Raw genomic sequence first — 57,671 nt, 5'->3', positions numbered from 1 at the left:
GGAGGAGTCACCGGTTCGAACACGGCCGCGTCGGCCTCGGTGTTTCCGGCCGCGTCGGGCTCGGTGTTTCCGGCCGCGTCGGGCTCGGTGTTTCCGGCCGCGTCGGGCTCGGTGTTTTCAGCGGGGTTGGCTTCGGTGCTCACTTCGTGCCTTCCGGTTGTGCAGCAGTATCTTTCAAGACAAGCGGTAGGCCGGCGACAACCAGTACGACGCGATCGCAGATTGCTGCGAGGCGCGCATTGAGTGTGCCGATCTCGTCGCGGAACAACCGTCCGGAGCGGGTTTCCGGAATGACGGCCAGGCCGACTTCCGGGCTGACCAGGACCAGGGATCCGCAGTAGTTCTGGACGCTGTTGATCAGTGCATCCACGGCTGGGGTGATGGTGCCTCGCGGCGATTCCCAGGCGTTGTGTCGATCGAACTCGCCGGTGAGCCAGGTACCGAGATCGTCAACGAGCGTCGCTGCGGAATTTTCGCGTTCGAGTTGAATCGCGAGGTCTCCGGACGCATCGGTCTCGACCGTCGACCAATGTGACGGCCGACGGACTCGGTGCTGATCGATACGGCTTTCCCAGTCGACGTCCGTGCTGTCGCGCCGAGCTGTGGCGACGTAGCGAACCGGCGCGCCGGGAGAAAACAAAGCCTCGGCGTGCGCGGATTTACCTGACCGCGCGCCGCCGAGGACGAGTGTTCTGTGAGGGTTCGACACGCTCAGATTGCGTCGCCGGGTCCCACACGGGGCTTCGGGGCGCGAAGCTTACGAATCTGAGTTGCGCGGACAAACGCGTACCAACCGAGCTTGAATCCGCCGTCGGTGCTGTCGGGGAAGCGCTCTGCGACGCGATTGTTGATCATGCGTCCGAGCCAGACACCTTCACCGACCATGAACAGCATCATGACGAACATCGCGAGTGTGACGACGGCACTGAGCCCGGGGAGGGCGAATGTGACCATGATCAGTATCAACGCCATCGGCATGAAGAGGCCGAGCAGGTTACGGCGGGCATCGATGAAATCGCGGACGTAGGCGCGAACGGGTCCCTTGTCGCGGGGGAGAAGGTACTTGTCCTCGCCGGCGAGCATGCGGGCGCGGCGGTCCGCTGAGGACGCACGACGCTCGGCAGCTTCGATTTTGCGATCTGCCTTGGATCCGCGCGTCGCTTTTCGGCGTGCGCGGGCTTCCTTGGCCGTCAGAGGTGCGGGCGCGACAGGTCCACGCTTCTTGGCTTCGGCGTCGCGACGCTTGGGTGTGGGGCGACCCTTGCCCACCTGCTCGATGGGTGTCTCTTCGGAGGCGGAGGATGCCCCAGTGACCTCGACGTCATGTTTGTCGGAGTTGTCTGAGTCACCGCGGCGTAGCAATTTCACACCTCCAGGCTATTGGATAACTGCCTGCTCTGGGAAACCGACCTCGGTATTTCCGCAGATCGTGAAACATCGATGACATTCTGGGCTCCTACAATCCGGATATGCGGGTAATCGTTGCTCCTGACTCTTTCGGTGACACCCTGACTGCAGTTCAGGCCACGCAGGTCATTGTCGATGGTTGGCGACGGGCGCGACCGGATGACGAGGTAATCGGGGCGCCGCAGTCGGATGGTGGACCCGGGTTTGTCGATGTGCTCTCTTCAACCGGTGGGGAGGTCCGAAACGCACGAGTCTCCGGCCCGCTCACACGTAGCGTCGACGCACGGTGGCTCCTGGACCCTGAGGATGCGCACATCGGAGATGCTGATGCCGCGTACATCGGAGATGCTGAGGCCGCGTACATCGAATCGGCGCAGGCGTGCGGACTGGCTCTGCTCGACGGACCGCCGACGCGGGAGAGTTCGCTTCTCGCGCACAGTCGCGGAGTCGGTGAACTCATTGCCGCAGCACTCGAAGCGGGCGCAACCACCATCGTCGTCGGCCTCGGTGGGAGTTGTTGCACCGACGGTGGTCGTGGCCTCGTCGACGCATTGGGTGGATTGGTGAGTGCGCGCGACGCACTTCGCGACGTCGAGCTGGTGGCCGCCACCGACGTGGAGCACGTGCTGCTCGGGCCCCGCGGTGCTGCGGCCGTGTTCGGGCCACAGAAAGGCGCTGACAGCAGTGCCGTCGGGATACTCGAACAGCGGAACACGAAATGGTTGTCTGAGCTGGAGAAAGCCGGCGGAACGAAAGTCTCGACCATGCCGGGCGCGGGTGCAGCGGGCGGAATCGGTGCCGCTCTGTTCGCCCTGGGCGCGGTGCGACGATCCGGTGCCGACGTCGTCGCGGAACGTACGGGTCAAGCGGAACTCCTGAAGTCCGCCGACCTCGTTGTCACCGGTGAAGGCAAATTCGACCACCAGTCGCTGCACGGAAAGCTGGTGACCTCCGTGGCCGCTGCAGGTGCGTTGTACGGCGTCCCGACGCTGGTGCTAGCCGGCCAGGCCGAACTGACGGAAGCCGACTACACGTCGTTCGGGATAGTTCGCGCCGAATCGGTGGCGGCGTTCGCCGGATCGATCGAGAAGGCCATGACAGATGCCAGGGCGAACCTGCGTGGACTAGCGGAACGGACCGCGCGCGACTGGAACATCTGGCGCACCACGTGAGCACAGTCGACGTGTCGTTGCCGACTGAGCTGGAACAGCTAGGATGAAGGCGAATCGCACACGGTAAGAACTGGCGGGAATAAGTCGGCAGCGGCGTACCGTTGAAGCGTTCACGGGTTGGTACGAATATTAGGGAGAGCCCATGACTGTGCAGAACGAGACCGCCACCCACGGCGTCAAGATGACCGAGACCGCATCCGCCAAGGCGAAGGCACTCTTCGATCAGGAAGGTCGCGACGACCTCGCGCTGCGTATCGCAGTGCAGCCGGGCGGCTGTGCCGGACTGAAGTACCAGCTGTTCTTCGACGACCGCACCCTTGACGGTGACCTCACCGTCAACTTCGACGGCGTCAACCTGGTTGTCGACCGGATGAGCGCACCGTACGTCGAAGGTGCATCCATCGACTTCCTCGACACCATCGAGCAGCAGGGCTTCTCGATCGACAATCCCAACGCAACGGGCTCGTGCGCCTGCGGCGACTCGTTCAACTGAGTTAAGTCGATCACAACTTAAGACGCACACAACTGACGCGGAACCGGTAATCGGTTCCGCGTCAGTCGTCTGCGGCGAACCGTACGTACGGAATCCGTATGTGCCGATACGCGTACCGAGCGCGGTACCGTGAATTCTTTCCCACTCACATTTCGCTGAAAGGCCTCGATCCGTGACTATTGCGGTAACCGGTTCCATCGCCACCGACCATCTGATGCGTTTCCCCGGGCGCTTCGCCGATCAGCTCCTCGCCGATCAGCTCGCGAACATCTCGCTCAGCTTCCTGGTCGACGACCTCGTGATCCGTCGCGGTGGCGTCGGCGGAAACATCGCTTACGCAATGGGCGTCCTCGGAGGATCCCCGCTGCTCGTCGGTGCAGTGGGAGCGGACTTCGCGGAATACCGCACGTGGCTCGAGGACAACGGCGTCGACTGCAGTGCAGTCCTGATTTCCGACAAGGCCCACACTGCTCGATTTGTCTGCACGACCGACGAGGACATGGCGCAGATCGCGTCGTTCTACCCCGGGGCGATGAGCGAAGCGCGTGACATCGAACTTGCCGCGGTGGCGAAGGCAGCCGGCTCGGTCGAATTGGTTCTGATCGGTGCCAACGACCCCGAAGCCATGGTCCGTCACACCGACGAGTGCCGCGAACTCGGTATTCCGTTTGCGGCTGATCCGTCGCAGCAGCTCGCACGCTTGTCCGGTGAAGAAGCCAAGGCGCTCATTCACGGTGCCAAGTACCTGTTCACGAACGAGTACGAGTGGGGCCTGCTCCAGCAGAAGACTGGCCTGAGTGAGAAAGAGATCCGCGCGCAGGTCGGAATCCGCGTTACCACTCTCGGCGCCAAGGGCGTCGAAATCGTTGACGCCGAAGGTAATCGGGTGCACGTCGACGTGGTTCCCGAAAACGGCAAGGTTGATCCGACGGGTGTCGGCGACGCTTTCCGCGCCGGCTTCCTCCTCGCGCACCGGGCCGGGTTGAGCCTCGAGCGTTCGGCACAGTTGGGTTCGTTTGTCGCAGTCCTGGTTATCGAGACGGTGGGAACCCAGGAGTGGACGTTCAACCGGGACGAGGCACTCAAGCGTCTGACCGAGGCCTACGGCAGCACGGCCGCGGACGAGATCGCGAAAATCCTGCCCTGATCGATCCTCATCGTAATGAACAAGCCCGGCTCACACAGGTGAGCCGGGCTTGTTCATTACGTGAGGTCTTTTAGATATTGACCGGATACACCGGTTCCTGGATCTGCGGAACGATGCGCTTCTCCACGAAGATTCCGTGCCAGACCATGAAGGTCAGCACAGTCCACAACCGGCGACTGTGATCGGAGACGCCGGCGCGGTGGTCATTGAGCATCTTTGCGACCGCGGCCTTGTCGAAGATGTGGTCGGTGCCCGATTCTTCGATCTGCAGGTGCGCCCAGTCGAAGAGTTCCGTTCCGCGCAACCAGTGGCGAAGCGGAACCGGGAATCCGAGCTTGGCTCGATGCAGAACATGATGCGGGACAATGCCTTCGAGCGCCTGACGTAGCGCGTACTTCGTGGTGTCCTTGGTGATCTTCTGATCCAGCGGTACCCGCGACGCGACGTCGAAGACCTCGGAATCGAGGAACGGGACACGCAACTCGAGAGAGTTTGCCATGGTCATCTTGTCGGCCTTGACGAGGATGTCGCCGCGCAGCCACGTGAACAGGTCCAGGTGCTGCATACGCGCCACCGGATCCCAATCGCGAGACTGAGCGTAGATCGGCGCTGTCACGTCCTGGTGTGTCCACTCGGGGCGGAAGTCACGCAAAACGGCCCGGAGTTGAGCGTCGTTGAAGCTACGGGCGTTGCCGTAGTACCGCTCTTCCAGCGTCAATGATCCGCGGTTGAGCAGGCTCTTGCCGCGAGTGCCGTCGGGGATGCGCTCGGAGAGCTTTCCGGCCGCTCGACGTAGTCCCTGCGGAAGGTACTCGAAAGGCTTGAGGGACAACGGTTCACGATAGATCGTGTAGCCGCCGAACAGTTCGTCCGCGCCTTCGCCGGACAACACGACCTTGACGTGCTTGCGGGCTTCCTTCGCGATGAACCACAGCGGGATCAAGGCCGGATCCGCGACCGGATCGTCGAGGTACCAGACGATTTCGGGGATGGCGGCGGCAAACTCGGCGGGGGAGACCACCTTGACCACATGCCGGGCGCCGATGGCCTCGGCCGACTCGGCTGCGACGTCGACCTCGGAGTAGCCGTCACGCTCGAAACCCGTCGTGAAGGTGATCAGGTTCGGATTGTGGCGGATTGCCAGCGCGGCGATAGCCGTGGAGTCGATACCGCCGGAGAGGAATGATCCGACGGTGACGTCGGCGCGCATGTGCTTTGCGACGGAGTCTTCGAGGGCGTCGGCAATTTCCTTGTACCGCGCCTTCTCCGTCCCCGGAGCGAACGGCTTAGCCGGAAACTTGGGTGTGAAGTACCGCGTGATCTGTGGCTTCTCGCCGGGACGGACCCGCGCGAAACAGCCGGATTCGAGACGGCGGATCTCCTTGTGGAGCGTCTCCGGTTCCGGAACGTACTGCAGGACCGTGTAGTGCTCGATCGCACGCGGATCCAATTCCGTGCCGATTCCGATCAAGTCCGTCAGCTCGAGGAGGCTCTTCTTCTCGCTGCCGAAAGCAGTGCCGCCGGGTCCGGTCGCGATGAACAACGGCTTGATGCCGAACTGATCTCGAGCGATGAACAGCTCACGCGTCTCGGTGTCCCAGATAGCGAATGCGAACATGCCGCGCAGTCGTTGGACTGCGGCCTCGCCCCAATAGTGGAACGCCGCGACGATGGACTCGGAGTCGCCCTCGGTGAAGAACTTGGCGTCGTGTTCCTTGGCGAGCTCGGCCCGGATCTCCAGGTAGTTGTAGATCTCGCCGTTGAACGTCAGCGCATAGCGCTCAGGATTTTCCGGCGGCCCCCACCGCAACGGCTGATGCGAGTGTTCGATGTCGATGATCGACAGGCGATTGAAACCGAAGACGAGGTGGTCGTCATGCCATGTCCCATGTTCGTCGGGTCCACGGTGACGCAGGCAGTGCATCGCCTGGTCGACCTGAGCGACGGCGTCGTCGCTGGTTCCGCCAGATGTCAGTAGCCCGAGCAGTCCACACACAGTGTCCGGTTCCTCGATTCAGAATTTTTTATTGCAGAAGGCTCCCGGACAACACGCGTCCGGGAGAGGTCAACGAACTCTTCCCGAAAGTATGCCGCAGATCCGAGGCTGTGCCGATCGTGACCGATCGAATTGCAGTGATGTAGGTCGCTTGCGACGGCTGACCAGTTCCTGAGCTGCGCCTGAGAGATTTGTGTGACGTCCGACGCGACACGGCCGAGGACCCGGGGATGGATACCGCCCACCTTTGGTCTACGCTGCGTAGTAATTGGGCCTTCCCTTCGAGGTGCCCTAGTTGAATTTTGTGGCGATCAGGAAGGCGTGAACGTGGCGCAAGGTCGGATCCTTCGGCGAGCGGGGCTGGCAGTAACTTTGGGCATTGCTGCCTTGCTGCTGTCGGGTTGCTCCATCGACAATGAAGTGCTCCGTTTCGGGTGGCCCTCGGGCATTACTCCTGAGGCGAAGAGCATGCGAGAGCTGTGGACGTGGTCGGTAGTAGCCGCCCTCGTCATGGGTGTTCTGGTGTGGGGATTGGTCTTCTGGGCCGTCATCTTCCACCGCAAGAAGAAGGACTCGCCTGAGTTCCCGCGTCAGACGGCATACAACGTGCCCCTCGAACTCGGTTACACGGCAGTTCCCTTCGTGATCATCGCGGTTCTCTTCTACTTCACCGTCATCGTCCAGAACAAGGTTCTGGAGAGGACGGAAAACCCTGACGTCGTCGTCGACGTCACGGCATTCCAGTGGAACTGGAAGTTCGGCTACCGCTCAATCGAGCTGGGCGACGGAACTGCCAAGTACAACGGCATCGATGCCGAGGCCGAGGAAGCATCCAAGGCTGAGGGCTCGACCGTGAACGCTCACGGCGAAGAGGTTCCCGGACCCATCCATGGCAACAGCGTGCAGGATCTGAGTTACCTGCACTACGACAAGATCGAGACCGTCGGATCCAGTTCCGAAATTCCGATCCTGGTTCTGCCGACCGGCAAGCGCATTCAGTTCGAACTTGCATCCTCCGACGTGATTCACGCGTTCTGGGTTCCCGAGTTCCTGTTCAAGCGTGACGTTATGCCGAACCCGAAGCAGAACCACTCCGACAACATCTTCCAGATCAGTGAGATCGAGAAGGAAGGCGCATTTGTCGGGCGTTGTGCCGAAATGTGTGGCACCTTCCACGCAATGATGAACTTCGAGGTCCGTGCGGTTTCGCCGGCAGACTTCGCGAAGTACATCGAACTGCGCAAGGGCGACGCTGAGGGTAAGGGCGGTCTGAGCACCGCTGAGGCATTGTCGGCAATCGGTCAGTCGCCGGTGGCAACGTCGACCACGCCGTTCAACACCGACCGCGAGTACCGTCAGGCAACCGTCGCTACTGCAGGCAACTGAGCCGGCCAGCCTCTTCACTGAACAAGGACAAGTGCTGATATGAAGATCGAAGCCAAGCTCTTCGAGATCCTGACGGTTTTCTTCATTCTCGTCGCGATCATCTATGGAGTGTTCACCGCGCTCTCTCGTACAGGAATCGAATGGGCCGGACTCACGGCCATCGTCCTGTCCGCAGGACTGACACTCATCGTGGGAACCTATTTCCGCTTTGTCGCTCGTCGACTGGACACGCGTCCGGAAGACTATGACGACGCTGAAATCTCGGATGGTTCGGGAGAGCTGGGCTTCTTCAGCCCCGGTAGCTTCTGGCCTATCCTGTTGGCTGCTGCTGCCGCCATCGCAGCCGTCTCGCTGGCGTTCTTCCAGCCTTGGATGATCGCGGTCGGAGTCATCTGCATCATCGCAGCGTGTGCAGGCCTCGTGTTCGAGTACCACGTTGGACCAGAAAAGCACTAGCGTCACCCGCACTCTTCAGAGGCGCCGAACCCCTTACGGGTTCGGCGCCTCTTTTGCTTGTCGCCGAATGGGGGAGCGCGGGTTCGGCATATGTCACACTTCTGGAATGATCCTTGAACACGCACTCTTGCAGGTTGATCCGAAACTTTCTGCGGAGTTCGAGGCAGCCTTCGACACGGCCAAGGGAATCATTGCGGCGGTACCAGGATTCATTCGACTGCGTCTCTCTCATTGCCTGGAATCGCCGGAGCAGTACCTGTTGCTCGTGGAGTGGGAGAGCCTCGAGGCGCACACAGAGGGCTTCAGGCAGTCCGAGGGCTACGAACGTTGGCGAGAGCTCCTCCACAGGTTCTACAGCCCATTCCCGACCGTAGAGCACTATGCGACGGTGTTCGAGGTCTGAGGTTGGTACGGGCAACGACTCGGTTCCTGGAACTGTGACTCGGTTCCCGAAACGGTCCAGGCGACTGTGGATCTGCGCTGCCGTTCTTGTCGGAGCGCTGGCCCTCGGGTTCGGCGGCCCGCCACTCTACCGTTGGATGAACGCGCGATCAGCCGAGAAGGCTGCGGAGTCGCTGGCATCCAACCTCGGCTTACATCTGAGCGAGGCCGACACGATCTTGTACACCAAGTACTACAGTTCCTTCCCCGACTCGAGCGCGTACCTGGTCATCGAATCAACCTCGCGTGCCCGAGCCGAGGAACTTCGCGCTGAGGCTGGTTTGACGTCCTGCGGGCCCGCCGTAGTCCATGATTTTGGTCGGATACCGTCGGAATATCGTCCGGTACCGTCGTCGATCTTGACGTCGTGTGAGTCTCCGATGACCGGTCAGGGTTTTCTGCGAGGTGTGTGGAACCCAGCAGTGGACCAGGGGAGACGGGTCTACATGTGGGCAATCCAGATGTGATGGATGAAGACAACGCAATGAGGCCCCGCACCGAAATCGGTGCGGGGCCTCATTGCTTGTTGCTCAAGTTCTAGTGGAGTTCTCCACTGGAACCGTCTGTCTTGCCGTGCGTGCGGTTCTGGTAGTCGAGCAGAATCTGAAGCTGCTCGTGCTCGGCCGCATGGTCCGCGGCTTCGAGAGCTTGGCTCTCTTCCACCGGGTCAGCCTTGGTCAAGCTACCGGAGCCGGGCTTGCCGGCCAGGCCGAGCTTGTTCATCTTCTTCGGAACAGCTGCACCCTGGTACTCGAGGGGGATCGGGTGTCCGTGATCGTCGACGGGTCCGAGCGGCTGGTGGATTTCGATGTACTGGCCGTTCGGCATCCGCTTGATGATGCCGGTCTCGATGCCGTGCTCGAGGACTGCACGGTCACTGCGCTGCAGGCCGATGCAGAACCGGTACGTCACGAAGTATGCGATGGGCGGAAGGATGACCATGCCGATACGGCCCATCCACGTCATTGCGTTCAACGAGATATGCAGGTGGTACGCGATGATGTCGTTGATGCAGGACACCGTCAGGACAACGTAGAACGTGATTGCCATTGCGCCGATAGCGGTACGCACCGGTACGTCGCGGGGACGTTGCAGGATGTTGTGGTGCGCATCGTCGCCGGTAAGGCGCTTTTCGATCCACGGGTACGCGAACAGCAGACCGAAGACGAGACCCATGATGAGGGCAACGGCAAACACTGCGGGGATCGTGTAGCGGTCGAACAGGTAGATCTCCCACGCAGGCCACAGTCGAGCAAGGCCGTCCGTCCACATCATGTAGATATCGGGCTGGGAACCAGCCGAGACCTGAGATGGGTTGTACGGGCCGATATTCCACACCGGGTTGATCTGGAACAGACCACCCAGCAGCGCGAGAATACCGAAGGTGATGGCGAAGAACGCGCCACCCTTCATTGCGAAGACCGGGAGAATGCGAACGCCGACGACGTTCTCTTCCGTGCGTCCGGGGCCGGGGAACTGCGTGTGCTTCTGGTACCAGACCAACGCGAGGTGGCCGGCGATCAAAGCCAAGATGATGCCCGGGAACAGCAGCACGTGTGCAACGTAAAGGCGCGGGATGATGAGATCGCCGGGGAAATCGCCGTCGAAGATCATCCAGTGCATCCAGGTACCCACGACCGGAATACTCATCGTGATGCCACCGAACGCGGCGCGGAGGCCGGTACCGGAAAGAAGGTCATCGGGGATGGTGTAGCCGAAGAAGCCTTCGAACATCGCCAGGACGAGCAGCAAGCAGCCGATGACCCAGTTCGCTTCACGCGGACGACGGAATGCGCCGGTGAAGAAGATGCGAGCGAGGTGCACGACGATCGAGGCAGCGAACATCAATGCTGCCCAGTGGTGAATCTGGCGAACGAAGAGACCGCCGCGAACCTCGAACGAGATGTTCAGGGTGGTCTCGTAAGCGCGTGACATGGTCACACCGCGAAGCGGCTGGTATGCACCCTGGTAAACGACGTGTGCCATCGACGGATCGAAGAACAGCGTCAGGAACACGCCGGAGATCAGCAGGATCACGAAGCTGTAGAGCGCGATCTCGCCGAGCATGAAGGACCAGTGCGTCGGGAAGACCTTGTTGATCTGCCGGCGCATGCCTGCTGCAAGGTGGTAGCGGGAATCCACTGCCTCTGCTTGACCAGCTGCGGCTGCCGCAATCTTGGATGGTTTTGTGGTGGTTGTGGTCACGGTCGACGCTCCCAAAATGCCGGGCCGAGTGCTTCGATGAAGTCACCATCGGCGACCAGGAAGCCCTCTTCGTTCACTGTAATAGGCAACTGCGGAAGTGCGCGAGCAGCGGGACCGAAGATCGGCTTGCCGTACTGCAGTGCATCGAACTGCGACTGGTGGCAGGGGCACAGAATACGGTTGCTCTGCTGTTCGTAGAGCGAGGTGGGGCAACCCAGGTGGGTGCAGATCTTCGAGTACGCGAAGTAATCGCCGTAGTTGAAGCTCTCCTGACCCTTGCGCTTGGTGACACGCTGGGCGTCTTCCGTGCGCAGGCGGATCAGCATGACCGCGTTGCGGATGCCGCGCAGTGCTGCGAGCAGCGCATGGTCGTCACCACGATCGGATTCACGGAACGGGAAGACCGTTTCCATGGATCCGGCGTCGAGATCTTCCGGACGCACGAGAACGATGTCCTCGGGGCGACCGGTGTCACGACGGAGGTAGATGGTCTCGCCCTTGTAGTTGGGGGTCCATCCGGACACCCACAACGGCGAGTCGTCGCCCTTGGCCCACGGGTTCTTGATGAGTCCACCGAGAGGCATGATCATCATGACGCCGAGCGCACCGCCACCGAACATCAAGCTGCGCTTGATGGCCTTGCGACGGGGAATGGTCGACGATTCCAAGGACTCGCCGAGCTGAGCGACAAGAGTACGGCGATCGACCTCGGAGGATCCACCGTCGTGGCGGTCCTGAATGGACACCTCTTCGGGGATGAACTTCTTGGTGAACTGCACCGCGCCGATACCGACACCGAGGATCGCGAGACCCATGGTGAGGCCGATCAACGGGGTGTACAGGCTGTACTTGCCGTAGTCCGCGTCACCGGCACCGGCGTACTGCCAGGGCCAGAACAGGTAAATTCCGATGAAAGCGATAGCCGAAACACCGGCGAGGCCGAACCAGAACGCAACGTTCCGCTCGGCGCGCTTCTCAGCCTTGGTGCCTTCGACCGACCAACGGTTACGGCGGAAGGCGATGTCTACGCCATCGAGATTGGTACCCAGGGTGACCAACTCGTCGCGAGACATCGCGTCGAGCTCCTCATCCGTGTACTTCTTTGGCGTATCGCCGCCCTGCTGGCCAGCGTCGCTCATGACCTTGCTCCGATCCACAATGCTGCACCAACGACAGCGATGATTCCGGCAGCCCACATGAAGAGACCTTCAGAGGCCGGACCGACGCCGCCGAGACCGTAACCGCCGGGGTTCTTGGCCTCACCGGAGGACTTCACGTACGCGATGATGTCTTTCTTTTCTTCGACCGTCAGCTGACGATCGGAGAACTTCGGCATGTTCTGGGGACCGGTGACCATAGCGGCATAAATCTGCTGCTCGTTCGCCGGGTCCAGGACCGGTGCGTACTTGCCCGAAGACAATGCGCCACCGCGACCGGTGAAGTTATGGCAGGACGCGCAGTTGAGCCGGAAGAGCTCGCTGCCTCGGCCGATGTCGCCACCACGCAGCGAGGACTGAGCGATTTCGCCGTTCTCGTCACGAATGAGCGTCGGGCCGCCACCGTTTGCCTGGATGAATGCACCCAGAGCGTCGGTCTGTGCAGCGTCGAACTTGGGGTCCTTACGCGAAGCCTGGGCTTCGTTGCGCGCTGCAGGCATGCGTCCGGTCGAAACCTGGAAGTACACGGCTGCCTCGCCGACGCCGATCAGGCTGGGACCGCGGTCCTCGACACCCTGAAGGTTGGCGCCGTGGCAAGTGATGCACGACGTGTCGTACAACTGCTTGCCCTCTCGAATGAGAGCGGCAGTGTCGTCGCTGGCGGTAGCAACCTGCGGAGCGGGTGTCAGGGCGGAGGCAAGGAAGCCGGCGCTGATCAATCCCATCATCAGTACGAGCGCTCCGGTGACGCGCCGGCGGATTTTCCGCTGGCGACGCGTCTTCGCGGCATTCGCTGTGGTATCGGATGTGGGAGGGGGGGATGAACTCATCTGTATCCCTTTGGTATGTCGGGACGGACTGGACGTCAGGGGCTGCCTGTGGCGTTCAGCTGATTAACGGATGAAATAAATCGTGGCGAACAGCGCGATCCACACGATGTCCACGAAATGCCAGTAATACGAAACAACGATCGCTGCTGTTGCCTGAGCCGGCGTAAATTTGCTGACCCGGGTACGTGCGATCAAGAAAACGAAGGCGATAAGACCGCCGATGACGTGCATACCGTGGAAGCCGGTGGTCATGTAGAACACCGAGCCGTAAACGCTGCTCGAGATCGTGGTGCCGGAATGCACGAGGTGGTAGTACTCGTAACCCTGACCGGCGACGAAGAACGCCCCCATGATCAAGGTGATGGTGTACCAACGGCGAAGTCCGAAGACATCGCCACGCTCAGCCGCGAAGACACCCATTTGGCACGTGAACGAAGATGCAATAAGCACCAACGTCACTGGTACAGCCAAATACAGGTTCAATTCGGTCGGCTCCGGCGGCCAGTGTCCTACCGGCGCCTGTGCACGTGCCACGAAGTACATGGCGAAGAGCCCTGCGAAAAACATGAGCTCACTGGACAACCACACGATGGTGCCAACGCTGACCATATTTGGCCGGTTCAGCGAGTGCACGCGTTGGGTGATTGCCGATCCTGAAGTCCCTACTGCGCTCGTCACAGACAGAAGTATGACGCTTCGTCGTAAGACACGGCCACTCGGGTCCACCATCGGCGCGTCGCTAGGCCCGAGATCACGGATTCGGACTGCGTACGCGCTGGTGGAGCGTCTGTGAATATGCTGGCGCAATGGCAGCTACGCACCAGAGTAGACCTTGGTTCCTGAGAATTTTCAGCAGAAAAGATTCGGCACCACTCGATCCGTCACGGCCCGATCTCGAGATCGTCGCCGCGGGTTTCGACGACGTCGAAGCATGCTCGACTGTTTTGGCGCGGGCGAGCGCTGAGGAGCCGCGATGGGAGTCGGAGCGGGAAGCTGTACTTCGGCACCATCTGGATCTGCCGGAGGCCGCAGTGGCGGAGGCGGAAGCGTTCGTCATCCGGGACGGCTACCGGCGCGGCCTTCCGAGGGAGTTCGACGTTCAGGCGCAAGGAGTCGGACTGATGCGGGTTCTCTTCGAGCGAACCCAGATGCTCGATGCACTTCACTGTTCCCAAGAACGGTCGAGGATGGCTGCATTGGCTCAGCGACTGGGCGGCTCCGTCGCGGGTTGGGACGCGCTTCAGCCCGCCGCCGTCAGGTAACCGAGTTTCGGGGCAGGCTGCGTGTTTCTGTGACCGGGCCAACTTCAAGGACCCGGCACAGCACTGACTAGGCTGCGATGGTCAGATCCAGCACGACTCACAAGGGGACCGAAGTACATGGCCGGCACCGACGCATCCAACGCTGTGAACGCCGATTCGAGTGCCGTGGTGCGGTCCTGGCCGATGATTCTCGGGTTACTCACCGACGGGCACGATCTTTCGTTGGACGACTCTCGTTGGGCGATGCGCGAGATCATGTCCGACAACGCGAGTTCCGCGCAGATCGCTGCGTTCGGTGTGGGTCTGAAGATGAAGGGCGAGACGCCTGCCGAGTTGCAGGGCCTCGCCGACGCCATGCTCGAACATTCCAAAGCCGTGCCCGTGGATTCCGACGTCGTCGACATCGTGGGGACGGGAGGCGACCGCTCCAACACGGTCAACATCTCGACAATGGCCTCAATTGTGGTGGCAGCATCGGGAATTCGCGTCGTCAAGCACGGTAACCGTGCGGCGTCGTCCAAGAGTGGTGGTGCCGACGTGCTCGAGGCATTGGGCGTGCGAATCAACTTGGGCCCGGAGCAAGTGGCGCGTTGCGTCGACGAGGTAGGCATCGGATTCTGCTTCGCACCCGTATTCCATCCGGCCCTGCGATTTGCCGCGGCTCCGCGTAAGGAAATCGGAATCCCGACGGCATTCAATGTGCTGGGTCCGCTGACCAACCCGGCACGTCCGCGTGCGGGATTGATCGGGTGTGCGTTTCCGAAGCTGATTTCAGTGGTTGCGGGAGTGCTTGCGCAGCGCGGTAATTCGGCATTGGTGGTGCGCGGTGACGACGGATTGGACGAGTTGACCACGTCGACTACGTCGACGGTCTACGTTGTTGCCGACGGCAAGGTCAGAATCGCAACGTTGGACCCGCGCGACCTCGGCATCGCGCGCGTTCCCTTGGATCAGTTGCGGGGAGGTGACGCAGACGTGAATGCGGCCGCGGCGAGAACCCTGCTGTCGGGTGAGGCCGGACCGGTCCGAGACGCAGTGCTACTCAACGCCGGTGCCGCCATCGCAGCCTTCAACGGCGTCGGTGACGACCTGGAAGGCGCGATTGCGGCCGGTATGGCATCGGCCGCCACCGCAATCGACAGTGGCGCGGCCGCGGAGTTGTTGCGCCGGTGGGCGTCGCTCACGGTGGCGTTGACCGAAGGCGCCTGACGATCAGCCGGGCTTGACGGTCATTCGCCGAGGGAGAAACCAGCCTCGACGTCAGCGCTGGAGAAGGACTGGAACGCAATGTGGGTGGCGGTCTTCGTCACTCCGTGAACCTTGTTGATGCCACCGGTGACGACGTCTGCGATCTGAGCGTGGTCCCGCACTTTGACCACCGCAATCAGGTCGATATCACCTGCACAGGAGTACACCTCGCTGACGCCGGGGATATCGGCGACGGCCTGTGCTGTCTCCGGGATCCGTGCGGATTCGGCGTGAATCATGACGATGGCGTTGATCATGTCTCTCCTCTGATTGAACTCCGGTACAGCGTGAACTCCGGTAAAGCTGGATCGAGCTTATGTCCTCACGATCAGTTGCCGGACCGGCGGATCACAGTGGGTCTCGCCGTGGCTCGGATTGGGCTCCGGCCTTGGCGAGTTGGCACCAGTCCGCCCAGCGCCCGGCGCCCATCGCAGGCTCCGCGTATCCCGATGTGGCCGAGACGATTCGGATGCCGTCGGAGCCGAGCCAACGGACGATCAAACCGAGTTCTTCCGGGGGTGCGCCGCGGAGGGGAGCGTCGTCGGGTAGCACCGTTTCTGCTGAAGCGACGAGGGCGTCGACTACCGGCATGGGATGGGTACCTCGTCGAGCGAGCCCTGCGGAGGCGAGTCGGCCCGCTCGTATCACTGCCAATTCCCAGCCTCCCTCGGGAGCGGGGTGGGCCAGAACCAACTGATCTATTGCGGCGACGGCGGCGAGTCGCTGGGTCCGTTGCAGTGCGACGGCAACTGCGGCAGTTCGATCTCGAAGTCGGGCCGCAGTCTCGAAGTGGGCGTCGGCAGACAATCTTTCGATTCGGTCCTTCATCCGTTGCAAGGGACGGTCGTGGTGGCCCAGCAGAAATGTGCGAACCTCGTCTGTGGTGGACGCGTACTGCTCTTCCGTGATGTCGGTAGCGACAGCGCTTCCGGCTGGGGGACTTGCCGGACAGGAACCTACCTCGCGTGCGGGGCAGGCAGGTCCGTGGACGGCACCTCGGGGTAACCGTTTGGTGCAGGTGCGCAAACCGGTGAACTCAGCGACGGTCTCCGCCACATCGAGCGCGGTGGCACGCGAGCTGAACGGTCCCACACAATGGGGAGTTGGGGTGCGGGCGACGGACAGCCTCGGAAAGGCCTCGTCCGTGAGGGTGATCCACCAACCGCGTTTGGGGAACTTCGAGCGCCGGTTATACGGGGGAGCATGTGCAGCGAGGAGGCGTAGCTCGCGTACGCCGGCCTCGAGAGCGTGGGAACACTCGACGTGATCGACGCGGGTGGCCAAGGCCACCATCTCCTTCATACGGCCGCGGGTTTCGGAGCCGGTGAAGTAGGTGCGGACCCGGCGGCGCAGATCTACCGCAGTCCCGATGTATAGAGCTTCGTCGGACGGGCCGCGAAAGAGATACACACCCGGACTTCGGGGGAGGTCGGTCGCAAAGGATCGCTTTGCCCGCTGATGCGACGAGATATTGGGCAGATAGTCGATCAGTTCGCTGTAACTGTGGACGCCCTGGTTGCCGACGCGGTCGATCAATCCGTGGAGGACGTCGACGGTTGCCCGGGCGTCGTCGAGGGCACGGTGCGTCGGCTGGGTGCTGACTTGGAAGAGATGCGCGAGCGCGGAGAGCTTCACCGAGGGTGCTTCGTCCCGGGTGAGGACCCGCCGGGCGAGTTTGACCGTGCAGAGGACCCGGAAGGCCGGCCACGGGCGGTTGGTGCGTGACGCTGCGGCTTTGAGGAATCCGATGTCGAACGGGGCGTTGTGAGCCACGAGGACGGCACCCTCGGCGAATTCGAGAAATGCGGGCAGAACTCGATCGATCCGGGGAGCATTGATCAGCATTGCGTCCGTGATTCCGGTCAGTTCGACGATGTAGGGCGGGATCGATCGTCCGGGATCTATCAGCGTTGCCATCTCGCCGAGCACTTGTCCACCGCGAATCTTGACGGCGCCGATTTCGGTGATCGAATCTTGATCCGCACTGCCGCCCGTTGTTTCGAGGTCGACGACGACGAACGTGGTCTCACTGAGCGGTGTGTCCAGTTCGTCGAACGACAACTGACGCCCGTTGTGTGGGCTGAGTTCAGAGGCGGCGGGAAAAGCTTCGGCGGAGGCAGGACTCACAGAGCAGACAGTAGAGGGAGAGTCCGACAGGTTTTGTCGGGCTGGAGAGGGACCTTCGGCGTGGATTTCGGGACGTTCGGAGGCTGGGTAACTCTCGTTGAGGCACCAGTCATTTCGCGCTGAATGACGCAAGAGAGACGAGCGTCACAGTTTGCCTGAATTTTGGATCGGACATCGCAGGTGCTGATCCGGTTCGGCACGCTCTGCGGGTCGAAGTAGGTGACGCGATGCCAGTTCGTGATCTTGCATCGACGGAAAGGTCCTACCGGTACGTAAGTACTTCTGATCTGGGGCGGGGTGCCCGCTGGTGACTTGGGCCGTGGATCGCGTTCGACGGAAACCCGTCGGCGACGGTTGGCAAACCAAACTAATCGTTATCCTGCTGTGATCGTATTGGCGTAACGAGCGCGAGAAGGCGCGGAATCGGACGAATCGAGCATGAAAGGCGCGGCGCGGTCGACATCGCCGCGATCATTTCGTAACCTTCCTGAGACCTAACGAAGTCTTGCCGGACCAAGACGGACCGGCATCGTCAGGAACCGCCTAATCGGGATCTCCGCGAGGAACCCGAACCGGGAACCCAAGTTTCCACTGGGGTGAATCCCGCCTGGGGTGCAGCACGCTCGATCGCTGTAGACCACGCGGGTAGGGCTGATCTTCCCAGCCCGAACCCGTCAGCTAACTCGGTCGGCGGACGAATGGAAGAAATGGAGCACCTCTTAAAGTGGCGTCACATAGTTTCAAGCGTTCGGCGACTTTGGTAGTCGCAGGCGCACTGGCAGCCGGAGCATTCGCTACCACCGCTGCACCCGCCTCGGCAGCCCCCATCACCATCCCCGGCGTCGGAACCTTCGACATCCCGGATGTTTCGATCCCCGCACTTCCGGTAATTCCCGGTGTCACTGACACGGGTTCACTTGCGCCCCTCACGCAGGCTGCACCGGCCGCTCCCATCTCCACCATTGGTGAGCAGGCTGTTCGCGCCGCAGAGAGCAAGCTGGGCTCCCCGTACGTGTACGGCGCAGCGGGTCCGGACGCATTCGATTGCTCCGGCCTCATCCAGTGGGCGTACAAGCAGGCCGGTCTCAACATCCCGCGTACGAGCTACGACCAGGCCGCTGCCGGTATCGCGGTTGCGCAGTCCGACCTTCGCGTCGGCGACGTGATTTCGTTCTACGGCGGATCGCACTCGGGCATCTACGCCGGCAACGGCAATGTCATCCATGCATCGACCGCAGGTCAGCCCGTGAAGGTGGCTCCCGTGTCGTCGATGCCGTACGACGGCGCTCGCCGCTTCTGATCCGTGTGACTGATCGACGGCTTCTCGCGAAGTCCTGTTCGATCCGCCGCCGATAGGGGTAGCTCCACAGCTTTGACAAATGTGGGCCTCGAATCACGAGATTCGAGGCCCACATTTGTGTGTTTCAGGTCATTTCGCCCAGTACTTCATGGCGATATAGCTACTGGTGGGTAGGCGTAAACGTATGCCGTTCCGTAACCTGATCGTGACATTAGACGCCGTCTACAGGTAGTGTGAGTAGTTGACATCCAGCTAACAGATCCGGCCAACTCTGGTGGGGTCGTAAGAGTGAGACGGAGAGTTGCGTTCCGTGGTTTCATCGAAGAAGTTCAGTCGGGTCCGTACTGCGCTGACGGTAAGTGCGTTGGCTATTGGGCTCGTCGCGTTGCCGGCGTTGCCGGCGACTGCCGATCCGGTGATCAGCAACCCCACCGAGGCGCTCGAGAAACTTGGGGAACTTGCCCGGGTGTCCGAACAGACCAACGAGGCATTGCACAACGCACAGATTGATTTGGATGCAAAAGAAGCGTTGCGCCTCGATGCCGATGCGCGCTTCACGACGGATCAGGAGCGATACGACGCGGCAAACGTACGGGTTTCCGAGGTTGCGCCGGCTGTGAATCGTATTGCGACGGCGAACTATCAGGGTGCGCGGACCAATCGCCTTTTTGCGTTGATGGTTAGTGATTCTCCGCAGCAGTTGCTCGATCAGATGTCGGCACTCGACGTCATCTCCAATGATGCGGCCGTGCAGGTCCGTCAGTTCAACGACGCTACTGTCGACGCTCGCCGGGCCGCGGAATCCTCGAAGCAGTCGGCGGATGAAGCGCGGACGGCGGCCGACCAGGCGAAGGCGCTCAGTGACGATCTGCAGCGGAAGCAAAGTGAGCTTCAGGCGCAGGTTGCCGAGGTTACCAAGGCCTTCGACAATCTGACGGAGTCCGAACGTGTGCAGTTGAGTGGGACAACCTTCCCTCCCGGAGTCGACGCTAGCAAAATTCTGGCTAACTTGACGCCCGGGTCGGGCACTGCAGCACTCCAGGCCGGACTGACCCGAATCGGTGATCCCTATGTTTGGGGAGCTACCGGACCCAATGAGTTCGACTGCTCCGGACTTGTCGTGTGGTCCTACAAGCAGGTCGGGAAGACCCTGCCGCGGTCGAGCCAGGCGCAGGCAGAGGGTGGCACACCCATTTCGCGTGATCAGCTACAGCCCGGCGATATCGTGACGTTCTACAGCGACAATTCGCACGTCGGAATCTATGCGGGCGACGGGAACATTCTCCATGCCTCGACATTCGGTGTTCCGGTAAAGGTGCAGTCGATGGCGGGCATGCAATTCTCCACCGCACGTCGCTATTGAGCGGCATTTCACCACGTGTGACCCGGGCATTGGAATAGGAGACCGTTGCGTCTCCTACACTCGGCACCGTGTCGACTGACCACATGACCGCTCCGGTAGCAGAGTCGAAAAGGCAGCGTCGTTGGGAGTATCCGGCTCTCATCGCGCTCGGTTGTGCTGTGGTGGTCGTTTTGGCGCTCACCGTTTTCTTGACGGATTCCACGAGTTCGTCCGAACGGGCGAGCAAGGAACAGGATGCGGTTCGTGTCGTCGCGGTTCAGGGTCTCCTCGATTCGTGGGCGAAGGCTCAGATGTCCGAGGATCCGACGGCTCTCGCTCGGTTCGTCGACAAAGCTGCTTCGCCGGGGGTTCTCGAAGCCGAGATAAGGCGTGCAACTGCGGCGCGGGCTTTGCGATTCTCGGACTGGAATTACCAGATCTCTCCGGGGACTCTCACCGAAGGCACTCGAACCGGAGCTCCGAGCGGCGACGTCACGCTCTGGACCGCGCCGGTCGTTTTCGGTTACGCGCTCAGCGATGTGGATGTGCTGCCGACGAACAAATCGGTGGTGATGACCTTTGCAGAGCGTGATGGAGACTGGTTCGTGTTCGCTGACGGATCGATCATCGATTCCGTCGCTACTGCCGGACCCGACTTGTCGGTCGGCTCATGGCATGGGCCGTGGGACTTCGGTCCGCTGGCGGTGGCGACCAACTCCGATGAGGATTCAATAGTCGTCGGGCACCCGGGTCAGCAAGCATTTGTCGACGCGCTGGCGGGGGATCTGGAGGAGGCAGTCGCCAACACGACGCAATTGTGGGGCGACGGATGGTCCGAGCGGGCTGTCGTGATGGTGGCTGGTTCGCCGGAGGAGTTCACGGCGTTGGTCGGCTCGCATCACGACGGGTCGTCGATTGCAGCAGTGTCGGTTGCGGATGCAGTCAGCAGCGGCGCCAGTGAGGTCAGTGGCCAGCGCATCGTGTTCTCACCCGCTGCTGCCTCACGTCTGACACCGATTACCCGACGCGCGGTCCTGCGTCACGAAATGATGCATATCGCGGCACGTTCTCGCACGCGCGACGGGTCGCCCATGTGGGTTCTCGAAGGTTATGCGGAGTACGCGGGCAATCGTAAATCCGGCCGGGCGTTGAGCGAGATTGCGCCGACTCTGGCTGCGGCAGTGCGTGCCGGCGAAACGCCCATGCAGTTTCCCGATGATTCGAAGTTCGGTGGAGTGCCGGTCGTGAGTTCCCTTGCCTACGAGTCTGCGTGGTCGATCAATACCTATATCGCCGAACGATTCGGTGAGACGGATTTGACGGAGCTTTTTCGCGCCTTGGCCGTAGGACCTTCGACGCAGACGGAGATCGATCGTCGTATCCATGAGGTAGTGGGCATCGGGATGGATGAACTGCGCGAGGGCTGGGTGGATTGGCTGCATCGTAGGCTGGGCTGAGTCCGAGCAGGGTGCGTGCTTTACGGTGGACGGATGCGCCGGACCCTTTTGGTGACCAATGATTTTCCGCCCAGGCCGGGCGGGATCCAGTCGTACCTTCACACTTTCGCGAAGCATCTTCCGGCAGACAAGTTGGTTGTCTATGCGCCGCGGTGGCGCGGAGATTCGCACAAGAAGTTCGATGCCGCTCAACCTTTCGAGGTTGTCAGGCATCCCACGACGTTGATGATCCCGACACCGTTTGTGGCCAGACGCGCTGCGAAGCTGGTCGAGAAACATGACTGCGAGTCGGTGTGGTTCGGTGCCGCTGCTCCACTTGCGTTGCTGGCACCCGTAGTTCGCCGCGCCGGTGCGTCTCGGGTTATCGCGAGCACTCACGGGCACGAGGTCGGCTGGTCGATGATTCCCGGGGCGAGGCAGTCGTTGCGGGCGATCGGTGATCACACGGACACCGTGACGTTTGTCAGCAAGTACACGCGCGGAAGATTCGCCTCGGCGTTCGGTGCTCAGGCGGCGTTGGAGCATTTGCCTTCCGGCGTGGATACGACTGTGTTTCATCCGGATTCGGCGGCGCGGTCCGAGTTGCGCAATCGCTACGGGTTGGGGGATCGGCCGACGATCCTGTGTCTGTCGAGGTTGGTTCCCCGCAAGGGTCAGGACATGTTGATCAAGGCGCTTCCGGCTATTCGGAAGAGTATCGACGGTGCGGTTCTCGTGATCGTGGGCGGCGGACCCTACGAAGATCGTCTTCGGGAACTTGTCCGCAAGACGGGGATGGACGACCACGTTGTCTTCACCGGCACCGTTCCGGCAGCTGAGTTGGCAGCGCACCACACGATTGCCGATGTCTTTGCGATGCCGTGTCGCACCCGGGGCGCTGGCCTCGACGTCGAAGGTTTGGGGATCGTGTATCTGGAGGCGTCTGCTTCCGGCGTCCCGGTTATCGCGGGTCGTAGCGGCGGTGCTCCGGAAACGGTGCAGCAGAACAAGACCGGGCTCGTCGTTGACGGAACATCGGTTGCCGACGTCGCGGCTTCGGTGATCGAGGTGCTCTCCGATCGGGATCGGGCAGCCGCCATGGGCGCTGCCGGCCGCGACTGGGTTGGTGCCGAATGGAAGTGGGACACACTCGCTTTGAAATTGCAGAAGCTACTGGGCTGAGTAGGTCCGACAAACAATTGTGGCCGCCGCACCTGTGAACAGGTGCGGCGGCCACAATTGTCTCGAGCGGTTCTACTTCGCGTAGATCATGTCGATTTCAGCGGCGAACGAAGCGTGCACGACATTGCGCTTGAGCTTCATCGTGGGTGTGAGTTCGCCTGTGTCCTCGGAGAAGTCGACCGGGAGGATCTTGAACTTCTTGATCGCTTCGGCGTGTGAGACGAGTTTGTTGGTTTCGTCGATCGCGTCCTGTATTTCGCCGACGAGTTCGCCGTCGGTCACGAGGTCGGCTGCCGTGGTGCCGGCGGCCTTGTTGTTGCGCTCGTTCCACGCCGGAAGCGCTTCGGCGTCGATGGTGATGAGTGCACCGATGAACGGCTTCTGGTCGCCGACCACAATTGCCTGACTGATGAGAGGGTGTGCGCGAAGCGAATCTTCGAGCTGCGCGGGGGAGACGTTCTTTCCGCCGGCGGTGACGATGATTTCCTTCTTGCGACCGGTGATCGTGATGAAGCCCTCGTTGTCGACGGTACCGAGGTCTCCGGTGTGGAACCAGCCGTCTTTGATGGACTCGGCGGTCGCCTTCTCGTTGCGCCAGTATTCGGTGAAGACCACGGGGCCGGATAGCAGGATTTCACCGTCGTCAGCGATGCGAACGGAGTTGCCGGCCAACGGCTTTCCGACGGATCCGACCTTCTGGGCACCGATCGTGTTGACTGCGAAGGCTGCTGTGGTTTCGGTGAGGCCGTAGCCCTCGTAGATCGTGATGCCGATGCCGCGGAAGAAGTGGCCGAGGCGGGCGCCCAGCGGGGCGCCGCCTGAGATAGCCAACTGGCACTGCCCGCCGAGTGCGGCGCGTAGCTTGGAGTAGACGAGCTTGTCGAACAGGGCGTGCTTGAGCTTGAGGACAATGCCGGGGCCGCCACTGTCTTGTGCCTCGCTCCAAGCGATTGCCGTATCAGCTGCCGCATCGAAGATTTTGCCCTTGCCGTCACCGTGGGCTTTTGCGCGGGCGCTGTTGTAGACCTTCTCGAACACGCGGGGTACCGAGAGGATGAAGTCCGGTTTGAATTCACCGAAGGTAGGTACGAGGTTCGGGATGTCGCTGGTGTGTCCCAGTGCTGCACCGGAATCGAAGGACGCGATGCTGACGGCGCGAGCGAGGACGTGAGCCAAGGGCAGGAACATCAGTGAGCGGACGCCTGGGGTCCGCAAGAGTTCGCCGAGGTTGGACGCTTGGATGCCCTTCGACTCGGCGATGAGGTTGGAGTGTGTCAGCTGGCAGCCCTTGGGGCGACCGGTGGTGCCGGACGTGTAGATCAGGGTTGCGGGATCGGAGGACTTCAGTGCGTCGACGCGGGCCTGCACGTCCTCGTCGGAAATGCCGGCGCCCAAGGCAGTCAGTTCGTCGATGGCGCTGCGTCCGCCTGCTGGAGCGTCGATCTGATAGACCGTGCGCAGCGCCGGCGCTGCCGCGGCCACGTCCTGGACTGTGGCGGCGTGGGTGTCGTTTTCGACGATGAGATCGATCGCTTCGGAATCCTCGAGGATCCAGCGGACCTGCTCGGCAGCGGAGGTTTCGTAGATCGGGACCGTGACGCCGCCGGCTGCCCAGATGGCGTAGTCGATCAGCGGCCATTCGTAGCGAGTCGCGGACATCAGTCCGACGCGATCGCCCTGCTTGACTCCGATGGCGATGAAGCCCTTGGCGACTGCGGTCACCTGCGCGGCGAACTCGCCTGCAGTGACGTCGACCCAAGAGGATCCGACCTTGCGCTTGTAGACGATTGCCGCCGGCTTTGTCTTCGCGAAGGCGAACACCGAGTCGACCGCGGAGGCATCCTCGGGAATCGTGAACGTCTGGGGTGCGCTGTATTCAGGCACGAAATACCTCCGACACTGCGAAATACTGACGAGTAGGGTCTGACGCTCATTACTGTAGTCGCACGTCCGGCCTGGTTGTGGCCGGGTTAACATCATGACCGGTTGGTAACGGTCTGGTGCCCGTGGTCAACGCGTCGGTGCAATATGTGAAGCTAACTCCCGTGAGCAGCATTCAGGTCGCAGACCAGACATTTATCGCGGCACCGCCCGAGCGCGTCGCCGAACTGTTGTCTTCGCGCGCGCAATGGCGTCGTTGGTGGCGAGATCTCGAGCTCGAGGTCCGTGAGGATCGCGGACCCGCAGGCTTCCGTTGGGGTGTGTCGGGCCAGCTCGTGGGCACAATGGAGGTGTGGCTCGAACCGGTGATGGACGGAGCGATCGTCCATTACTTCCTTCATGCCGAACCGGTCGGTGTGTCGCCATCCGGTCTGGCCGGACTCGATCTGGCCGGGATGAACCGCAAACGTCGTGTCGACGGCAAGGTGATGGCCTTTGCTATCAAGCGTGAATTGGAAGCCGGACGTCCGGCAGGCGTGTCGCCGGCCTGACGTCCGGTCGGTGCAGTCGAATCTCGAGGAAGGAAGAGTAGTCGTATGGCCGAGAAAACCAAGGGGTTGATCAGCATCGACGCTCCGGCCGACGCCGTGATGGGTGTGATCGCCGATTTCGAGGCGTATCCCGCGTGGGTCGCGGCGGCCAAGTCCGTCGAGGTTACGGCCGTCGGTGCCAGTGGGCGCGCAGATCGGGTGCGCTTCGTTCTGGATGCGGGCATGGTCAAGGACACGTACGAATTGCAGTACAACTGGGCACCCGACGGAATGTCGGTGAGCTGGGAGTTACTGTCCGGCGAGATTCAGAAATCTCAGTTCGGCTCGTACACTCTGTTTTCCGAAGCCGACGGTACGACGTCCGTGACGTATGAGCTGACCGTCGACTTGACCATTCCTATGATCGGGCTGTTCAAACGTAAGGCCGAGAAGATCATCACCGATACCGCGTTGAAGGAACTGAAGAAGCGAGTCGAGGGCTGAACGGCGCGCGAACCCGTATCCAGCTGTTCACCGGTAAGGGAGGTAGCGGGGCCACGACACTCGCATCTGCGGCCGCGCTTGCGGCTGCGTCTGCGGGATCGAAGGTTCTGCTGATGTCGATCGATCGGGCACATTCCCTGGCGGATGTGCTGGCGATCCCGGTTCCACGCGAGGTGACTCCACTCCTCGGCGGGCTGGATGTCTGGCAACTCGACATGTTGACTCTTGTCGAGGACAAATTTCGTGGCCTGTCGGTGTTGCTGGACGCCGCGGGCGCCCACGAACATGGGTCGACGTTCGACACTCTGGAACCCGAGGAGCTGACGGGTTCGCTCGGCATTGCAGACATCTTGGCGATCGCCGAAGTCGTTCGGATGGCATCGAGTGGTGAGTACGACGTCGTGATCGTGGATTGTCCCGCGGCGACTGAAGCTTTGCGTGTCTTCGGGGCTCCGGCGATGGTGTCCGAGTACCTCGAGCGGGTGTGGCCGCGCCATCGACGCTTGTCTGCCGTCGCGGCGAACGACGTGCGTTTGATCCTGCTGGTGTCGGTGATCGAGCGCGTCGTATCGACGGTCGACCAGATTTCGGGATTTCTCGCGGATCGCTCCAACACCACCGTTCACCTGGTGACGTCAGCCGAGTCGAGTGCTGTCCTTTCGACGCGTCGCACGCTGTCGGGTTTGGCGCTCTCGGGTGTGCAGGTTCAGCGAATTGTCGTCAATGGAATTGTGCCGCAATTCGATTCGGTGTCGGACCGCAGTTCGACGTCCGATGGAGCAACTCGGTGGCTGGCCAACCGCCGTGATGCGCAACGCTCGTGTGTCGACTCGCTGCGCCTGGCCGCGGGGGCCGTCCCAGTCGAGGTTGTCGAACAGACCGATACCGAACCGGTAGGGTTGGCGGCTCTGGGCGACATTGCGGCCGCACTCGAGGGTGCGGCGCCGGCAATCGACGAGGGGTCCGTTCCGGAACCGCAAAGCCTTACCGAGCTCGTGACGGTGACGCTGGAGTCGGGTACGGGAGTGGATTCGGTCTACGCGATGCGGATGCACCTTCCGCTTGTCGATCCGTCGTCGTTGTCGTTGGGCCGGGTGGAGGACGATGTGCTGGTGGGAGCGGACGGGGTGCGGCGGAGAGTGAGATTGGCGTCGGTATTGCGTCGTTGCGTCGTCAGTGGGGCTGAGCTGGACGGAACCGACCTGATTATTCGATTTGTACCGGATCCCGCGGTGTGGCCCGTATGAACGAAGACCACACTCGGCTCCTCGCAGAATTTCGTGTGTTGGCCGATTCCGTCTTGGCGCGCGTGGAACCGATGCTGGCGCAACTGGCCGAAGGCCGTGCGTCCGGGCCCGAAGACGGACAGAACCCGGCGGAGTTGCCCGCGTTCGGTGGGTGCAGTTGGTGCCCGGTCTGCGCGATCGCGGCGCTGGTACGGGGTGAGCACCATGAACTTCTGGCCTTTCTCGCTGGGCAGGCGGCAGTCCTCTTGGCGCTACTCCGCGAGCTTCTCGACGAGTTCCTGGGCGGACACAACGGGCCCGACAGTGGTCCGGGCGGTGGAGCCTCGGCGGCCGATGATTCTGCCAAGGCCGAACCTCGCGCGTCTGCCTTCGTGCCGATTACGGTGACCGTCAAACCCTGAGTGGGTGCTGTTTCGTCGGACCGCTGGTACTGACGGCTTTCTGTGGGCACAATCGTCAGAATGCGTGATGATGGAGTGCGGAGAGTGGCTGCGATGAACGGGCGTCATGGCTCGACTGCGGATTTCTCGACTACCGATTTCTTGACCATCGGAATCGATGTGGGCGGCACCAGCATCCGTGCCTCGGTGGTGGATGTGGACGGCCAAGTGCTCGATACAGCGCAAGCTCCGACGCCGCAGTCGGCCAGGTCACTCGAGAATGCCTTGGACCGGGTGGTTCGCGAATTGGTCGGCAGGCATGACGTTGCCGCGGTCGGTTTGGCTGTTGCCGGGTTCATTACTTTGGATCGCACTGCTGTGCGTTTTGCTCCGCACCTGCCGTGGGTCGATGCGCCGGTAGGTAGTGACCTGAGTGCACGACTGGGTCTTCCCGTGGTCCTCGAGCACGACGCCAATGCCGCGGCGTACGCGGAACATCGGTTCGGTGCGGCTTCCGGCCACCGCAACGTCGTGATGGTGGCAATCGGTACGGGTATCGGCGCCGCGTTGCTCGTCAACGGTGAGCTGTACCGGGGGAGTCATGGCGTAGCTCCCGAACTCGGTCACATACAGGTGGTGCCGGACGGGCGCCCGTGTGCCTGTGGGAAACGTGGTTGTTGGGAGCGGTACTGCAGCGGTACGGCGTTGGTGGACACAGCAATTGAACTACTTGCCGCGGATCCCTCCGCGTCGACGGTTCTTGCCCGGGAAGTCGGCATCGATGCGGGCGGGTTGACCGGACGCCGAATCGCCAACGCCGCGTACGACGGAGATCCGATTGCGTTAGCGACGATGGCAGAGTTCACGAGGTGGCTGGCGGTGGGTCTGGCCATGGTCGGGGATGTCTACGATCCGGATCTTGTCGTGATTGCCGGCGGCGTTGCGAGTTCTGCGCCGCTGTTTCTCGACGAAGCCCGTGAGCAGTATGCAAATTTGCTGACCGGTGCCAAACATCGACCGCTCGCACGCATTCGGAGCGCCCAGTTGGGCGAAGCAGCGGGCATGGTGGGGGCTGCGACGTTGGCACGATCTGCAGTTTCAGGCCCTGTTTCGCCTGGCCGCCGCTGAGTCGTACCGGTTCGCGCGCCGGTGCTCCCGGGGCATGTGTAGCGGGGCTTACGGGTGCGCAGTAAGGTCGTGCTCAGGGCAATTCGGGTTGTGAATGGGAGGGACGCCGTGTGGTATTGGCTCGTCAAATATGTGTTCGTGGGGCCGATTCTGTGGGTCCTCGGACGTCCGACGATCAAAGGCCACGAGAATATTCCCACTGAGGGTGCGGCGATTCTGGCCAGCAACCATCAGGCTGTCCTCGACTCGTTTTACCTGCCGTTGCGCTCGAACCGCCGGATCACTTTCCTGGCCAAGAGTGAGTACTTCACCGGTACCGGACTCAAGGGTGCCTTCCAGCGATGGTTCTTCACCGCCGTCGGCCAGGTCCCGATCGACCGTACCGGCGCCGACGCGGCTCAGGACGCACTCAATGCCGGACTGAAGGTTCTCAATTCCGGGAGTCTTCTCGGGATTTATCCGGAGGGCACACGCTCTCCCGATGGTCGCCTGTACAAGGGAAAGACCGGAATGGCCCGTCTCGCACTGGAATCCGGCGTCAAGGTGATTCCGGTTGCCATGGTCGGCACCGACAAGATGAATCCCATCGGGTCCAAGGTGTGGCGCCCGGCCAAGGTCACCATCATTGTCGGTGAGCCCATCGATTTCTCGCGGTTCGAAGGTATGGGCGGCAACCGTTTCGTGGAGCGGGCCGTCACCGACGAGGTGATGTACAAGCTGATGAAGCTCTCCGGTCAGGAGTACGTCGACATTTATGCGGCGAGCCTGAAGAACAAGCAGCCGAGCAGCCCTGCTGAAACATCCCCGGCGGCTGAACCCGTCGTCGAACTGGTCGCCCTCCCTGATGCAGATGGTGCGACTCCCGATCAGGCGCCGGTCCCGGATACGCGGGCCAGTTAGAGATTCACCACAGGTGCCGCACGCGCATTAGCCCTCGAGGTAGCGCGTGCGGCATAGTTTTCGGACGTGCGCTACTTCTACGACTGTGAATTCATCGAAGACGGTCGAACCATCGACCTCGTGTCCATCGGCGTCGTCTGTGAGGACGGTCGTGAGTACTATGCCGTCTCCACCGAGTTCGATCCGGCGCGTGCCGGGAGTTGGGTGCGCAAGAATGTCTTGCCGAAACTGCCGCAGCCTTCGTCGCCGCTGTGGAAGTCACGAGACAAGATCCGCGACGATCTCCTGAAGTTCTTTGTTCCCCGGCCGATGGTCGTACCGGAACTGTGGGCATGGGTCGCGGCGTACGACCACGTCGCGTTGTGCCAACTGTGGGGTGACATGACCGAGTTGCCGCAGTCGTTGCCGCGTTACACCCGTGAACTCCGCCAGTTCTGGGAGGACAACGGCAGTCCGGCGCTCCCGTCCGCGCCGGCCGACGCCCATGACGCGCTCGCGGACGCACGACACAACCTCGTGAAGTTCGATGCGATCGCTCGGGCCCGGTCACTTCGCTGACCAGCTGTGATGGGCAACACGTGCAGTCGAGTTCTCAGCTATCGAGAGCCTGTGTGACGCACGGTCGGGTGAGCGAATATCCTGTAGTCGTGAACTGGACCGTCGACGTGCCCATCGACCGCTTGCCCGAACTCCCGCCGTTGCCTGCCGGACTGCGTCAGCAGCTCGACGAGGCACTCGCAAAACCTGCTGCGCAGCAGCCTTCGTGGCCCGCTGATCAGGCGGCCGCGATGCGCACTGTGCTCGAGAGCGTGCCGCCGATCACGGTGGCAAGCGAAGTGGAGGCGCTGTCCGAGCGTCTCGCTCAGGTAGCACGCGGCGAGGCGTTCCTGCTCCAGGGCGGTGACTGCGCCGAGACGTTTGCCGACAACACCGAGCCTCACATCAAGGGCAACATCCGCACTTTGCTGCAGATGGCTGTTGTACTCACGTACGGCTCGTCGATGCCGGTGGTCAAGGTCGCTCGCATCGCCGGCCAGTACGCCAAGCCTCGTTCGTCCGACATCGACGCGTTGGGCCTCAAGTCCTACCGCGGCGACATGGTCAACTCGATCGTTGCCGACGAAGCTGTGCGTGCCCATGATCCGTCACGACTCGTGCGGGCATACGCCAACGCCAGTGCTGCGATGAACCTGGTTCGCGCGCTCACCGGCGCGGGAATGGCAGATCTGCACAAGGTTCACGACTGGAATCGTGAGTTCGTCGCTGCATCCCCCGCGGGCGCACGATACGAGCAGCTGGCTTCGGAAATAGATCGTGGTCTGCAGTTCATGAATGCCTGCGGTGTCACGGATCCGAGCCTGCATCAGGCGCAGATCTTCGCCAGCCACGAGGCGCTGGTCCTCGACTACGAGCGTGCAATGCTGCGTCTCGACAACGACAGCGAACACCCCAAGTTGTACGACTTGTCCGCGCATTTCCTGTGGATCGGTGACCGCACCCGTCAACTCGACGGCGCGCACATCGCTTTCGCAGAACTGGTGTCCAACCCGATCGGGTTGAAGATCGGTCCCACGACCACTCCGGAAATGGCCGTCGAATACGTCGAGCGTCTCGACCCGACCAACAAGCCCGGCCGCTTGACTCTGATCTCGCGGATGGGTAACGGCAAGGTCCGTGACCTGCTTCCCGCCATCATCGAGAAGGTCCAGGCCACTGGTCACCAGGTCATCTGGCAGTGCGATCCCATGCACGGCAACACGCATGAGGCATCCACCGGATACAAGACCCGTCACTTCGATCGCATCGTCGACGAGGTTCAGGGATTCTTCGAGGTGCACAACGGACTCGGAACTCATCCGGGCGGAATCCACGTCGAACTGACCGGTGAGAACGTCACCGAGTGCCTCGGTGGTGCGCAGGATATTTCCGACGGTGACTTGTCGGGTCGTTACGAGACGGCTTGCGATCCCCGCCTCAACACTCAGCAGTCGTTGGAGCTTGCGTTCCTCGTCGCCGAAATGTTGCGTGGCTGAAGATTTTTTGTCGCAGCGCCCTCACTCGTTCATTCGAGTGGGGGCGTTTTCGGTTGCCCCGTGTGTGTCTTTACGGAATCGCGACGACGGTGACGTTGGCGCCCTTGGCAACCAGATCGTTTTTGTCGCTCTGGCTGACGATGAGGGAACTGTCGTTCTGAGTCAGTTGGCGCACAGTGAGTTCGAGACCGATTCGGGTGAGTTCTTCGCGCGCCGAGGAGACGGTACGCCCGAGGAGGTTGGGTACTTTCACGGAATTCGAGACGAGCAGTACAACGGATGTTCCGGCGCTGACCGACGCACCCACGGCCGGATCGGTGCCGATGATCTTGCCGCCTTCGATTTTTTCGTCGAAGACGGTTCGGGTTTCGCTGACGGTGATGCCCACCTTGTCGAGGGCGGCGCGGGCGGCGTTCTCCGACATACCCTTCACGTCGGGAACATCAACGGGTGGTGATCCTTTGGACGTGACGACCTTGACGGAGGAGCCCACCGGCACTGCCGTTCCCGGCGCCGGCTCGAGTGCGGCGACACCGCCGATGGGGACCTTGGAACTGAAAGTTTCACCGCCGTCGACGGGTACCAGGGTGCGCGCGGTGAGCTGACTCTTGGTGTCGTTGACGCTGCCGCCGGCGGGCGGCACAGTGGGGCGTCCGAGCGAGGTCACGAGTGCAACGCTCGAACCGCGCGTGACCCGCGAACCTGCGGCCGGGTCGGTGCCGACGACGATGTCGACGGCCTGGGAGTCGGAGTATTCGCCACGAATCTCCGGAGACAAGTTGGCGTCGTGGAGCGCGGTCAGTGCGGCGTCCTTGTTCAGGCCGCCGATCTGGGGGACCGCCGTGAATCGGCCCGATCCCATCCACCAGCCGCCGACGCCCAGGGCGAGCGCGAGCAGTGCGATGACAAGCAGCCAGACCAGAGTGGTGCGGCGGGAGCGTCGTCGAGCGTCGGCGAAATGGGCGTTGGGGTCGTCGACCTGATCTGCGGTGTCGTCCGCGGGGTCTTCGTCAGCGACGGACGGACGCACTGTTTGCGCCGTGACTGCTCGGGTGTGCTGGATTCCGTCGTTCGCCGGTGACGCACTGTGAGGCGTCACGGTGGTAGGCGCTGCGGCAGCGCCTGGAACAAACGCCGTGGTAGCTGCGTGGCCGGGGTTTTGGGTGGGGCGGGGAGCCGGTGTGGGCTGCGGCGCTGGGTGTGCGCTCTGATGCTGTGCGGAACGCCGGGGGGCGGGAACGCGGTAGGAGGGGAGCTCGAGTTGTTCGCACACGATGCGGAGGGCGGCCGCCATCTCGCCGGCGTCGGCAAAACGATGTGCCGGTTCACGGTGGGTGGCCTGCGCGACAAGACGATCGAACTGCGCCGGCACTCCGGCGATGCGTGAACTGGGCGCCGGGACGTCGTCGTGAATTCTCTGGTACGCGATGGACAGCGATGTATCTCCGGTGAAAGGTGTTGTACCGGTGAGGAGTTCGAACATCAAGACGCCGGTCGAGTACACGTCGCTGCGCGGATCCGCGACGCCCGACGTGACCTGCTCGGGAGACAAGTACGCGGCCGTGCCGAGAATGACGCTGTTCGATGTCGTCGTTGCGGCGGCAGCAGCTCGGACCAGACCGAAATCGGCGATCTTCACTTCACCCGAGTCCGAGATCAGGATGTTTTCGGGTTTGACGTCCCGGTGCACCAAGCCGCCCCGATGCGCCACCGCCAATGCGTCGAGGACTGGGCCGACAACGGCGGCAACGGCGTGCGGGGGCATGGGGCCACGCTCACGGAGCAATTCGCGCAGAGTGCCGCCGTCGACCAATTCCATGACGAGGAACGCATGACCGCGATCGCTGCCCTGGTCGTAGACAGCAACCAGCGCTGGATGTTTGAGACGTGCAACTGCCCGCGCTTCGAACTCGAAACGCGTCAGAAAGGCCGGATCGGCGGCGAACTGTGGATCCATGACTTTGATCGCGACGGGTCGATCCAACCGGGTATCGAGACCTCGATACACAGTTGACATTCCGCCGCGCGCGATTGGCGCGTCCACTCGATAGCGGCGTTCGAGCATTTCGCCGATCAACCCTTGACCTCCGTAGTGAAAATCTGTGTTTGTGTCGAAACTTCCGGATCAATGTCGGTCGCCTCGGTGTCGGTCGCTTCTGCAGTGGCCGATGTGTGTCGGACTCAGCGAATACTCCGCATCGTGTCCATCGTAGCCAGCGCCACCGACGCAAAGTTGCCACCATGTGCTGGGCGGTACGTCGTGCACTCACCGGACCCGATAAACTTCACCTGGTGAGCGCCTTTCCTTATTGTGACGATGTCCTGGATTCTTCGGTTTCCCTGTTTCAGCTGGCAGATGTAGCGAAGAATCTCGGGTTGCCGTTGAGCAAGGTGCACCAGTTGCTTCGCGATCGCAAGATCATCGCAATCAAGCGCCGCAGTGTCCTGAGCGTCCCCGAGGTGTTCTTCGACGAGGACGGACAGATCGTGAAGTGGCTCCCGGGCCTCCTGGCTGTTCTTCACGACGGTGGATACACCGACAAGGAGACCTTGCGTTGGCTGTTCAAGGCCGACGAATCGTTGCCGGGCCGGCCTGTCGACGCTTTGCACGGCGACCTGGCCCGTGAGGTCATTCGTCGCGCACAGGCAATGGCCTTCTGACAGCCGACCGCAACAACGCCGGAACGGCGACCCGCAAGCGGGTGCTGGTGGGAACGGTCACTCGACGATCAAGGATCTGAAAGTCGGCCGATTCCACCTGGTCGAGAATTGCGCCGTAGAGCACGTACGCCGTACGAATCGACGGCTGGACCCGCGGATCCAGCATCTCGATACCGCATTCTGCCTGGCGATACTGCGCGCGGGTGACAGCGATGAAATGCGCCAGCGCACGTACGACCCGGGCGTCGGTAACACCGGTTCGGCGTCCGTGCTCGAGAAGTTCCACGTCGACGCCGAAAGGTGCCCACTCGTCGAGGGGGAGATAGAGACGCCCGCGATCGAGGTCTTCGCCGACGTCGCGAATGAAGTTGGTCAGCTGAAATGCTTCACCGAGCTTCGATGCCGGCCCGGCGGCATCCTCCAAGGGGACGCCGACGCCGAGTATCGGGAGCAATTGCAGCCCGATCACCACAGCGGATCCGTACATGTACTCGTTCAGCTCGCACATGGTCCGGTAGACCGGACGAAACTCCGGGGTGCCGGGCGCATCCATGCGCATCGACCGGAAGAACGCGTGGAAGTAGTCCACCGGAATGCCGAAGTGCTTGACCGTGTGCGCAAATGCGGGCAGCACCTTGGTCAGCTCAGTAGGTAGGGCAGCGCCAGTAAGGTCGGACCCCGACGCGCCAGTAAGGTCGGACCCCGACGCGCCGATAAGGTCGGACCCCGACGCGCCGATAAGGTCGGACCCCGAGAGCTCGGCAAACGTGGCTCTTTCGACGTCGGCAAGCCTGACACTCAGATCATCTAAGGCACCCGGCTCGACTACGTCCACCAAGTCGTCGACACCGCGAGCAAAGGCATAGAGGGCGTGCACGGCTCGTCTGCGCGCCGACGGGAGCAGGCGGGCCGCCAGGTAGTAGGTCCGACCGTGTTCGGCGGTCACGCGCTCGCAGAACGCAAATGATTCCGATAGTGCTTGTGGAGCAATCGAACTCATGGGGTGGTCGAAACCACTTCAGCAGGTTTCTCGTCCGGCTTGCGTCCGCGTAAACGTAGGGGATCTTCGGTTCGAAGCGACATGGCCGCGACTACCGATGCAAACGTCGCCAGGGCGACGTGGGGGAACGAGTACATGCCGATCGAACCGTCGGGCTGGAAAACGAGCATCAGCCAGCTCGAGAGCCCGACCAGGATGGCGAGGGTGGTCGGCGACAGCGCGAAGCCCGCGGCGACGGCCAACGGCCACGAGTAGTACCAGGGGAGTGCTGCCGGTGAGAGAACCACAATCGCGATCATGGCGATGACGATGCCCATGACGGCGTCGCGTTCGGTTTTCCGGTACCGCCACCAGACGAGAGCGACAATCACGACCAGGATGACCGCGGCCACCGTTCGGGCAACCGCGAGTATGTCGTTGAAGTGGTCTCCGGCGAACCACGAAGTCGCGAGAGTGGAGAGGTGGGCGAAGATCGTCGGCAAGGACAGCCAGTTGATGATCTTGTTAGACCCGGACAGCGCTGTTGTCCAGCCGAGTCCGACGCCCGCGATCAGAGACGTGGAACCGAGGACGGCAACGAATATCGCGAATCCGATACCCGCCGTTTTCACGAAGGAACGGATCGGTGACATCGGTTCGCGACCTTCGGCGACAGCATTCTCGCGTTCGTGAATCATCCAGATCCAGACGACGAACGGAAGTGCAACACCGGCAGTTGCCTTGATCGCGACGGCGACGGCGATCAGGGCGATGCCGAACATGTGTTTGCGTTCGAGTGCAAGCGCGATACCGGCAACCATGAGACCGACCATCAGCATTTCGTTGTGCACGCCGCCGATGAGGTGAATCAGGACCAGCGGATTGAGGACGGCGAGCCACAGCGCGATCGCCGTGTTTCCGCCGAGTTTCTTGGCCAGGTGGGGGACCGCCCACATCATCAGCGCAAGGCCCGGCAGCATCGTGATTCGCAGCAGCATCGTGCCCGCGATGACGTTTTCGCCGGTCAGTCGAACAATCGCATCGGTCAGGAGGAGGTGAACCGGGCCGTACGGAGTGGTGGTTGTTGTCCACACGTTGGACACGTTGTCGAGCAGAATCCCGGGATTGACCACCGGACCCACGGAGTACGGGTCGAAACCGTCACGCAGCAATGCGCCTTGGGCGAGATACGAGAACGCGTCTCGGCTGAACATGGGAACCGCGAAAAGCAGCGGAAATGTCCAGAGCGGCACAATGTATCGAAGTCCTCGTAGCGTGACGTCGCCGCGCAGAGTGGAGCGACCCAACCGCACCCAGGCGCCGATCATGCACAGCACGCCGATCCAGACGATCGCCGCGGACAGGATCGATCCGTGCCCGAATCGGAGCCAGGACAGGTGCATCGATTCCAGCAGGGGGTCCTGTCGCCGAACGCTACCGGCGCCGAATCCACCGAACGTGATCATGGCGGCACCGACAAAACCGAGAAGTGCGCTGTGTCCTTCGGGGGTCCGTAGGAAGTCGGCGGCTCTTCGCTGCCACGATTGTGCGGTGGCTGCTACGTGCGGACCGGCTTCGCCGGACAGAGCGGCAGAGGACGTCATGGGTACAGCTTCCTCCCCCGAGGTGTTCGGTTACGGTTCGTGTGAATTTCTGGCGAATGGTCGGTTACGAGGGGCTAGTTTAGTTGCTCGCGGGACCAAGTACGGCCTCGCCTCGATTGCGCGCGCCCGTGATGCGCTCGGCGGCCAGTCGTCCGGAGAGGAGGACCGTCGGCACACCCACCCCCGGTACCGTTCCGGAACCGGCCAGAACGACGTTGTCGAAGCCTGGTTCGAGGTTCTTTCGACGAAACGGTCCGGTCTGACTGAACGTGTGTGCAGCCGCAAACGGACTGCCGGCGGTCATCCCTTTGTCCAACCATGTTCGGGGTGTGTCGACGTGGTCGATGTCGAGTCCGTCAGCCAGTCCGTCGTATCCGCGTTGTTGCAGGGTACCGAGGATTTCGCGGACGTACGGAGTCTCCAGTTTCGACCAGTCGAGCGGTGCGCTGACGAGGTTGGGGCACGGTGCGAGAATCGAGAGGGGCTCGCGTGTGCGGCCGTCCCTCCTGAACGTCAACCCGGCATCGGTGACCGCTGGTCTGGTGATCAACAGTGACGGATCACTCATGAGAGTGCCGCGGCCAGGTCCGGCTGTGATCTCCGCGAAGGTGCGTTCCCACGCATCGCCGAAATCGATCGTGTGGTGTCGGTTCGCTGGCCATCGGTCTGCAATCGACGACAGGATTGTGCCGTGAATCACCACCGCCGACGGTGATGTTCGGACCCGGCGGGGCCGTCGACGAGTGTGTGGGCGCAACAGTTGGTCGGTGACGAGGACGTCGGGTGTCAAGACAAGGGCGTCGCAGGAAAGGCGTTCGCCCGAGGTCGTAAGTACCGCGCTGACACGTCGGCCGGTTGTCTCGAGTCGCTCGACGGGAGTGTCGAGTCGGAGTTTGCCGCCGCTTGTCGTGAAAGCGTCCGCCATCGATGCCGCGATGGTGTGCATGCCACCTTCGGGGAAGTAGACGCCCAGAGAGGTGTCCATGTGCGCGATGGCGCCGTAGACGGCCAGCGCGCGCGCCGGTGCGACTCCGGCATAGAGGGCCTGGAAGGTGAAGATTCTTCGGAGTCGCGGATCTCGGATGAACCGGTCCACTTGGTGTCCGAGGGATCCGAAACCGCGGAGTGCAAGAAGCTTGGATAGATCCTTGAGTGCAGCCGACGAATTTACCAAATCGAGCGGTGAATCGAAGTTCGCATCCATGAAGCGGTCGAATTCGGCGTCGAAAATTTGCGCAAGCCAACGTCGCAGCGACCGGTATCGCCGAGCCTCGTCGGGACCGCACAGTCTGCTGACTTCGGCTGCCATGGTGTCGGGATCCGAGCTGACGTCCAAGGTGGTGCCGTCTGCGAATCGGGCGTGGTACGCCGGATCAAGTTTGTGGACAACAAGTTTCGGAGTCGTCGAGTCGGAATGTGCACCGACGGCTGCCAGTGCCTCGTCGATCAACTGCGGCATCGTCAGAACGGTAGCGCCGTTGTCGACAGTGTAATCGGGGCCGCAGTACCGACCGACGCGACCGCCGACGGTGGCATCGGCTTCGAGAATCGTGACCGCGCGGCCGGCGCCCAGTAGATGCAGTCCCGCGGACAGTCCGGCGAGTCCGGCGCCCACGATGACCACGTGATCGGTTGGGGCACTGACGGTTCGGATGTGGCCCACGATCAGTAGGTTCGCGAGGTGGCCGCGATGGCCATATCGGTGAGCCGGATCTTGGCTTCCGGGGTCGCGCTGCTCGATTCCAGTGCGGATCCGGCAGATTCGACCAGTGCTGCGATGCGCGCTTCGGCGTCCGCCACAGCCCCGAGATCGGTGATCGCGACACGCAAAGTGTCGACGTCGGAGTCGGTCAGGTCGGTACCGATTCCGTCGCGAAGTAGCTGCGCTGCAGCCGGATCGGTGGCGTCGGCGCGATCGAGCGCCGCAGCGAACAGGGTTGTTCGCTTGCCGGTGCGCAGGTCGTCTCCCGACGGTTTGCCGGTGATCGACGGATCCCCGAACACACCGAGCAGGTCGTCGCGAAGTTGAAATGCGATGCCGATGTCGGTGCCGAACTTTCGGTACGCGTCGATCAGTGCGGCGTCAGCGCCGTAGAGGACAGCACCCAGATGCAGGGGACGTTCGATCGTGTACGCCGCGGTTTTGTAGCGGTTCACACGCATGGCTGATTCGACGGTTTCGTCGCCGCGGGCTTCGTTGCTGATATCGAGGAATTGACCGCCGAGAACCTCGGTGCGCATTGCCGACCAGACCGGGCTGACCCGCGCCGCAGTAGCGGCGTCGATGCCGGATTCACGCATCATGTCGTCGGCCCAGGCCAAGGCCAGATCGCCGAGCAGGATGGCGACAGCTTCGCCGAAGTGTGCGCCGTCGCCGCTCCAGTTGTTACCGCTATGTTGATTTTCGAACTCGACATGCACGGTCGGGAATCCGCGTCGGGTGGTCGAGGCGTCAATGATGTCGTCGTGGACCAGTGCGCAGGCCTGGACAAGTTCGAGTGCGGTGCAAGCCCGCAGAACGCTCTCGCCGTCTACACCCTGCGGATCGCCGCCGGCGCCGAGCCACCCCGTCCAGGCGAAGGCCGGTCGGACGCGTTTTCCGCCCCGCAGCACAAAACTCTCGAGCGTGGCCACGGCATTCTCGTATCCGCCGCCGATGTTCTCGACCATGTCGCGGCGTGAGGCGAAGAAGTCGCGCAGGCTCTGCTCGAACAGTGCCGGCAACTCGAGGGAGGTCGGGAATGCGGCTGTGTCGGCTGAATTCGCTCGGGTGGGGTCGGTTCCAGCAGACACAGATGGCCTCCAAGGTCGGTTACTTCTCACGCCTGGCGATCACGGCACGGGGTGAGCATCGAGTCCAGCTTAGTGGGGGATCCACCGACGCTCGGTGTGGCCCGTGAACTGCATGATCCTGGCATTCGAGATGCCTGGCTGGGTGCGATGCGCCCTTCCTCGGCAACAAAACATATGCTTACCTCGTGACATTCGATGCAGTCAGGGGACGCTCCAGCGAGGGCTGGGCCAGCCGAACACCGTCGATCGTCGATCGGATCACGTCTCACACAGGCGGTCGGATTCCGTTCTCGGTCGAGTTTTCACCGCCGCGCGACGCAGAAGCCGAAGCGCGGTTGTGGCGTGCCGTGCGTACGTTCGAGAGGCTCGGTCCGGCATTTGTCTCCATGACGTACGGCGCGGGTGGCTCGACACGTGACCGCACTGTTCGGGTTACGGGTGAGCTGGCAGAAGAGACGACGCTGCTGCCCGTTGCACATTTGACAGCTGTTTCTCACAGCATCGACGAACTTCGATCCATGGTCGGTGCGTATGCAGACCGTGGCATCAGCAACATCTTGGTTTTGCGCGGCGATCCGCCCGGGGACCCACTCGGGGAGTGGAAGAAGCATCCCGACGGTGTCGAGTACGCCGAAGAATTGGTGCGGATGGTCCGCGACCTCGGTGACTTCCACGTTGGTGTGGCGTCGTTCCCCGAAGGGCACTATCGGGCGCCGGATCTGGCACATGACACGAAGTACCTGGTCGCGAAGTTGCGCGCCGGTGCCGAGTACTCCATTACCCAGATGTTCTTCGACGTTGACGACTACCTGCGTCTGCGTGATCGCGTCAGTGCGTTCGACCCGGAACAGGGTGCAAAGCCGATCATTCCCGAAATCATGCCGGTCACGTCGCTCGGATCTGTGCGTCGCATGCTCGAGCTGTCCGGGTCTTCGTTGCCGCCGGCACTCGAGCGTAGGTTCGACGCCGCAGCAGGCAGTGGCGCCCAGGAGAACAGGGCGGCTGTCCGTGAACTCGGTATCGATCTGGCCACTGAAATGGGCGAACGATTGATCGCTGAAGGCGCGCCGTGCTTGCACTTCATCACGCTCAATTTTGCGCGTGCAACCAGTGAGGTGCTCGAACGACTCGGGCTGACGTCCGAAGCGTCGACGGGTTCGGCTGCAGCTCGCTAGCGTCAGGGGATCGTTCGGCCTTTCCAGGTAGCCCGGCCGAGTCGATGCCTTCGGTTGGAGTCCACCGCGAGGCCGATTGCGGCTGCAATCGACAGTGGGTGGGTAGCCGCGTCCGCGATATCGCGGATGCAAATTGCCTTGCGGGTCTCCATGTTTCGTGATGCAAGTCGCGAGAAGACGCCGGCTGCGTATCCGATTGCCGCGACTGCGCGTACCCGGCCGCTGCCGCAGACGAGGGTAACGGCGGGCGCGATCCAGATTCCGGCGGCGACAAACAGCACCACTGCCGTGGACGTCGGCGCACCGAAGGCGGTCCACAGCCACTTCCCGTAACCCTCACGCAGTTCCGGTGCGCTGGAATACATTCGGCAGGATGCATGCTCACCGGCGAGAGCCACGACAGTGCGTAGACCGGCCGCCCGCAGTGCCCGCGCCAGATCGAGATCCTCGGTCACGGATGCCGCGACGGCGCGGTGCCCACCGATCTGCCGGTAGTTCGACGCGTCGAAAACGAGGAACTGACCGCACGCAACGGCCATCGACGGCGCGGTGACAGCGTTGGAGATCAGCGTCGGCAGTGTTGCCGCCCATGACCAGCACAGCAACGGTTGAACGATGCGTTCGGCGGCAGTAACGGCAATCTGCGTGGGCCACGGACTCAGCAACGACGCTCCGCTGCGACGCAGTTCGGTGACGGCCGCAGCCAGGGCGTCGGGACCGAGTCGGACGTCGGCGTCGAGGAATATCAGAATGTCGGCATCGGTCGAGTCACCGTGGCGCGCAGCCTGATTACAGGCGGCGGACTTGCCCAGCCATCCGTCCGGCAGTTCGTCCTCGCCCCGGACAATGGTGAATCGAATATCGCCGGCGGCTGAATCCTCGGCGAGTGACGCGGTGCGATCGGTGGAACGGTCGTCGTAGATCACGACCCGGAGGTGCTTGATCCCACTTTGTGCGCGGAGATCGTCGATCAAGAACGGCAGCCGAGTTTCCTCGTTGCGCGCCGGAACAATCGCGGTCACCCGCTCGAAGATCGGATCAGGTGGACCTACGGCCAGAGTGGGGGTGGTGATTCGGTTGAGGACGCTCATGGCAGCGCTGCCGACTGCGAAGGCGGATGCGACTGTGAGGGCTCGGCGACCGATCTTATTCACGTGTCAGATGGCGACGGGCTTTTCGGCGCGCGTGCGACGGGAGTGCGGTTGCGCATCATCCACGCCATTGCGCCGACGATGATTGCGACGCCGAGTGTCAGTCCGGCCATGATTCCGGCCCAGCCCGCAAAAGTTCGAGTACTCGGATCCGCATAGCTCACTTCGGCACGCACAGTGGATACTTCACCGGCCGGCAGACTCCACGAGACTCGTGAATCGCCGTCGCGATTACCGTTGGTTGTCGCGATTCGCGCCGGAAATGCGATGCTGAATTGGATATCGGAACCCTGGGCCGGGACGGACTTCAGGTCGGCTTTTCCGTCGAGGGTGACGGTGTCACCACTTCGAGTGAGTGTGAGCTGGAACGAACCGGCGCCCTCGTCCGTCATGGAACTCAGTTGCGCGACGTCCCCGAAGCTGAGGTCCGAGAAGAACGCCTGCGAACCGACGTAACCGTCCTTCTTGTACTCCTGGACCCGAATTTGTTTCTCGAGCGACGAGGGTGGCGTCAACTGTGGTCCCTTGTCCGTCTCGTTCGCCGGGATGACAGCGGCAACGATCTGGCCGGACACACGGTCGTCGGCGGAAACGCCCATGGACACCTGAACGCGCAGGCAGCCGGCCAGCAAGGGGACCAACATCAGTGCGAGAGCGGCCGACGCAATGAATCGCCTTCGACTTCTCGGAGTGATTCGCTGACGAGTTCTCGGGCTGGTGGAGTCATCCGTGGACTGGTGCACAGTCGTTATCGTGCCAGTCGCGTCATCCGTAGTCAGCGACGAGGGGGTGTGTCGGCCAGTGAAGTTCGATCCCGGATGAAGGTGAGTAGCAGCCAGGATCCGAGAATCCCCATCATGGCGAATCCGTACATCGCCGAGTAACGCAACTCCGCGGCGCTGAGGAAGACGGAGTGCGCGAGGGCCGAACCGAGCCAGGTCCACAGAAACAGCCCGATGGGGACGGCCTCGGAGCGGGAGTCCTTCTCGTACCGCGTCGAGATCAGCTCCATGATTGTCGCCATCACCACGCCGACCACGATCCAACCGGCGTAGTTGGTCAACGGAATGTGCGAGATACCGGGCAATCCGGCATTTTCGGCGCACCACGCCCACTGGCGATCGGCCACCATCTGCGGATCGAGGTACAGGTCCCATCCGAGCAATCCCAGAACTGTCAGTGTTATGCGACTGATCCGGCGAGGCACCGTCGAAAAGTTCCGAACCAGGCGGGTTGCGACGCACCAGATCGGATAGAAGCCGGCGGTCCAGGCAAAAGGAATGATCAAGGGGACACCGGACAATGCCGGTCCTAGTCGATCGACGCTGTAGCTGTAACAGCCGTACGGAATTCCGGTTGCTGTTCCGACTATTTCCGACGCAAACCCGATTCCGGCGGTGACCGCGATCAACGCAATCGTCCACGCCGCACCGCGGTTGATCAACGCATGACTGATCGATGCAGCGGCGAGCAATCCGACGACGGCGATCGTGACGAGATCGCGGGTAGGCCCGTCGACCAGCGGGTACACGATCTGCGCTCCGACAGCGGCGAGCGCCAGAATCAGCGGAACCCTTTGCGGTGTCACTTCTTTCGAAGGATTCGGCGGCGCAGCGAGTGTCCGCGTCGTTCGGAGAGTGCAATGCGAGCAGCGCTGCGACCGCTCGCTCCGGATACTCCGCCGCCGGGGTGCGTCGACGCGCCGGTGAGGTATAGGCCGTCTGCCCCCGGTACCCGATGAGCTGACAGTTCCGGGAGTGGACGCCAGAGCATCATCTGGTCGAGTGACATCTCGACGTGCATGACGTTGCCGCCGATCAAGCCCATCTCGGACTCGAGATCTCGCGGAGTTTGAATGTGTCGCGCAAGGATGCTGGCGCTGAAGCCGGGGGCCGACGCCTCCATCTCTCCGATGATGCGATCAGCCTCGGATTCTGCCAGCGATGCCCAGTCTCGATTTCCGCTCAGTCGGTACGGCTGCCACTGCGACCACAATGTCACCTGGTGCTCGCCCGGGGGAGCGATGCTGGGATCGATCCCGCTGAAACTCATACCGAGGACCGCGGGGCGCGGTGGCAGTTCGCCGCCCGCCGCAGCGCCTTGAGCGGTTCGCAGGTGGGCGCGATCGGAGACCAGAAGTTGTAGTCCCGACGTGCTCTCGTCGATCGAGGCCGACGGATACTGCGGTAGTTCGGACGTCGCCAACCGCAGGACCATGCCGATTCCCGGGCCGACTCGAATCCTTCGTCGCCACCGCTCCAGGGTGGTTGCGTCGAAGCCGCCGTTGCCGAGAAGCTGGAGCGTTGTCAGGATGTGGCAGCCGGCGATGACGGTGCGGGCTTGAACTTCCAGCCCGCTCGCCGTGGTGACAGTCCAGAGATCGCCGCGACGGGTGACCGCGGTGACGGCGTCGCCGAGGCTGACCGTGGCACCGTCGGCCTGCATCCGCGACATGAGCGCTGCGCTGAGTGCGCCGCTTCCGCCGACTGCTCGGCCCGGGGGGAGCGTGTGCATGAGTGCTGCGAACCCCACCATGGGAGCGGTACCAGGCTCAGACATCGGTGGGCCCGACTGGGCTCCGAACCATGCGAGTGCAGCTTTGAGGGGTTCGCTGTCGAAGTACTCGTCGAGGAGGGAGTCGCCGGTGGCAAGGAATTGGCGCGAGATGTCGCTGCCGCCGCTACCGGTGTCGAGACCCCAGAATGACGACAGCAGATTCGGGCCCGTCGGCGGGGCGGAGAATGCGCGCATGACTCGGCTGCTGCGCTCCGACCAGACGGAAACGAACTTGCGGTAGGCGTCGGCATCTCTTGTGCCACATGCTTGCTCGATAGATCTGCAGGTTTTGTCGAGGTCGCGGTGGAAGACGATTCCGGGACGGTCCGAACCAGGCGGAGGCGGCGCGAAGGCCCAGGGATCACAGTCGATGTACCGGAGTCCGTGTGCTGCGAGCCCGAGTTCTTCGATGATTCCGGTGTGTCGAATCATGATGTGGGCCGACGAACCGCGATCCACTTTGTGTCCGGGGAATCGCTCGACGGTCGATACCGCGCCGCCGGGGACAGTGTCCTTTTCGAACACGCGAACCGACCAGCCTTCACGGGCGAGGTACGCGGCCGAGACCAACGCGTTGTGGCCGGAACCGATGACGGCCGCATCGAGAATGTGCGTCACAGGGGCAATCCTCTACCGAGGACGGCAAACGGCCGACTGTCTCCGGAGAAGCGGAAGCGTCGGAGCACGTCCTGAAATCCGAGCCGGCGGTACAGGCGCCACGCCCGATTGTCCTCGTCGAACACTTCGGGAGTGGAGAGCAGAACCGAGCGCTCGGACCGATCATGGAGGAGATGCCGGATCAGAGATTCGCCCAGTCGATGGCCTTGGCCGTTGGGATGAACATGCAACTCGGTCAGTTCGAAGTAGTCGTCGAGAATGGCTGAGATCTCCGACTGTGGACGTCCGGAACGGTGCAGTCCGTGCAGGACCTGCTGGTGCCACCACTGATCTGAGCTCCCGTGATAGCCGTAGGCAATTCCGACCAGCGACTCTACTGCGGGTGAACCGGACTCGGGTCCGGCGAGCGCGCCTACTGCTTTCCATCCGGGGCGGGTTGAGTGCTCTGTCCACATGGGTGCTCGATGGAACTCGGTGCCGCGCGGATAGTCCATTGCGGTGACGTACACGGTCAACGCCTCGTGCAGTCGTTTCGCGAATTCCTCGCGGTTCAGTTCAACCGTGTGTGGTGTCCAGGCGATCTGCGGGTCGACCGGTCTCACCTCTTCTCTTGACGACTTGTCGGTGGGTGCAGTTATATTGAATAGGTCGAACGAATGTTCGATGTGAGTGATCTGGAACTGGCGGGCAATCGTCGGTTTCGGTCCGCTCGCGAGGTTCGCGGTGATGTGGGGATGCCCGAAGGGAAGCGGGCATCACCACATCGTCGGATTCTGTTTTTCTTGGAGTGAATCCCTACGTCACGGGAGGTGCCCGGATGTCTGAACGAGTGAAGTCCGAACGAGCAAAGTCTGAACGAATCTTGCCCGCGGAATTGTCGAGTCCGTCGGTGTCAGCGGTGTCCAGACTTCCGGCAACTTCGGGAACCGCAAAACTGCCCGAACACTCGGTGGGTTCCTCCGAAGTGAAGGGTTCCGGAGATCGGCCCAGTGGCGGATTCGCATGGAATCTAGTGGGGAAGGCCGACGCATTGCTGGCCGAATCCGCCGGCGCCGGCGACGCTGCGGACCGTTTCCGATGCGGCTACCTGGCGGCGCTGCGAGGTGCCGGTGCGGTGTTGGCCGTCGGTGTGGTCGGGACAGGGTCGCGACGCAAGCGAAGCGGCAACGCCTGGGCGCTCCTGGATTCTGCGGCACCTACATTCGGTGCCTGGTCGCGATATTTTGCGGGATGGTCGGATGCGAGGGCGGCGGTCGAGACGGGACTTCGTGTCGAGATCAGTGATGCCGATGCGGATGCATTTGTTGTCGAAGTCGGCCGATTTTTGACTGCAGTCGAGGAATACATCGGGCAGGCGCTTCGAATCGATCTGAGAGCGTCCTGAGATTTACTGCGCCTGAGAAGTCCGAATTTGCAGAAATTGCAGGTTGCAGGGCCGGATCGGAGCCGATTTACCGGTCGTCGACACGAATACGTACGCTTGTGGCGGAACTTGTACGTGGAGTTGGTGGTCCGGGACCTAAACTACTCGTATTATAAAAACAGGTAGTCGTTCACGTTGATTACCCGCCGCCTCACACCGTGAGGTGGTTGCCAAACTTCCAGTGCCGGGGGAGGTACCGTGCCACTCTCCGAGCACGAGCAGCGCATGCTCGATCAGATCGAGAGCGCTCTCTATGCCGAAGACCCCAAGTTCGCCTCCAATGTGCGGGGTGGCCGTATGCGGGCGCCGTCTAGTCGGCGGCGTTTCCAGGCGGCAGCTCTATTAGTGCTGGGTCTGGTCCTGTTGATTGCGGGAGTCGCACTCCCGTTCAAACCGGGCGGTTTTCCGATAATCAGTTTGGTCGGGTTCCTGTTCATGTTCGGTGCCGGCATCCTGCTCCTGTGGGGTGGCGGTCGACGTACAACAGGAACGCAAACTGCCAATGGTGCTACTCACGGCAGCGATACTCAGTCCGGACCTCCGGGTGCTGGTGGGCCGAGCGGCGGTCGAGGGCACTCACGCGGACGAAGGTCAGGCGGTGGATTCTCTTCTCGCATGGAAGATCGATTCCGTCGTAGGTTCGAGCAGGAGTAGCTCGCAAGCAGATATGTCCGTCGATTGCCCTGCTCGCTGGGTCAGCGGGGGAGTCCTTCAGCGGTCGCGTGATCTGAGTAGTTGATGACTCTGGCAGGCGACATGTTCGAACGTTTCAGGACGGTCGGCAACCTTTGGTTGCCGACCGTCCTTGCATTTACAGGACGTTGGTCCTCCTCCACTTTCCTCCCCTGGTAAGGAAGGAAATGGAAGCATGTTCGAGCCCGGGTGGCATTGGTAGGTAATTCCGTATTCTGAGCTGGGCTTTTGTCCAATTTGAGGGTTTACAAGGCTCGGCTGTTGTGATCTGCGGACGTGTGGCTCGTACCACTTCTCGCAATATTCCCCAGCTTCCCCCACCTGCTTTGAACTGCTATTACTCAGCAAATCGGACTCTTGGATGCCCGTTTGCTCCTTGTGCGTGGGGGAAAGTGGGGTACTGTGGGTGCGGGCGGAGAGCTTTGGGACCACAATTCGCCCAATCGGGAGGTGTCGAGTGTTTCTCGGTACCTTCACGCCGAAGCTCGATGACAAAGGTCGGCTCACCTTGCCGGCAAAGTTCCGTGAAGAGTTGTCAGGAGGGTTGATGATCACCAAAAGTCAGGATCACAGCCTTGCTGTCTATCCTCGGGACGAGTTCGTCAAGCTTGCCCGCAAAGCAGCGGCAGCTCCACGCAATGATCCAGCAGCACGGGCGTATGTTCGCGCTCTCGCAGCTGGGACAGATGAACAGCACGCCGATGCCCAGGGGCGAATCACCCTCTCGGCTGATCATCGGCGTTACGCAAACCTTTCCAAGGAATGTGTAGTGACCGGCTCTGTCGACTACCTCGAAATCTGGGATCTTGCAGCCTGGGAGAGGTATCTCGGAGACAACGAAGAGGACTATTCGCAGGCAAACGGCGAATCTCTCAGTGAGATCGTCTAGCGGCGGATAGTTCACGGCGAATGCCGCGAGGCCTCTGCCCGGAAAGACCCTGACGCACTTCCCCAGCGCCAGGTTCTACTTCGGGCAGGGACCTCGAAGCATTCGCTGGTTCGAATAGTCATTCTTCATCGGAATCATGAAAGTAGGAGCCGGAGCAAACATGGTTGATCGCGAGGTGAACGAACCCTCGGACGCCGACGGCTTCGCGCACGTTCCTGTTCTGTTGCATCGCGCTGACGACCTTCTCGGTCCCGCCATCACCGCTGTCGGTGACGGCGGCGCCGGCGCGGTCATGATCGACGCGACACTCGGTCTCGGTGGACACTCCGAGTTCTTTCTCGGTAAGTACCCCGGACTCCACCTGATCGGTCTCGATCGCGATACCAACGCGCTGCGGATCGCCTCCGAGCGACTTGCGCCCTTTGCGGATCGAACCACGTTCGTGCACACCACCTATGACGGAATCGAAGACGCACTCGAAGAGGCGGGCCTTCCCACCACCGAGTCGGTACACGCGATCCTCTTCGACCTCGGCGTGTCTTCCATGCAGTTGGACGAGGCCGATCGAGGGTTCGCCTACTCCATCGATGCGCCGTTGGACATGCGGATGGACCAAACAGTCGGGCTCACCGCGGCCGAGGTTCTCAACACTTACAGTCATGGTGATCTCGCTCGAATCCTGAGTACGTACGGCGAAGAACGTTTCGCAGGCAAGATTGCCTCCGAGGTACTTCGGCAGCGCGAGAAGGAACCGTTCACAACCAGTGCGGCTCTGGTCGAGTTGTTGTATCGGGCAATTCCCGCAGCCACCCGTCGTACCGGTGGGCATCCCGCCAAGCGCACGTTCCAAGCTCTGCGGATCGAGGTCAACGCCGAGTTGGATTCTTTGCGCGCGGCAGTGCCCGCTGGTCTGGAAGCTCTGGCTGTCGGCGGCCGCGTGGTCTTCATGTCGTATCAGTCGCTCGAGGATCGAGTTGTCAAGGCGGAGTTGGTTCCACGCTCCAAGTCGACCAGCCCCGAGGGGCTTCCGGTCGAGCTTCCCGGGATGGGGCCCGAGTTCAAAATCCTCACCCGCGGTGCTGAGCGAGCGTCGGAGCAGGAAATCGAAGAGAACCCGCGATCGGCACCGGTTCGATTGCGAGCAGCCGAGCGTATTGCCAGGAGGCGGGCATGACGACGCAGGGAATCAGTGGGGACGATTCTTCGCAGAAGCGCCGTTCCGGTGCAGCGCAGCGTGCCTACGACAAGCGAATGGCCCGTACGGTCGGACGTACGTCGACGGGTAGCGAATCCGGGTTTTCGACCTCTCGCACGGGAGAGTTCAAAGCACGAATTCCGTTTGTTGCCTCCATCATCGGATTGTTCTCGATCGGCCTCGCAGTGACGCTGCTCCTGACAACCAGGTCCGCCGAAGACTCCTATCAGCTGAGCGATGCCCGCGCATTCAATCAGTCTTTGGTGGAGCAGAAGGCGGCTCTCGAGCGGGACTACCAATCGCGTAATTCGGCGCCGGAGCTTGCCAACGCGGCAAATGCTCTCGGAATGGTCCCGGCAAAGGATCCGGCTCGGCTCGTTGTGCATCCGGACGGAACCGTCGAAGTTGTCGGTACACCGGCGCCGGCAAGCGCGGCGCCGATGCCGCCCCTCGACGCTCCCGTCCCGGCACCTGTGGTTCCGAGGACGTCCGGAGCTCCGACAACGGTTCCGAGAACAACTGTGCCGAAAACAACGGTGCCAGTCCCACCCGCCGCGACACCCGGCGTGCCCAACAACCCGCAAAACCTCGCTCACGGTGAGCAATTGGTTGCGGTGACCTCTGCGCCGGCGCTGCCGACATCGGCGGCGGTGCCGACACCGACCGAGGATCGTCGGTGAATCGCAACTCCGAGTACGACGGCCCTCGGCGAGATTCGGGTAGGCGTCCTGCCGCGCCGGTGAACCGGAAGCGTGCACGCGCGTCCAAGACTTCCGCCTTCCCGTTTCGCCAGCGAGTCGGGCGCATCACGATGTGTGGCGCGCTTGCGGTTGCGGCGTTGCAGCTCTTGTGGATTCAGGGCGTCGACGCGCCGAGTCTGGCTGCCGAGGCGGCAAACCAGAGGGCTACAACCCAGGTGGATCCGGCGGTGCGGGGATCGATCACCGACCGCAACGGCAACCCCCTCGCATTTACCATGGAAGCGAAAGCTCTTACGTTCCAACCGAAAGCGGTACGTGCAGAGTTGGAAGACGCTCGGGCCAAGAGCATCGAAGCGGGCGTCGAAGTCGACAAGCAGGCACCCGAGGTAGCGGATCGCATTGCCGAGATCGCCGCCGGAGTTCACGCGAAGTTGGGCGATGCCGCTCCGGAAAAAGAAGTCCTCGCGAAGATGAACAGCGACGAGACTTTTGTCTATCTGGCGCGAAGCGTCGATCCTGCTGTGGCAGCGGAGATTTCGTCCAGCTTTCGTGAGGTAGGCGTCGAACGCCAGGACATACGTGAGTACCCGGGTGGGTCCTTGGCAGCCAACATGGTCGGTGCAACGGGGTGGGACGGGCACGGACTTCTGGGGCTCGAGTCCTCGATGGATTCGACGCTGGCCGGTATCGACGGTTCCCAGACGTACGACCGCGGCAGCGACGGCGCAGTGATTCCAGGCAGTTGGCGGGACAAGCAGCCCGCCGTCAACGGCTCGGGGGTTGAGCTCACGATCGATTCCGATTTGCAGTTCTTCGTGCAGCAGCAGGCACAGATCGCGAAGGACAAGTCCGGCGCGAAGAACGTGTCGGTCGTGGTTCTCGACTCTGCGACCAGCCAAGTTCTGGCGATGGCCAACGACAACACGTTCAACCCCGGGATCGGTCTCGAAAACAATCTGCGGTCGGTCGAGACGGGCAATCTGTCGGTCACAAGTCCCTTCGAACCCGGCTCTGTGAACAAGATCATCACGGCGGCCGCGGCCATCGAGAACGGACTGACCACACCGGACGAGGTTCTGCAGGTTCCGGGCAGCATTACAATGTCCGGTGCCACAGTCAAGGACGCGTGGGATCACGGTGTTGCTCCCTATACGTCCACCGGTGTGTTCGGAAAGTCTTCCAACGTCGGAACTTTGATGCTGGCGCAACGCGTCGGCGAGGATCGCTTTGCCGACATGCTCGACAAGTTCGGTCTGGGCCAGCGCACCGAGGTCGGGCTTCCCGACGAGAGTGCCGGCCTTTTGCCCGATCGCGACCAGTGGTCCGGTGGTACCTTCGCCAACCTCCCTATCGGCCAGGGTTTGTCGATGACGTTGCTGCAGATGACTGGTATTTATCAGGCAATCGCCAACGACGGAGTGCGGATTCCGCCGCGCATCGTAAAATCCACGGTGGACTCGACGGGGGTGCGAACCGAGCTGCCGCAACCCGAGGGTATCGAGGTGGTCAGTCCGGAAACAGCGGCAACGGTACGTGACATGTTCCGCTCGGTGACTCAGGACGACACCGGAAATCAGCGCGGCACGGGTGTGGCCGCCGGCGTCGAGGGTTACCAGGTCAGCGGCAAGACCGGCACCGCCCAGCAGATTGATCCGGCGTGTAAGTGCTACTCCAACTCCAACTACTGGATCACCTTTGCCGGCATTGCTCCGGCAGACAATCCGCGTTTCGTGATCGGAATCATGCTCGACGCTCCTGTTCGGGGTGTCGACGGCGGAGGCGGACAGTCCGCGGCGCCGTTGTTCCACAACATTGCCTCGTGGATGCTGCAGCGTGACAGCGTTCCGATGTCTCCGGATCCGGGTCGTAAGTTGGTGCTGCAGGCAGACTGATGGCGTGGGAATCATGATCGACGCGGTCTTCGTCGGTTCCCGCGCACGGTAATCTCAGACGTCGCAGTTTTCTTGTTTCAGGATCCTGTGACTGCCTTTCGACCAACGACAATTGCCAGGAGCCGAGTGACAGTGCCGAACAGTTCTCCGTCGTCGTCGGATTCTTCCGCATCATCACTGCCTGGTGCTGCGCAGAGTGCCCGACCAGCTCATCCGATCGACACGGAGATCGCGGTTCTGGCGGCGTTGTCCGGGGCCCGCCTCGACTGGCTTCATGTCGAATGGATGGGCGCCGCGACGGCAGTGGACGTCGTCTCCGGTGTTGATCTGCGGGCGCAGGCAATAGTTCCGGGAGATCTGTTTGCGGCGTTGCCGGGTGCTCGCTCGCACGGCGCCGAGTTCGCCGGCGATGCACTTGCCCGCGGAGCTGCCGCGATCTTGACGGACGAAGCCGGCCTGGGTTTGCTTCGCAGATCCGTCCCGAAGACTGACCGACCGGTGAGGATTTTGGTACATCCGAAGCCTCGTGACGTGCTCGGCGAGATCTCGGCCGAAATTTACGGCCGACCGTCGGAGAAGATGCAGGTCATCGGCATCACCGGGACCTCAGGCAAGACCACGACGTCGTATTTGCTCGAAGCTGCACTGGCCGGCGCCGGACGTAAACCGGGCTTGGTGGGCACTATCGAGACCCGGATCGACGGGCGCCATGTGCCGAGCGCCCTCACGACACCGGAAGCGCCGCAGTTGCATGCGTTGTTCGCAGTGATGGCGGAGCAAGGTATCGATACCGTCGTGATGGAAGTGTCGAGTCACGCTCTTTCGCTCGGGCGAGTCGACGGTATCCGTTTCGATATCGGCGCGTTCACCAATCTTTCACAGGACCACCTGGATTTTCACCGAGATTTCGAAGAGTACTTCGCGGCGAAGGCTCGCCTGTTCGATCCGGAGTCGACTGTTCGGGCCGACCGTTCCGTCATCTGCGTCGACGACGTCTGGGGTCGCCGGATGGCGGAACTCGTCGCCGCTGATTCTCTGACCACCGTGTCGACTTCCGAGTCCGACGCCGATTGGAATGTCGGATCGGTCGAGGTTGCCGACGACGGTTCGCAGACTTTCGATGTGATCGGACCGGATGGGCAGTCGTCGCCGGTGTCGTTGCGGCTTCCCGGGCGATACAACGTTGCGAATGCTGCCCTCGCTCTGACTATCTGCGTTGCCGCCGATATCGATCTGCCTGCAGCCGTAGCGGCAGTGGGAGCAGTCGATGTTCCCGGCCGCGTCCAGCGCATCGATCGTGGCCAAGGATTCCTCGCCGTCGTCGACTATGCACACAAGCCCGCTGCGCTCGAAGCAGTCATTGCGACGCTGCGAAATCAGGTTTCCGGTCGAGTCGGGGTCGTTGTCGGTGCCGGTGGCGACCGAGATGCCGGCAAGCGAGCACTGATGGGTGAAGCGAGCGCGCGCGGCAGTGATCTGCTGATCGTCACAGATGACAATCCGAGGACTGAAGTGCCCGCCACGATTCGCGCTGCAGTGATGGCGGGCGCGCTGGCGGTTCCGGAATCCGAGCGCGGGGTGGTGCTCGAGGTGGGGGATCGCGCCGCGGCGATCGAACAAGCTGTTCGTTGGGCACAGCCCGGCGACGTAGTACTGGTGGCCGGCAAAGGTCACGAAACAGGTCAGGAAATCGACGGGGTCAAGCATCCTTTCGATGACCGCGAGGTGCTGGGCGAGATGATCGACCGGATCGTCGTCAACACAGCACATGGAGGCAAGAAATGATCCCGATGACGCTCTCTCGGATTGCCGAGATCGTCGGAGGAACCCTGCACGACGTCGACGATCCGTCGGCGACCGTGACGGGGACCGTCGAATTCGATTCTCGCAGAATAGGTCCGGGTGGACTCTTCCTGGCGCTGCCAGGAGCCCGCGTCGACGGTCACGAGCATGCGGGTGCGGCAGTCGCTGCCGGTGCAGTGGCTGTGTTGGCGGCTCGGCCCGTGGGAGTGCCGGCAATCGTGGTGGCACCACACTCGTCGACCGGCCCGAGTTCGGTGATGGCTCTCGAACATGACGAGGACGGCAGTGGTGCAGCGGTGCTGCGTGCGCTGGGCCTGCTGGCCCGAGCAGTCGTCGACACGTTGTCGGCCGACAGCGGGCTGACCGTCGTCGGAATCACCGGTTCCGCCGGGAAAACATCCACCAAGGATCTTGTTGCCGCAGTATTGCGCGGGTCCGGTGAGGTTGTTGCACCGCCGGGTTCGTTCAACAACGAACTGGGCCACCCGTGGACCGCCCTGCGTGCCGACGAGCAGACAGACTTTCTGGTGCTGGAGATGTCGGCCCGCGGTATCGGCCACATCGCGGAATTGGCACAGATCGCGCCGCCCAAGATCGGTGTCGTCCTGAACGTGGGCACTGCGCACCTCGGTGAGTTCGGCTCCCGAGAAGCCATCGCGACCACGAAAGGCGAACTGGTAGAAGCTCTTCCGTCGGCTGCTGAGGGTGGTGTCGCCATTCTCAATGCCGATGATCGTATGGTCGCGGCAATGGCGTCCCGTACTGATGCGCGTGTGGTGCTGGTCGGACAATCCGAAGGTGCCCACGTCCGGGCAACAGACGTGACGGTCGACGATCAAGCCCGGGCAACGTTCACACTGAATTCGGACAAGGGTTCGGCGCGAATTCGGCTGGCCGTCCACGGTGAACATCAGGTCGGGAATGCACTCGCTGCTGCGGCGGTAGCCCTGGAAAACGGCGTCTCGGTCGCGGATATCGCTCGCATCCTCGAAGACACCAAGGCAGCTTCGGCTCGGCGCATGGAGGTCACCGAACGCAGTGACGGCGTCACCGTCATCAACGACAGCTACAACGCCAACCCGGAGTCGATGCGCGCTGCGCTCAAGGCACTGGTGTCGATGGCACGCTCGGATCGACACTTCGGCCGTCGAAGCTGGGCAGTGCTCGGCGAAATGGCGGAACTCGGACCCGAATCCGTCATCGAACACGATGCGATCGGCAGGCTCGCTGTGCGTCTCGATGTCAGCAAGCTGATCGTGGTCGGGACCGGGCGTACGGCTCGCGCGATGAATCAGGGTGCTGTGATGGAGGGTTCCTGGGGTGACGAGTCCGTAGTGGTCCCCGACGCTGCGGCTGCCGTGGCGATCCTCGAATCTGAACTGGCGCCCGGTGACCTGGTGTTGGTCAAGGCATCTCAGTCGATCGGTCTCTGGACGGTCGCCGAGGCGGTTCTGGCACAGAAGCAGGTGTCCGAGTGATTCAAATTCTGCTGGCCGCCGGCATATCGCTCGCGGTCTCGATCATGCTCACCCCGATTCTGATCAAGGCGTTCGCCAAACAGGGATTCGGTCAGGAGATCCGGACCGAAGGTCCGGCCAGTCATCAGGCGAAGCGCGGAACACCGACGATGGGTGGTGTCGCGATCCTCGCCGGAATTTGGGCGGGATACTTCGGCACTCACCTCATCGGAATGGGTATCGACGGGGCGAGCGGACCGTCGGCGTCGGGGCTACTTGTTCTCGGCCTGACCACCGCGCTCGGTGGTGTCGGGTTCCTCGACGATTTCATCAAGATTCGCAAGCAACGCAACCTCGGACTGAACAAGACGGCCAAGCTCGTCGGACAGTTTGTCGCCGCAGTGATCTTCGGCATCCTCGCGTTGCAGTTCCGCGGTGCCGACGGCTTGACTCCGGGCAGTGTTCATCTGTCCTACGTTCGTGACATTGCGACGGTGTCTCTCGGTTCCGTCGTGTTCATCGCGTTCTGCTACCTGCTGGTCAGTGCCTGGTCCAACGCCGTCAACCTCACCGACGGTTTGGACGGACTGGCTGCGGGAGCAATGAGTTTCGTTCTCGGCGCGTACGTCATCATCACCTTCTGGCAGTTCCGCAATTCGTGCGAGACCAGTCCGGTCAAGGGCTGCTACGACGTTCGTGACCCGCTCGACCTTGCGTTGATCTGTGCTGCCGGCGCGGGTGCGTGCATCGGGTTCCTGTGGTGGAACGCGGCTCCGGCCAAGATCTTCATGGGGGACACCGGTTCGTTGGCACTCGGCGGCATGCTTGCCGGACTGTCGATCACCACGAACACCGAATTGTTGATGGTTGTCATCGGCGCACTGTTCGTCGCTGAGGCCGCGTCGGTGGTGATCCAGGTAGCGGTGTTCAAGTCCAGCCGCCGACGGGTATTCCGAATGGCTCCGTTCCATCATCACTTCGAGCTTGCCGGGTGGGCGGAAACCACGGTCATCATCAGATTCTGGTTGCTGGCCGCAATCGCGTCGGCTATCGGACTGGCGCTCTTCTACAGCGAGTTCCTCGCAGCCATCGGAGGCTGACCGTGACCAACTCTGTGAACTCGACCAACTCGGGGAACGATCTGAGTTGGCTTCGCGGACAAAGAGTATTGGTCGCCGGTGGCAGAGTCTCCGGCCAGGCGACCATCGAACCACTGGTAGCCCTTGGTGCCGTGGTGACGGTCGCCGATTCCACGCTGGATTTTGCGGATCGTTGCGCCGAACTCGGTGCCGATACGGTCACCACCAGCTCGATCGAGGCAGATCAGAATTCGATCAAGCAGTACGCGCTCGTCGTGACGAGTCCGGGGTTCCGGCCGGACGCACCGATTCTCGCGGCAGCTGCCGGTCACGGTATTCCGATCTGGGGTGACGTCGAGTTTTCGTGGCGGGTCGATCACTGCGGTCTGTACGGGCCGCCGCGAAAGTGGCTCGTCGTCACGGGGACCAACGGCAAGACGACAACAACCTCGATGCTCGCTTCGATTCTGGACGCTGCGGATCTAGAAGGTCGCGCGTGCGGCAATATCGGTCTGCCGGTGTTGGAAGCGTTGAAAGACACGTCGCCTCGCGTCGACTATCTGGCCGTCGAGCTGTCGTCGTTCCAATTGCACTGGGCGCCTTCGGTGCGCCCTGATGCCGGCGTAGTTCTCAATGTCGCTGAAGACCACCTGGATTGGCACGGCGGTATGGCCGCGTATGCCGAGGCGAAGGCACGGGCGCTCAGTGGCAAGGTCGCGGTCGTCGGACTTGACGACGCTATTGCCGCGCAATTGGGCCACGCTGCTTCTGCCGACGTAGTCGTCGGCTTCCGATTGGGCATTCCGGCAGACGGAGAATTGGGTGTTGTCGACGGGTTTCTCGTCGACAACGCATTCGGGACTGGCGTGCAACTGGCGGAGGCTGCGGATATCGATCCGCCCGGTCCGGCCGGAATCATGGACGCACTTGCCGCTGCCGCTCTCGCCCGAGCTGTCGGGATCGATGCCGGCGCTGTTCGGGCCGGATTGGCAGCTCATCAGGTGGGACCGCATCGTGGCGCAGTTGTCGGCACGGTCGGTTCGGTGGTCTTCGTCGACGATTCCAAAGCCACTAATCCGCATGCCGCCCGGCCGTCGATCTTGGCGCACGAACGTGTGGTGTGGATTGCCGGTGGACTCCTCAAGGGTGCCAGCGTCGACGAGTTGGTGGCCGAGGTCGGCAGCAGGCTCGCCGGCGCAGTGCTGCTGGGAAGCGATGCCGGTGAGATCGAGCAGGCGTTGTCGCGACACGCGCCCGAGGTCCCCGTCGTCCGCGTGGGAACGGAGGACGATGCACAGGTGAACAAAATTCACAGCTCGTCGACCAAGTTCGTGACGTTGCCCTCGGGATCCGACGCGGATGCGGTGATGGCGGCCGTGGTCGGTGAAGCCGCGGCGTTGGCCTTGGTATCGGTACAGCCTGGCAGCGCGGTAGTCCTTGCGCCGGCAGCTGCGTCGTTGGACATGTTCGCCAGTTACGGCCATCGCGGCAACAGTTTTGCGGCGGCAGTAGCGGCGCTGTCCGATCAGCCACCTGGTTCGGTGGGCGAAGCCGGAAACGCACAATGACTCAGGGTCCCAAGACCCGAATCGGTGCCTGGTTGGCGCGGCCGTTGGCGTCGTTCCATCTGGTGGTCACGATTGCCGTGATGTTGACGGTCTTGGGCCTGGTGATGGTGCTGTCCGCCTCGGGCGTCGAGCAATACACAAGCGGTGGTTCAGCCTATTCGTTGTTCATTCAGCAGTTGATTTTCGCGGTGCTGGGTTCGGTACTTTTTTATGTCGCCTTGAGGATTCCGGCGCGCACGCTTCG

55 protein-coding genes and 1 riboswitch (2 of these 56 running past the window's edge) are annotated in these 57,671 nt (G+C 62.1%); of the genes, 34 read left to right on the top strand and 21 right to left on the bottom strand.

Translation table 11 applies throughout. The features are described from left to right. The 3 genes from cobT to BDB13_RS22255 all read right to left on the bottom strand — a co-directional run. On the bottom strand, positions 1–23 hold the beginning of the coding sequence (gene cobT / locus BDB13_RS22265; RefSeq protein WP_094275114.1) for a nicotinate-nucleotide--dimethylbenzimidazole phosphoribosyltransferase. Its footprint begins 1,042 nt before the window's first position; the window shows 23 of its 1,065 coding nt (coding positions 1–23); its start codon is at positions 21–23; the stop codon falls past the left edge of the window. A 116-nt stretch (positions 24–139) separates the two neighbouring features. Continuing rightward, on the bottom strand, positions 140–709 hold the full coding sequence (gene cobU, locus BDB13_RS22260; protein ID WP_094273731.1) for a bifunctional adenosylcobinamide kinase/adenosylcobinamide-phosphate guanylyltransferase: 570 nt from the start codon (positions 707–709) through the stop codon (positions 140–142). 2 nt (positions 710–711) lie between these two features. Next, a complete protein-coding gene (locus BDB13_RS22255; RefSeq protein WP_094273730.1) occupies positions 712–1,368 on the bottom strand; it encodes a DUF3043 domain-containing protein in 657 nt (218 codons plus the stop codon). Positions 1,369–1,469: 101 nt separating this feature from the next. Here BDB13_RS22255 and BDB13_RS22250 point away from each other — a divergent pair, with 101 nt between their 5' ends. The 3 genes from BDB13_RS22250 to BDB13_RS22240 all read left to right on the top strand — a co-directional run bounded on the left by BDB13_RS22250 (position 1,470) and on the right by BDB13_RS22240 (position 4,219). Further along, positions 1,470–2,579: a glycerate kinase family protein gene (locus BDB13_RS22250; protein ID WP_094273729.1), complete on the top strand. Its 1,110-nt coding sequence runs from the start codon at positions 1,470–1,472 to the stop codon at positions 2,577–2,579. A gap of 142 nt (positions 2,580–2,721) precedes the next feature. Continuing rightward, positions 2,722–3,072, top strand: a complete 351-nt coding sequence (locus tag BDB13_RS22245) for a HesB/IscA family protein (protein WP_094273728.1) — start codon at positions 2,722–2,724, stop codon at positions 3,070–3,072. A 172-nt stretch (positions 3,073–3,244) separates the two neighbouring features. After that, positions 3,245–4,219, top strand: a complete 975-nt coding sequence (locus BDB13_RS22240) for a carbohydrate kinase family protein (protein ID WP_094273727.1) — start codon at positions 3,245–3,247, stop codon at positions 4,217–4,219. A gap of 70 nt (positions 4,220–4,289) precedes the next feature. Here BDB13_RS22240 and asnB read toward each other — a convergent pair whose 3' ends face one another. Next, on the bottom strand, positions 4,290–6,215 hold the full coding sequence (asnB, locus tag BDB13_RS22235; RefSeq protein WP_094273726.1) for an asparagine synthase (glutamine-hydrolyzing): 1,926 nt from the start codon (positions 6,213–6,215) through the stop codon (positions 4,290–4,292). 321 nt (positions 6,216–6,536) lie between these two features. Here asnB and ctaC point away from each other — a divergent pair, with 321 nt between their 5' ends. The 4 genes from ctaC to BDB13_RS22215 all read left to right on the top strand — a co-directional run bounded on the left by ctaC (position 6,537) and on the right by BDB13_RS22215 (position 8,965). Beyond that, a complete protein-coding gene (ctaC, locus tag BDB13_RS22230) occupies positions 6,537–7,601 on the top strand; it encodes an aa3-type cytochrome oxidase subunit II (protein WP_094273725.1) in 1,065 nt (354 codons plus the stop codon). A gap of 39 nt (positions 7,602–7,640) precedes the next feature. Beyond that, positions 7,641–8,057, top strand: coding sequence for a cytochrome c oxidase subunit 4 (locus BDB13_RS22225; protein WP_094273724.1), 417 nt, complete (start codon positions 7,641–7,643; stop codon positions 8,055–8,057). A gap of 106 nt (positions 8,058–8,163) precedes the next feature. Next, on the top strand, positions 8,164–8,460 hold the full coding sequence (locus BDB13_RS22220; RefSeq protein WP_094273723.1) for an antibiotic biosynthesis monooxygenase family protein: 297 nt from the start codon (positions 8,164–8,166) through the stop codon (positions 8,458–8,460). Between the two features lie 136 nt (positions 8,461–8,596). Then, a complete protein-coding gene (locus BDB13_RS22215) occupies positions 8,597–8,965 on the top strand; it encodes a hypothetical protein (RefSeq protein WP_254922920.1) in 369 nt (122 codons plus the stop codon). 70 nt (positions 8,966–9,035) lie between these two features. On the opposite strand, the gene qcrB is transcribed toward BDB13_RS22215, so the two are convergent. The 4 genes from qcrB to ctaE form a co-directional block, all read right to left on the bottom strand. After that, complete coding sequence (gene qcrB / locus BDB13_RS22210) at positions 9,036–10,703, bottom strand: cytochrome b (protein WP_441347206.1); 1,668 nt, start codon at positions 10,701–10,703, stop codon at positions 9,036–9,038. Further along, entirely contained in the window at positions 10,700–11,842 is a 1,143-nt protein-coding gene (gene qcrA, locus BDB13_RS22205; protein ID WP_094273720.1) for a cytochrome bc1 complex Rieske iron-sulfur subunit, read from the bottom strand. The genes qcrB and qcrA overlap by 4 nt, the downstream gene beginning before the upstream one ends. After that, positions 11,839–12,690, bottom strand: a complete 852-nt coding sequence (gene qcrC, locus BDB13_RS22200) for a cytochrome bc1 complex diheme cytochrome c subunit (RefSeq protein WP_094273719.1) — start codon at positions 12,688–12,690, stop codon at positions 11,839–11,841. Before qcrC ends, qcrA begins: the two co-directional genes overlap by 4 nt. 63 nt (positions 12,691–12,753) lie before the next feature. Then, entirely contained in the window at positions 12,754–13,368 is a 615-nt protein-coding gene (gene ctaE, locus BDB13_RS22195; RefSeq protein ID WP_094275112.1) for an aa3-type cytochrome oxidase subunit III, read from the bottom strand. A 128-nt stretch (positions 13,369–13,496) separates the two neighbouring features. On the opposite strand from ctaE, the gene BDB13_RS22190 reads away from it, so the two are divergent. Both BDB13_RS22190 and trpD read left to right on the top strand, forming a co-directional pair. Beyond that, positions 13,497–13,952, top strand: coding sequence for a hypothetical protein (locus BDB13_RS22190; RefSeq protein ID WP_176459652.1), 456 nt, complete (start codon positions 13,497–13,499; stop codon positions 13,950–13,952). Between the two features lie 117 nt (positions 13,953–14,069). Then, positions 14,070–15,161 (top strand): anthranilate phosphoribosyltransferase, encoded by a 1,092-nt coding sequence (gene trpD / locus BDB13_RS22185; protein ID WP_094273718.1) that lies wholly within the window; start codon positions 14,070–14,072, stop codon positions 15,159–15,161. A gap of 20 nt (positions 15,162–15,181) precedes the next feature. Here trpD and BDB13_RS22180 read toward each other — a convergent pair whose 3' ends face one another. Further along, on the bottom strand, positions 15,182–15,457 hold the full coding sequence (locus tag BDB13_RS22180) for an Lrp/AsnC family transcriptional regulator (RefSeq protein WP_094273717.1): 276 nt from the start codon (positions 15,455–15,457) through the stop codon (positions 15,182–15,184). A gap of 91 nt (positions 15,458–15,548) precedes the next feature. Then, entirely contained in the window at positions 15,549–17,327 is a 1,779-nt protein-coding gene (locus BDB13_RS22175) for a DEDD exonuclease domain-containing protein (protein WP_176459651.1), read from the bottom strand. A gap of 530 nt (positions 17,328–17,857) precedes the next feature. Further along, positions 17,858–18,036: riboswitch (cyclic di-AMP (ydaO/yuaA leader) on the top strand. A 15-nt stretch (positions 18,037–18,051) separates the two neighbouring features. On the opposite strand from BDB13_RS22175, the gene BDB13_RS22170 reads away from it, so the two are divergent. From BDB13_RS22170 to BDB13_RS22155, 4 genes are all read left to right on the top strand, one after another. Further along, the gene (locus BDB13_RS22170) at positions 18,052–18,627 is read left to right on the top strand and encodes a C40 family peptidase (RefSeq protein WP_094273716.1); all 576 of its coding nucleotides are present in this window, start codon (positions 18,052–18,054) and stop codon (positions 18,625–18,627) included. Positions 18,628–18,937: 310 nt separating this feature from the next. Then, positions 18,938–19,990: a C40 family peptidase gene (locus BDB13_RS22165; protein ID WP_094273715.1), complete on the top strand. Its 1,053-nt coding sequence runs from the start codon at positions 18,938–18,940 to the stop codon at positions 19,988–19,990. A gap of 68 nt (positions 19,991–20,058) precedes the next feature. Further along, the gene (locus tag BDB13_RS22160) at positions 20,059–21,426 is read left to right on the top strand and encodes a hypothetical protein (protein WP_254922919.1); all 1,368 of its coding nucleotides are present in this window, start codon (positions 20,059–20,061) and stop codon (positions 21,424–21,426) included. Between the two features lie 33 nt (positions 21,427–21,459). Beyond that, on the top strand, positions 21,460–22,587 hold the full coding sequence (locus BDB13_RS22155) for a glycosyltransferase family 4 protein (protein WP_094273713.1): 1,128 nt from the start codon (positions 21,460–21,462) through the stop codon (positions 22,585–22,587). Between the two features lie 72 nt (positions 22,588–22,659). On the opposite strand, the gene BDB13_RS22150 is transcribed toward BDB13_RS22155, so the two are convergent. Continuing rightward, entirely contained in the window at positions 22,660–24,471 is a 1,812-nt protein-coding gene (locus tag BDB13_RS22150; RefSeq protein WP_094273712.1) for an AMP-dependent synthetase/ligase, read from the bottom strand. A 161-nt stretch (positions 24,472–24,632) separates the two neighbouring features. Between BDB13_RS22150 and BDB13_RS22145 the strand changes: the two genes are divergently transcribed. From BDB13_RS22145 to BDB13_RS22110, 8 genes are all read left to right on the top strand, one after another. Further along, positions 24,633–25,019 carry a polyketide cyclase / dehydrase and lipid transport gene (locus BDB13_RS22145; protein ID WP_094275110.1) on the top strand — a complete coding sequence of 129 codons (387 nt, stop codon included), beginning with the start codon at positions 24,633–24,635 and terminating at the stop codon, positions 25,017–25,019. A gap of 45 nt (positions 25,020–25,064) precedes the next feature. Further along, positions 25,065–25,502, top strand: a complete 438-nt coding sequence (locus BDB13_RS22140) for an SRPBCC family protein (protein ID WP_094273711.1) — start codon at positions 25,065–25,067, stop codon at positions 25,500–25,502. Then, on the top strand, positions 25,499–26,749 hold the full coding sequence (locus BDB13_RS22135) for an ArsA family ATPase (RefSeq protein ID WP_094273710.1): 1,251 nt from the start codon (positions 25,499–25,501) through the stop codon (positions 26,747–26,749). Before BDB13_RS22140 ends, BDB13_RS22135 begins: the two co-directional genes overlap by 4 nt. Further along, entirely contained in the window at positions 26,746–27,150 is a 405-nt protein-coding gene (locus BDB13_RS22130; protein ID WP_254922918.1) for a hypothetical protein, read from the top strand. Before BDB13_RS22135 ends, BDB13_RS22130 begins: the two co-directional genes overlap by 4 nt. A gap of 93 nt (positions 27,151–27,243) precedes the next feature. Further along, entirely contained in the window at positions 27,244–28,257 is a 1,014-nt protein-coding gene (locus tag BDB13_RS22125) for an ROK family protein (RefSeq protein WP_169632264.1), read from the top strand. Positions 28,258–28,365: 108 nt separating this feature from the next. Then, positions 28,366–29,157: a lysophospholipid acyltransferase family protein gene (locus tag BDB13_RS22120; RefSeq protein ID WP_094273709.1), complete on the top strand. Its 792-nt coding sequence runs from the start codon at positions 28,366–28,368 to the stop codon at positions 29,155–29,157. A gap of 66 nt (positions 29,158–29,223) precedes the next feature. Then, positions 29,224–29,715 carry a polyadenylate-specific 3'-exoribonuclease AS gene (locus BDB13_RS22115; protein WP_094273708.1) on the top strand — a complete coding sequence of 164 codons (492 nt, stop codon included), beginning with the start codon at positions 29,224–29,226 and terminating at the stop codon, positions 29,713–29,715. Between the two features lie 89 nt (positions 29,716–29,804). Beyond that, on the top strand, positions 29,805–31,190 hold the full coding sequence (locus BDB13_RS22110; RefSeq protein WP_094275108.1) for a class II 3-deoxy-7-phosphoheptulonate synthase: 1,386 nt from the start codon (positions 29,805–29,807) through the stop codon (positions 31,188–31,190). Between the two features lie 70 nt (positions 31,191–31,260). Here BDB13_RS22110 and pknB read toward each other — a convergent pair whose 3' ends face one another. Continuing rightward, positions 31,261–33,267, bottom strand: a complete 2,007-nt coding sequence (gene pknB / locus BDB13_RS22105) for a Stk1 family PASTA domain-containing Ser/Thr kinase (RefSeq protein ID WP_094273707.1) — start codon at positions 33,265–33,267, stop codon at positions 31,261–31,263. 215 nt (positions 33,268–33,482) lie between these two features. Here pknB and BDB13_RS22100 point away from each other — a divergent pair, with 215 nt between their 5' ends. After that, a complete protein-coding gene (locus tag BDB13_RS22100; protein ID WP_094275107.1) occupies positions 33,483–33,851 on the top strand; it encodes an Rv2175c family DNA-binding protein in 369 nt (122 codons plus the stop codon). Here the strand turns inward: BDB13_RS22100 and BDB13_RS22095 are convergent. From BDB13_RS22095 to BDB13_RS22080, 4 genes are all read right to left on the bottom strand, one after another. After that, positions 33,820–34,851 (bottom strand): phytoene/squalene synthase family protein, encoded by a 1,032-nt coding sequence (locus BDB13_RS22095; RefSeq protein WP_094273706.1) that lies wholly within the window; start codon positions 34,849–34,851, stop codon positions 33,820–33,822. The two genes, BDB13_RS22100 and BDB13_RS22095, sit on opposite strands and share 32 nt — an antisense overlap. Next, the gene (locus BDB13_RS22090) at positions 34,848–36,434 is read right to left on the bottom strand and encodes an alpha-(1->6)-mannopyranosyltransferase A (protein ID WP_094273705.1); all 1,587 of its coding nucleotides are present in this window, start codon (positions 36,432–36,434) and stop codon (positions 34,848–34,850) included. Before BDB13_RS22090 ends, BDB13_RS22095 begins: the two co-directional genes overlap by 4 nt. Before the next feature lie 79 nt (positions 36,435–36,513). Beyond that, positions 36,514–38,100, bottom strand: a complete 1,587-nt coding sequence (crtI, locus tag BDB13_RS22085; protein ID WP_094273704.1) for a phytoene desaturase family protein — start codon at positions 38,098–38,100, stop codon at positions 36,514–36,516. Further along, positions 38,100–39,104, bottom strand: a complete 1,005-nt coding sequence (locus BDB13_RS22080) for a polyprenyl synthetase family protein (protein ID WP_176459739.1) — start codon at positions 39,102–39,104, stop codon at positions 38,100–38,102. Before BDB13_RS22080 ends, crtI begins: the two co-directional genes overlap by 1 nt. A gap of 308 nt (positions 39,105–39,412) precedes the next feature. Between BDB13_RS22080 and BDB13_RS22075 the strand changes: the two genes are divergently transcribed. After that, on the top strand, positions 39,413–40,402 hold the full coding sequence (locus BDB13_RS22075; protein ID WP_094273703.1) for a methylenetetrahydrofolate reductase: 990 nt from the start codon (positions 39,413–39,415) through the stop codon (positions 40,400–40,402). 2 nt (positions 40,403–40,404) lie between these two features. Here BDB13_RS22075 and BDB13_RS22070 read toward each other — a convergent pair whose 3' ends face one another. From BDB13_RS22070 to BDB13_RS22050, 5 genes are all read right to left on the bottom strand, one after another. Continuing rightward, a complete protein-coding gene (locus tag BDB13_RS22070) occupies positions 40,405–41,556 on the bottom strand; it encodes a glycosyltransferase (protein ID WP_254922917.1) in 1,152 nt (383 codons plus the stop codon). Beyond that, the gene (locus tag BDB13_RS22065; RefSeq protein WP_206040991.1) at positions 41,553–42,197 is read right to left on the bottom strand and encodes an LppM family (lipo)protein; all 645 of its coding nucleotides are present in this window, start codon (positions 42,195–42,197) and stop codon (positions 41,553–41,555) included. The genes BDB13_RS22070 and BDB13_RS22065 overlap by 4 nt, the downstream gene beginning before the upstream one ends. Positions 42,198–42,328: 131 nt before the next feature. Then, the gene (locus BDB13_RS22060; protein ID WP_094273702.1) at positions 42,329–43,141 is read right to left on the bottom strand and encodes a carotenoid biosynthesis protein; all 813 of its coding nucleotides are present in this window, start codon (positions 43,139–43,141) and stop codon (positions 42,329–42,331) included. Then, on the bottom strand, positions 43,138–44,718 hold the full coding sequence (locus BDB13_RS22055) for a phytoene desaturase family protein (protein ID WP_094275103.1): 1,581 nt from the start codon (positions 44,716–44,718) through the stop codon (positions 43,138–43,140). Before BDB13_RS22055 ends, BDB13_RS22060 begins: the two co-directional genes overlap by 4 nt. A gap of 5 nt (positions 44,719–44,723) precedes the next feature. After that, entirely contained in the window at positions 44,724–45,329 is a 606-nt protein-coding gene (locus BDB13_RS22050) for a GNAT family N-acetyltransferase (RefSeq protein ID WP_094273701.1), read from the bottom strand. A 215-nt stretch (positions 45,330–45,544) separates the two neighbouring features. Here BDB13_RS22050 and BDB13_RS22045 point away from each other — a divergent pair, with 215 nt between their 5' ends. The 11 genes from BDB13_RS22045 to ftsW all read left to right on the top strand — a co-directional run. After that, on the top strand, positions 45,545–46,111 hold the full coding sequence (locus tag BDB13_RS22045) for an SAV_6107 family HEPN domain-containing protein (RefSeq protein ID WP_254922916.1): 567 nt from the start codon (positions 45,545–45,547) through the stop codon (positions 46,109–46,111). 237 nt (positions 46,112–46,348) lie between these two features. Further along, positions 46,349–46,804, top strand: a complete 456-nt coding sequence (locus BDB13_RS22040) for a DUF3040 domain-containing protein (RefSeq protein WP_094273700.1) — start codon at positions 46,349–46,351, stop codon at positions 46,802–46,804. A 496-nt stretch (positions 46,805–47,300) separates the two neighbouring features. After that, positions 47,301–47,732 (top strand): division/cell wall cluster transcriptional repressor MraZ, encoded by a 432-nt coding sequence (mraZ, locus tag BDB13_RS22035; protein ID WP_094273699.1) that lies wholly within the window; start codon positions 47,301–47,303, stop codon positions 47,730–47,732. 160 nt (positions 47,733–47,892) lie between these two features. Then, on the top strand, positions 47,893–48,906 hold the full coding sequence (gene rsmH, locus BDB13_RS22030) for a 16S rRNA (cytosine(1402)-N(4))-methyltransferase RsmH (protein WP_094275102.1): 1,014 nt from the start codon (positions 47,893–47,895) through the stop codon (positions 48,904–48,906). After that, on the top strand, positions 48,903–49,607 hold the full coding sequence (locus BDB13_RS22025; protein ID WP_094273698.1) for a hypothetical protein: 705 nt from the start codon (positions 48,903–48,905) through the stop codon (positions 49,605–49,607). The genes rsmH and BDB13_RS22025 overlap by 4 nt, the downstream gene beginning before the upstream one ends. 59 nt (positions 49,608–49,666) lie before the next feature. Continuing rightward, positions 49,667–51,520: a peptidoglycan D,D-transpeptidase FtsI family protein gene (locus BDB13_RS22020; protein ID WP_254923051.1), complete on the top strand. Its 1,854-nt coding sequence runs from the start codon at positions 49,667–49,669 to the stop codon at positions 51,518–51,520. Positions 51,521–51,652: 132 nt separating this feature from the next. After that, positions 51,653–53,305, top strand: a complete 1,653-nt coding sequence (locus BDB13_RS22015; protein WP_176459738.1) for a UDP-N-acetylmuramoyl-L-alanyl-D-glutamate--2,6-diaminopimelate ligase — start codon at positions 51,653–51,655, stop codon at positions 53,303–53,305. After that, on the top strand, positions 53,302–54,801 hold the full coding sequence (locus BDB13_RS22010) for a UDP-N-acetylmuramoyl-tripeptide--D-alanyl-D-alanine ligase (protein WP_094273697.1): 1,500 nt from the start codon (positions 53,302–53,304) through the stop codon (positions 54,799–54,801). The genes BDB13_RS22015 and BDB13_RS22010 overlap by 4 nt, the downstream gene beginning before the upstream one ends. After that, entirely contained in the window at positions 54,798–55,880 is a 1,083-nt protein-coding gene (gene mraY / locus BDB13_RS22005) for a phospho-N-acetylmuramoyl-pentapeptide-transferase (protein WP_094273696.1), read from the top strand. The genes BDB13_RS22010 and mraY overlap by 4 nt, the downstream gene beginning before the upstream one ends. Positions 55,881–55,882: 2 nt before the next feature. Continuing rightward, positions 55,883–57,427, top strand: coding sequence for a UDP-N-acetylmuramoyl-L-alanine--D-glutamate ligase (gene murD, locus BDB13_RS22000; RefSeq protein WP_176459650.1), 1,545 nt, complete (start codon positions 55,883–55,885; stop codon positions 57,425–57,427). Then, a protein-coding gene (gene ftsW / locus BDB13_RS21995) for a putative lipid II flippase FtsW (RefSeq protein ID WP_094273695.1) crosses the window boundary here: on the top strand, positions 57,424–57,671 show its start. Its footprint extends 1,105 nt past the window's final position; only the first 248 of its 1,353 coding nucleotides appear in the window; the start codon lies at positions 57,424–57,426; its stop codon lies beyond the right edge, outside the window. Before murD ends, ftsW begins: the two co-directional genes overlap by 4 nt.

The organism is Rhodococcus sp. OK302, assembly GCF_002245895.1.
Taxonomy (GTDB): domain Bacteria; phylum Actinomycetota; class Actinomycetes; order Mycobacteriales; family Mycobacteriaceae; genus Rhodococcus_F.
Note: the sequence above shows the minus strand (reverse complement) of the source record. Positions and strands in the feature narration are given on the sequence as shown.

Coding starts and splice junctions, on each gene's coding strand:
- rsmH (WP_094275102.1), top strand. CDS start 47,893: ATGGTTGATCGCGAGGTGAACGAACCCTCGGACGCCGACGGCTTCGCG.
- BDB13_RS22250 (WP_094273729.1), top strand. CDS start 1,470: ATGCGGGTAATCGTTGCTCCTGACTCTTTCGGTGACACCCTGACTGCA.
- BDB13_RS22130 (WP_254922918.1), top strand. CDS start 26,746: ATGAACGAAGACCACACTCGGCTCCTCGCAGAATTTCGTGTGTTGGCC.
- BDB13_RS22220 (WP_094273723.1), top strand. CDS start 8,164: ATGATCCTTGAACACGCACTCTTGCAGGTTGATCCGAAACTTTCTGCG.
- BDB13_RS22095 (WP_094273706.1), bottom strand. CDS start 34,851: ATGAGTTCGATTGCTCCACAAGCACTATCGGAATCATTTGCGTTCTGC.
- BDB13_RS22190 (WP_176459652.1), top strand. CDS start 13,497: ATGGCAGCTACGCACCAGAGTAGACCTTGGTTCCTGAGAATTTTCAGC.
- BDB13_RS22225 (WP_094273724.1), top strand. CDS start 7,641: ATGAAGATCGAAGCCAAGCTCTTCGAGATCCTGACGGTTTTCTTCATT.
- BDB13_RS22180 (WP_094273717.1), bottom strand. CDS start 15,457: ATGATCAACGCCATCGTCATGATTCACGCCGAATCCGCACGGATCCCG.
- qcrA (WP_094273720.1), bottom strand. CDS start 11,842: ATGAGCGACGCTGGCCAGCAGGGCGGCGATACGCCAAAGAAGTACACG.
- BDB13_RS22155 (WP_094273713.1), top strand. CDS start 21,460: ATGCGCCGGACCCTTTTGGTGACCAATGATTTTCCGCCCAGGCCGGGC.
- BDB13_RS22045 (WP_254922916.1), top strand. CDS start 45,545: ATGTCTGAACGAGTGAAGTCCGAACGAGCAAAGTCTGAACGAATCTTG.
- qcrC (WP_094273719.1), bottom strand. CDS start 12,690: ATGAGTTCATCCCCCCCTCCCACATCCGATACCACAGCGAATGCCGCG.
- trpD (WP_094273718.1), top strand. CDS start 14,070: ATGGCCGGCACCGACGCATCCAACGCTGTGAACGCCGATTCGAGTGCC.
- BDB13_RS22025 (WP_094273698.1), top strand. CDS start 48,903: ATGACGACGCAGGGAATCAGTGGGGACGATTCTTCGCAGAAGCGCCGT.
- BDB13_RS22215 (WP_254922920.1), top strand. CDS start 8,597: ATGAACGCGCGATCAGCCGAGAAGGCTGCGGAGTCGCTGGCATCCAAC.
- BDB13_RS22010 (WP_094273697.1), top strand. CDS start 53,302: ATGATCCCGATGACGCTCTCTCGGATTGCCGAGATCGTCGGAGGAACC.
- BDB13_RS22080 (WP_176459739.1), bottom strand. CDS start 39,104: ATGGTCGAGAACATCGGCGGCGGATACGAGAATGCCGTGGCCACGCTC.
- BDB13_RS22245 (WP_094273728.1), top strand. CDS start 2,722: ATGACTGTGCAGAACGAGACCGCCACCCACGGCGTCAAGATGACCGAG.
- BDB13_RS22065 (WP_206040991.1), bottom strand. CDS start 42,197: ATGTTGGTCCCCTTGCTGGCCGGCTGCCTGCGCGTTCAGGTGTCCATG.
- BDB13_RS22125 (WP_169632264.1), top strand. CDS start 27,244: ATGAACGGGCGTCATGGCTCGACTGCGGATTTCTCGACTACCGATTTC.
- BDB13_RS22090 (WP_094273705.1), bottom strand. CDS start 36,434: ATGACGTCCTCTGCCGCTCTGTCCGGCGAAGCCGGTCCGCACGTAGCA.
- BDB13_RS22140 (WP_094273711.1), top strand. CDS start 25,065: ATGGCCGAGAAAACCAAGGGGTTGATCAGCATCGACGCTCCGGCCGAC.